The sequence below is a fragment of the Peribacillus sp. NPDC097295 genome (assembly GCF_044761665.1).
GTDB lineage: Bacteria > Bacillota > Bacilli > Bacillales > DSM-1321 > Peribacillus.
On sequence record NZ_JBIWCW010000004.1, the window covers coordinates 1 to 57,296 of the forward strand.

Consider the following 57,296-nt stretch of genomic DNA (forward strand, 5'->3'; position numbering starts at 1 on the left):
AAATAGAATGACTCCCGCACAATACGGGAGCCATCTTTTAGCTGTTTAAACTATAGGTCTTTTTTTAGACTGTCCATTTTATAGGGCACAGTTCACCCTTGCCTCTATCTACAATAAAAAGCCCATGGAGTATGATTGCTAACTCCATGGGCTTTTCGTAAAAGGTTCACCCTATAATAAAATAAACAATAAATAGGATCGCAATTATATACATTGGGCGTGAAACTTCTTTTGCTTTACCCGTTACCAACTTCAAGAACGGATACAAAATGAACCCAAAAGCCATACCATCCGCAATACTGTATGAGAAAGGGATAATGGTAATGATCGAGAGGGCTGGAATACTTTCGGTAAAATCATTAAAATCAAGCTTCTTAATGTTTTCAAGCATCAGCATTCCAATAATCATTAAGATTGGGGCAATCGCACTGTCAGGAATCACTTTGATCACCGGAATAAATAAAAGGGATAAAAGAAATAGTAATCCAGCGACAATGGTTGTGAGACCGGTCCTGCCTCCTGAGGCAACCCCAGCTGCTGTCTCTACCGTGGCAACCGTCGGACTCGAACCAATAGGGCCAGAGAGAAGAACGGATACACTTGTAGCCTGCAGAGACCTTTTATAGGCCTCCGGACGGTTAATGCTATTCACGTGTCCGTGTACAAGTCCGATATTTTCAAAAATAAGGACCATCGTCATCGCGAACACACTTATCCAAAATTCAATTCGATTAGCCTCTATAAATGAAAAAGAAAAAAAGAGTTCACCATATGAGGCCGTATCCAAACCAGTAAAATGAATTTGTGAAATATCAACCGTACCGAAAAAGAAGGCTATACAGCTTCCTAGTATGATCGTAATCATAAAGTTCCCTGGAATGCCCTTAATGAATAAAGCGATAGCCAGTAAAAAGGTCAGTACAGTCGCTAAAACAGCTGGATCGCTTAAATCACCAAGCTTAACGAGAGACGTTGAGCCTCCTGTGATGATTCCACCCTTTTCCAGCCCGATTAAAAGCAAAAATAGACCTAGACCGACAGAAATGGCATCTTTTATGGAGGTTGGAATTGAATCGCTAATCATTTTCGAGAATTTTGTAAAAGCGATAATCACAAAAATAATGCCCGATATAAAAACAGCTCCGAGTGCCGATTGATAGGATAGACCCATCCCTTGAACCATCGTGTACGCAAATAGGGCATTGACACCCATACCGGGAACGACAAGGATTGGTACATTGGCCCAAAGTCCGATCAAGATGCAACTTGCGGCAGAAAGTATAATCGTGGCAATCACGGCACCATTAATCGGTACGCCTGCTTCAGATAAAATCAGGGAATTCACAATGAGTATATAGACAATTGTAAAAAAACCAACAACTCCTGCAAGAACCTCACGTTTTCCATTCGTTTCGTATTGAGAAAAATGAAAAAACGCATCTAAATTTGTTTTTTTCATATGGTATCCTAATTAAGTTATCCCTCGCCCACCCGCTTGTATAAGTGACAAACTGCACTTTGCGATTTTAGCAAAGTTTCCATTAAAAATAAATAGAATGGCCTAAAAATAAAAAAAGCTGATGGTTGAATTCCATCAGCTTTTAAAATATTCATTAATTGTTTACTTTATCATACCCGTTGACGACCAATTCTAATTCACCTTTATCCGGTGAAATGATTAGACCATGAACCGGGATATTCTTTGGAATTAAAGGATGGCCCTTAATGACTTCCACACTATTTTTAACACTTTCATATACGTCATCGAAACCTCGAAGCCAACTCTTTATATCGATACCAGACGCGCCGATTGTATCGATTGTTTCCTTTTGAACACCACGCTTTACCATCTTTTCTACAGTCACATCCGCATCTACCGAAGCCATGCCACAATCATGATGCGGGATGACAAATACTTCATCCGCCTGCAGTTCATATATAGCTATCAAAATGCTACGCATGACGCTACCGAAAGGATGTGAAACGATCGCTCCAGCGGTTTTCAATATTTTCACATCACCATTTTTGACATTCATAGATTTTGGAAGTAGCTCTACAAGCCGAGTGTCCATACAACTGATGATAACCATTTTCTTTTGAGGGAATTTGTCTGTTTTATACTTAACATATTCCTCTTTTTCAACAAACTTTTCATTGTAGTCTAGAATTTCATTAAGTAAACTCATACCATCACCCTTTTTCTATGTATTTCAATATCATTATAACAAATATTAAGACGATTAGCGAAAGCTATGTTTTAGCTAATTAGAACGATGGTGCAAAACCGCTGCGCAGAGTCCTAAAATCGCAACTTTAGCCCCCCCATCAACTCGGGACAGAAAAGTAAGAATAGGTGTGTTAGTCTTAAATCTCTTTCCCCAATCCAAAGGCATCCAACCTTCTTGATACATAGCAACCTTTTCCCCATTACAAGTCTTGATTTCGAAAGAACGTAATCCGGTAGATGTTTCTACATACATCCAATCTGTCTTGTCATTCTTATAAAACATTCCTGCGATTTTAACGAGGGATTTTTTTTCGCTTTCTTGATAATTTCCAATTTGATTCCCTAGATGGTCCATAATAGACACCTTATTGGTTAACCCTCCTCTTACATTGAACATGGCTAGTAAGTGGCCTTCGTGGTTTACTAATTCATACCGTTTGGGTAGCAAAATGGACAAAGTATTCGGGACCATCCACATGAACCACTTCATATTCCGATCGCGAATCTCCCCAAGCATAGAGCCATTGGGTGTAAATAAGAGCAAACGTAAAGTAGGAGCCGGCATGAAAGTAAGCAGGAAATTTTCGCTCTGTAAACATTCTGTTCCTGATTCAACCGATAGGACAGGCAAATCTTTTATTCTATGTTCATATATTCGATGATTGGTAAACTGAAAGAAACTCAGAACGATAAAGGGAGCTGTTATAAGTAGAATATTACCCGAAATTAGAGTGAATGCATGACAAATAAAAAAAGCAATTGCCAAAACAAGAGAAATCCAAGATGCATGAAAATTTGAAACGCTCGTTTTTTGATAGTATTCGCGAATATTCATATTTTGCTCCTTACTCCTTATCAAAAAAGAAGGATGCGCCACTTCTTTCTTATTAAAGTGTACTGAAGGAAATATCCTCTTACTTTATTCGCCTTTATCTAGTGTATTCCCTTTTTTAAAAGTAAAAATTCAATGACACCATTCGCTCATTAAAAAGAGATCCTGTCTAAGCAGAATCTCCTGTATTATTCTATAAAATTCTAAATATAAACGGAATGCGGTAATCAACACCTTCATATGCCCTCACTGCAGCAATGATGGTAAATACAACTAGAGCTATCCCTATGACCGGCAATATAACCGCTCCAATCAGTATGATAACCAGTAGACCTGCGACAATGGAATATACTGTGTAAGATATAAAGAAGTTCAAATATTCCCTTCCATGATAATCTACAAATTGAGACGAATCCTTCTTAATTAGCCATATGACTAGGGGACCGACAAAAGCGGTAAAGAAGCTGATGACATATATTAAAGCAGCAAACACTCTTTCATCTTTAGTAGGCATGCGTTCTGTTCCTCCTCTCTTACTCTTATATGAAATATTACGTATCAAAAAACAATTAGTTTCATTTCTTACAGGATTTTTTAAAAAAACTTAGTCCTTTCTTTTCCCACCATAAACGGTACCGGTCATTATGTTATTAAAAAGCCGAATATGTTTGCCCTTCCCACGCATACAGATTAAATAATGGATTGTCCATGTATGAATGGAGGGAATATATTGTTAAATGAACTTCAGGCCTTCATCCTCGGGATCATTCAGGGGTTAACTGAATTTTTGCCGATTTCAAGTACAGGCCATTTATACCTAGGGAGACACATTTTCCATCTGGATGATGCAGGCATCTTTCTTGATACTATGCTACACATCGGGACGTTGCTTGCACTATTGGTCGTCTATAAAGACGAAATTTTATACTTATTGAAGAACCCGTTTTCAAAATTGACACTGCTTCTTGTAATAGGGACAATTCCAGCTGTTATTGCCGGTCTCCTGCTTAATGATTGGTTTGACGCTCTTTCCAAAACAGGGTCGACTATCGGCTGGGAATTTCTCGTTACCGGATTGATTCTATGGTGGGCCGATGGAGTGGATAAAGGGAGTAAGAAGCTACATGATATTTCCTTAAAAGATTCGTTTATCATAGGAACATTCCAGGCAGCCGCTATCATGCCCGCTCTATCCCGTTCCGGCTTGACCATCGCTGCCGGTCTTTTTTGCAGGCTTGACCGGGCAACCGCTGCCTATTTTTCTTTTTTACTTTCAATCCCCGCAATTTCAGGAGGAATCGTCTTTCAGATGAAACCCATTTTCACCGGTGAGGTGGAAAGGATCCCTTTCATGGCCCTATTAGTTGGAACCCTCTCTGCTGCAATCTTTGGCTATATAGCCGTCGTCTGGATGATTGACTTCTTAAAGAAACGGTCATTGAAAATATTTTCTGTTTATGTCTGGGCACTTGGTGCAATCATTTTATTCATGCAATTCACAGGTAAATTTTAACGAGGGAAAGTCAGCCTTACCTAAATAAAAGTAGGCAAAAAAATCAATTTTTCGAATTGAAAAGGAACCTAATCTTTCCTATTTTCTACCTTCAAAAAAAAGTTGGAATTTGACGAAAAAAAAAGGCAAAAAACCTATTCCCAAACCATTTATTTTTTAGTATTATACCTTCGTAAGGTTCTTTAGATTTAAATACTTTCTGAAAATAAAAATAGGGAAGGCAAATGGTGCGCCACCGGTTTCCGGTTCTAGTGGGTTCGATTCCCACCCCGAAATTTTTTGATGAACGACTTAAAAAATTTCGAGGGTGGGCAGCGGCTACGCATAAGGACTGCCCTCAAACGGAGGGACGGAAATGTTAAAAAAGAGAGATTTTGCAGATTGTTTTTCTCTTTACGAACACATGACTCATCCAGATGTCTTCCCTTTCGTGCGCCATAAAGTAGATTCATATGAAGAATATGTATTCATTACTAAGCAAACGATTGAGGCTGAAGAAAAAGGTGAGCTCATTTCACGAACAATCTTAGATGAATGGGATAATCCCGTCGGTTGTATTTCTTTATACGATATTGAAAACGGAGCTGGTTTCCTTGGTACATGGCTTGGTAAACCTTTTCATGGTAAAGGGTATAATGTCATGGCAAAAGACGCCTTCTTCAAGGAATTATTTTTTGAGCTAGGCATGGATACGGTTTTTATGAGAATACGTAAAGTAAATATCCGATCCATAAAAGCTGCCGAAAAACTTCCCTATGCGGTCAAAGCAAATGAAACGAGAAAAACTCTCTATGATCAAATAAATCAGGAAGAAGAAATTTATGACTTATTTGAAATCCCTAAAGATTTATACAACCTTCACATTCTTAGACAGGATAATGATGAAGAAGAACAACAATTGCTTGAGGCATAAAATAGCTTACAATTTCATATAAAAATGGAGCGTTCCAGCCTTGGGACGCTCTTTTATGTATTCTAATCCATATTTCCTAAAACCGAATTTCGATAGCTCTATTAATTTACTATATATTTTTCTATAATAAATATAATTGACCAATTGCTAAATCTATTCAAATAGTCATGGAAAGGATCTAATTATGAAAAAAACACTTATTTTTATCATGCAACTTTCCCTATTGCTTATCATTTGTGAACTAGGAATTCATTTATCCGATTTCTGTAATCTGCCCATTCCAGGTAGTGTAATTGGCATGCTTATTTTATTCATTTTATTACAAACTAAGATCTTGAAAGTCGAGTGGGTCGATATTACAGCCAGCTTTTTAGTCAAACATCTTGCCTTTTTCTTCATTCCGATTTCTGTAAGCTTAATGACCATGGGCTGGCTATTTCTAAAATACGGACTTCCCTTAGCCCTAACATTGTTAATTAGCTTGATTATCGGGTTCAGCATCTCAGCTTGGGTCGTACAAAAGTTATCCCGAAGAGAAGAGGTTAAACAGCATGACAACGCTCATAACACTCTATAGCATATTGATAACGGTCCTTGCCTATTCTGTCGGTAGGAATATATATCGTAAACATCCTTCACCATTTACGACACCTGTTTTTTTTGGTACAGTTACCATCATTCTTGTGTTACTACTATCCGGATTGGATTTCAAAGACTACACTCCCGGTAAAGACATCATTACTTATTTTCTAGGACCGGCTACAGTTTCTTTGGCCGTCCCACTTTATAAAAATAGATCCATCATCGCTAAATATGCAATACCTGCCATCAGCGGCATGATTTCGGGACTGACCGTTACATTATTTCTTGCCTTGGCCATCGCTAAAGCCCTATCGCTTCCGCTTTATATCCTCCAAGGATTGGCGGTCAAGTCGATTACAGTACCCATTGCAGTAGGGATCACTGAAATTTACGGCGGTAACCCTAATATTTCTGCCGCCTTTGTCATTCTGACCGGTGTTTTAGGAACCATGATCGCACCTAAATTGATGGACAAGCTGAATGTCACGATGCCTTTTGCCCGCGGCATCGCATTTGGCACAATCGCACATGGATTGGGTACTGCTCAAGCGACACAGGAAAGTGAATTTACGGGAGCTGTCGCAGGTGCGGCCATGGCTATCTCTGGAGTACTCATTTCTTGCTTATTTCCCCTAATCAATCACTTTCTGTAACATGGTTTAAGGAGAGATTCCCAAAGAAGATAGTAAAAGGACCGCAACGTACAATGACGTTGCGGTCCTTTTATGTTTTTTCTTTTTTACTGTCCTCATACAAACGTCGTAACTCAAACGTTTTGTATAGCTCCAACTTTCTTCGTTCAATGGGATGATAACGAATTCCAGCGGTTTTTAACTGTTGAACGAACCATCCTTTGGAATATTGGTGAGCCATCTTTTCCCCTCCTCTTTTCGAAAAAAGATATGCTTCAGGAAGGGAAATGATTCTTATTTATTCCTTTTCATTACATTTGTCAATAATCGATACATTTCTGCTGCAGTTTTGAACGGACGCTTCTGACGCATGATCTCTTGGTAATCATCCGAATGGTTAACCAAATCGGCAAGAGCTTGGCTAAATATTTGATTCGATAAATCTTCTTCCTGGATCACTTTACAAAATCCTTGTTTTTCAAAACTTGCGGCATTTAAAATTTGATCGCCCCGGGAGGCAGCAGCACTTAGAGGGATAAGTAGCATTGGCTTTTGCAGACCAAGGAATTCAAAGATTGAATTCGAACCCGCTCTTGAAACAACAACATCAGCCGACGCTAACAAATCGAATAGTTCTTCATGTACATATTCAAATGGAGCATAGCCTCTTTGTTTAAGTTCCGTCTTGACATTGCCTTTACCGCAAATATGAATGATTTGATAATCCTTTAATAATGCATCAAGATTATCCGTTATCAAGTTATTTATTTTAACGGCCCCAAGGCTGCCGCCCATGACGAGTAATACGGGCTTGCTGTTCGTGAAATCACAAAGAGCCTTGCCTTTCGAAGGTTTGCCAGTAAAAATCCCATCCCGTAAGACTGCCCCTAAATACATAGCCTTTTCTTTTGGCAAGTCTTTCTCCGTCTCTTCAAATGTCGTGAAAATTTTAGACGCAAGTGGCATGGCAATTTTATTGGCTAGACCTGGCGTATAATCAGATTCATGAATCGCGATAGGGATTTTCAGCATCTTTGCCGCCAATACAACGGGAACGGACACAAATCCACCTTTGGAAAAAATGAAATCCGGTTTAGTCTTTTTCAATATTTTTCTTGCATCAAAAATCCCTTTTATTACACGGAAAGGATCTTTTGCGTTTTCTACTGATAGATACCTGCGGAATTTCCCAACGGATATCGTTTCATAACGGATTTGAGGAAATTCTTTTTCAATGATATCTTTTTCGATTCCTTTTTTAGACCCAATATAAGTAACATCCCACTCATGTTTTAAAAATTCAGGGATGATTGCTGCATTAACAGACACATGACCGGCTGAACCGCCACCGGTAAACACTATTTTTTTAGTCAAAGTTTCCACCTTCCATACTTAAAAAATCACTTTCCATCCATAGTACCACATTTCGCGAATATATTTACTCCAAAAAGTAAACAATGATAATGAATATGACGTAATAAATGCAGTGAGCGATTATTTTTTCTTTTTTACTCTGAATATATTATAATCTTAATATTCTACAATACTACAGAATACATTGGAGGAACAATAAATTGCAAGAAGTTTCTGAATCTCTTAATCAATTTGAAGGAATGGAAGCATGGACACAACTCGGGATTTCAATAGGTATTTTCCTGATTGTCCTTTTGCTTAGGAAGGCATTCACCACTTATATATTCAAATTCTTCCTGAAGATTGCTAAAAAACGAAAAATCGACTTTGCTGCCAACCTGATGCTGGCAATAGAACAACCAGTAAGGTGGCTTATTGTTTTGCTCGGTATCATTATATCGATGCATTACTTTCCAATCGATGACATACCATCCGATATAATACGATTGAGGATTTACCGTTCGGTCTTTGTTTTCTTATTCTTCTGGACGATATTCAACATCAGTTCGATTTTGACGATCTTATTCCCTAAATTGGTCGGGAAATTCGGTCTGGAAGTCGATCAAATCGTCATACCATTCTTTACAAAAATCATCAAACTGATCATCGTGGCGTTGGGTGCATCGATCATTGCTGAAGAATGGGGATTTAACGTTAATGGATTTGTTGCAGGTCTTGGACTAGGTGGTTTAGCCTTTGCCCTTGCAGCAAAGGATACCGTCAGTAATTTCTTTGGCGGAATCGTTATCGTCACCGAAAAACCCTTCACCATCGGCGACTGGATTAAAACTCCAAGTGTGGAGGGAACGATTGAAGACATTACGTTTCGTAGTACGAAGGTGCGGACGTTTGCTCAGGCACTCGTTACGGTACCGAACGCTACCCTTTCGAATGAACCGATCATCAACTGGTCCAAAATGGGCAAAAGACAAATAGCCTTCCATCTTGGTGTAAATGTCGCGACACCAAAAGATAAGTTGGAAACTGTCATTGAGCGAATTGAAAAAATGCTTATTGATCATCCGGAAGTCCATCCGGAAACCATACTGGTGAAATTTGATGAGTTCAGTCATACCGGATTCAACGTGTATCTATATTTCTTCTCGAACGAGACCAACTTTGGGGATTATTTGGCAATCAAGGAAGATATCAACTTTAAGATTTTGGATATCCTTGAAGAAGAAGACATCCAAATCGCCATTCCTTCTCAAGCATTTATCCTACAAACCGACTCACATACAGCAGACATGAATGATTTTCAATCCATGCATGACTGAAAAGGGAGACTGCCGGAATAATGGCGGTCTTTTTTTAAATTTCACCTTAAGTTAAAACTGAAAAGTTTGCGGATATTTATGATATAATTCTTTCATTGTGAAAAATTTCATACATGAGGTACATCGATGAATCAAACCTTTAAAAAATCAGAGAAGATCCGTTTGTTAGCTTACATTTTGATACCGATCCTCATCACTCAAATCAGCCTGTATGCCATGACTTTTTTTGATGTGATGATGTCGGGGCAATATAGTACAGAAGATGTTGCTGGTGTCTCGATTGGAAGTTCACTTTGGACACCAATTTACACTGGATTGAGTGGGATTTTAATTTCCTTGACTCCGGTCGTCTCCCAGTTAATAGGGTCCAAGCGGCCAAAACTGGTATCCTATTCGGTGATGCAAGCCGTATATTTGGCCATTTCATTAGCTATCATTGTCCTAGTAGCCGGAATATTTGCTCTAAATCCCATCTTACATGCCATGGATTTAGATCCAACTGTCCACCGTGTCGCGCATGATTATTTGGTTGCCCTATCAATCGGGATCATTCCTTTGTTCATTTATAATGCTTTAAGGTCCTTCATAGATGCGCTGGGTCAAACAAGAATTTCGATGATTATTACGCTGATTGCACTCCCCATTAATGTCATGTTCAATTACTTTTTAATTTACGGAAAATTCGGCTTCCCAGAACTTGGGGGGGTAGGTTCTGGTTATGCTACAGCCATAACTTATTGGCTAATAGCTATAATCGCCATTTTAGTCGTGGGTAAAATAAGCCCATTTTCTTCCTATCAAGTTTTTCGTGAATTTTTTCGAGTATCATGGATTGAATGGCGGTCCCTTTTGAAAATAGGTGTACCGATCGGACTGGCAATTTTTTTCGAAACCAGCATTTTCTCAGCTGTCACCCTTTTCATGAGTAAATATGATACCGTGACAATTGCTTCCCATCAGATTGCAATGAATTTTGCATCATTGCTTTACATGATGCCGCTTAGCATATCGATGGCACTGACCATTGTCATTGGCTTTGAAATTGGAGCTAAACGATATAATGATGCCCGTGAATACAGCTGGATAGGAATAGTCATGGCACTGTCGATGGCACTGCTCAGTTCCGCTATCCTCTATCTCTTCCGGGAACCTGTAGCTGCTCTTTACTCCAAAGATCATGCAGTAGTCCTGCTGACATCGCACTTTTTAATCTATGCCATTTTCTTTCAAATATCCGATGCCCTGCAGGCACCAATACAGGGTATATTGCGTGGATATAAAGATGTCAACGTTACTTTCGCTATGTCACTTGTTTCCTATTGGGTACTCGGATTGCCTATAGGCTACTTGTTTGCTAAGTATACCTTCATGGGAGCCTTCGGATATTGGGTCGGCTTAATTTCCGGTTTGGCATTAGGAGCAATAGGTCTCGCTGCACGCTTAAGATTCATTCAGCATATAAAATATAATAAAGCAGCATAAAAAGGTGAAAGGGTATGCCCTTTCACCTTTTTTCCATTCTGAAGATAGAAAGAAATCTACACTTTCTTATTGACTTTCCCCAGGATATCATTCCCACCGGTAACTGGAATGACGCTCCCAGTTATGAAATCGGATTGATCTTCACACAAAAAGGTGATGACCCGGGCAACATCGCCTCCTGTTCCTTGCCTTCCAACAGCAACCGTTTCATCCTTCTCCCCAGTGGCCACGTCAATGTCCGCTTCCTTCCAGACACCCACGATATCACCAGGGCTAACCATATTGACTGTGATACCATTTATTGCTTCTTCCAGTGCCAATGTTTTCGTTAAGGAGGTCAATCCACTTTTTGCCGCGGCAAACGCCGAGCGATAAGACCAACCGGGTGCCGTCTCACATCGGTCAAAACCAAGGGTAATGATTCTTCCCCATCTTCTCTTGCGCATATCAGGGATGATTTCCCTTGTCAAAAAGAAAAAACCATTTAAATTACCGTTCACCATGTAATGCCATTCTTTACTGCTATATTCGGTCATACGTTTCCGTTCATGCAAATATGGTCCTGCATTATGGATGAAGAAGTCGATTCTTCCGAAAGTATCCAAAACCATGGCCACCAATTCCTTGCAATCTTTCTCAATCGATGCATCGCTTTCTATTGCCAATGCCTTGACCGAGTATTTGTCCCGCAATTCTTGTATCAAACTTGTGGCTTCCTGTTTACTTTTCCGAAAAGTAATGACTACAGATACTCCCATACCAGCTAACGAATATGCAACTCTTCTACCAATTCCCCTAGCTCCTCCAGTTATGATCGCCACTTTTTCATCCATGGGCATCCCCTCTTCATAAAATGATTTAATGTATATTTAAATACATACCATATGTAACCCACCTAAATTTTAACATATCCAAAAAGAACCTATAGGCTTCAGCCTGCATAAACTACAATAAATAACCCTGTCACATGATATGCAGGAGAAAGGAATTCAACATGTTTCCTTGGAATTCACTTTTTTCTTTTCAAAAAAACCCAAATCAAAAGGACTTCCTTAAGAATATGCAACAAAGTGATGTACAGTCATTCATTGAAAAAGTATTTACCCAGGTACTTCCGGAAAATATGCAAGGAATGACGAACCAAAAGGATGGTTCCTTCCAAAAAGAAAATAAAAAGTCAGACCATCCCTTACATGCTGAGGTATTCGAAACACACTCATATGTCTTTATAAGAATCCCCGTCAAGGACGAAGCCTGGCTCAAGCAAATGAAACTGTATCACACCTCTAATCAATCAATTGTTGAAGGTATTCCCGAAGCTACTGATCGCCATGTGATTACGCTGCCAGCTCTAGTAAAGAAAAAAGGAGCGGCTGCTCAATATAAAGATGGTACACTGGAAATTCGCCTGCCGAAAAGCTTCAATTCACAGTACTCGGAGATCGATGTATCCGAATTTTAATCCTTCAAACCTTATTTGATAGTGTAATCTCAAATAAAACGGCAAAAAAAAAGAGTGTACCCAAATTTAAAGGGTACACTCTTTTTAAATCTATTAACCTTATTATTTACCGATGAATTGTTGAGTCCAGTAGTTACCAGATTCTACATAGCCAACACCGATATGTGTAAAGCTTGAATTCATGATGTTTTCACGGTGACCTTGGCTGTTCATCCAAGCTTCAACCACTTCTTCAGGTGTTTGTTGACCTTGTGCGATATTTTCTCCAGCTGATGTATAGCTAATTCCGAATTGTTTCATCATATCGAATGGAGAGCCGTATGTTGGGCTATTATGATCAAAGTAATTATTGTCTTTCATATCTTGAGATTTTACACGGGCTACCTTGCTTAATTCCGTATCGATTTCAAGCGCGGATAGACCTTGTTTTGCACGCTCAGCGTTCGTTAACGTCACCACTTCTTTTTCAAAAGCGCTTAATTCTGAGCTTGTCTCTTTTTGAGCGTCATTTGTTTTATCTGTTGCTACTTCTTCTGTTGCCTCAGGTTGTGCTTCTGGTGTTGCCACTTCTTCTGTTGCTTCAGGTTGTGCTTCTGGTGTTGCCACTTCTTCTGTTGCTTCAGGTTGTACCTCTGGTGTTGCTTCAGGTTGTACCTCTGGTGTTGCTACTTCTTCCGTTGCTTCAGGTTGTACTTCTGGAGTTGCCACTTCTTCTGTTGCTTCAGGTTGTGCTTCTGGTGTTGCTTGCACTTGCTGTTTAAGAGTATTGAATGTTAATTGTGATGCAGGAAGTACAATATTATACTTAGCTAAATATTGTTCAAGTACCTTTTGCACTTCTTCTTGGTTGATAGATTTATATGTGACTTGTTTCACAGTTTCGCAGTTTGCCGCATCTGCTTGACTAGCACCCGCTCCTGTAAAAATAATAGCTGCGGCTGCGGCTGCTGAGATAAACATTTTCTTTTTCATTTGTAATTCCTCCCGTTAGTACGTTGATGTGTCTTGCTTCTGAAAATATCATATCATGCGTTTTTTGTAATAAACGATCCATCAATTTCCAGATAAATGATTAACAACAAACGTTTGGAAGGAATATATCCCTAGTTTCAAAGTCATAGAGAAAAACCTTTATCTATCAATGTTTTGCTTTTTTTTACATCTAGATAAATTTCCCATGATTTTTTTGTCAATGGTAGATACATATTACTATTACCATGGAATACTAATAACTTTTAGTTGACAACTTGTATAAACCTATTTTGATATGACTTTTTTTACTTTTATGTTACAAATGTTTCGTAATAATCTTCTATATTAGCTAGTACTTTTCCTTTTCCCCATAATAAAGAAGAATAGTATGCAGGAAATAAAAAAGTTCGAGTTTTCACCCGAACAGATTCACACCAAAAATTAACTAAGCCTTGTATTCACTGGTCACTCTTTTCATGATTCATTTCATCCATACTTTTAGAACCGCCATTTTCCTCAGGGGAACTAGGCTTTCCAATGACGAATTCCTTCTTAGGCATATTGTGCATATCCCTGGCTGTTACATGAGCGTATACATAATAGGTCCCTTCTTCATCAAAGGATTTCTCCATTTCATAGATACCATTCTCTTTATGAATGGCAGCTACCTTCTCATGGTCTTCACTATTTGCAAGCCAAATTTCAAAACTCACATCATCCGCATCCTTCACTGCCTCATCACCATAGGTCACCTTTGCCTGGAAAGTCACGGGCTCATTCCTTTCTCCATTAGTAGGTTCGACTGTTAAATTGACATTCAGCAGCTTTGGAACCTCTTCATCTTTACCGCAACCAGCCAATAAGACTAAAGCTGTACATATTACAACCATCATTTTTCTCATTGCTTATTTCCCCTTTGTTATAATTTCCAATCATCATTTATTGTTGGAAGTATAATGCGGACTTTTGTACCCTTCTGCTCCACACTTTCTATATGAATCTTTCCTTTTTGTTGATCCACCAGTTTTTTGACGATGGAAAGCCCAAGCCCCGAACCCCCATCAAATCGACTTCGAGCTTTGTTCACTCGGTAAAAGCGTTCCATCACATGGGGAAGATCGACTGCCGGTATACCTCTTCCCGTATCGTTGATGACAAGCTCACACTCTTCTTTTCGTTGGTGTAATGAAAGGGATATGGTACCTACCCTATCCGTATATTTAATAGAATTATCCAAGATGTTATGAAGGATTTGTTCCACCCTTCCTTCAACTCCCAAAATAATAGGGTCGGGATCCAGTTCAATCTGTAAACGAATTTGCTTCTCTTTTAATATAGGTTGATATTTAGCAATCACATCTTCAATGAATTGGGCAAAGGCAATCGGCGTGCTATCAGAAACGATTTGCTCACTGTCCAACTTGGCTAATTCCATCAAATCCCTTAAGAGTTTCTGTAACCTGTGCGTTTCCCTTGAAATGAGTTGAAGGTATTTTTGTTTTTCTTCCTCACCCTTCACAATACCGTCCTTTAGGGCCTGTGTATATCCCATCACATAGCTCAGTGGTGTTCTTAACTCATGTGCTACATTTTCAAGGAATTCTTTTTTTCTTTCTTCTTCTAAAAAAACGGACTGAGCCATCTCATTAAAAGCTTGTGCCAATCTTCCTATTTCATCTTGGCTTTCAACTTGAAGTTTTATGTTATAATCACCTTCGGAAACGCGATGGACTGCCCTTTCGATTTCATTGATTGGGCTGATCAGCTTTTTCAACCATTTTGTCATAAGGAAAATCGCTACGATTAAAAATAAGAAAACGGCAGCTAACCATTTTTCAGCTAGTTCTCTAAGTAACTCTGTAATGGAATCGACGGGAATGTATGTATAGATGATTCCTTCAAGTCGGTCCTCATCAATTAGAGGAATAACTGCGGCAACAATATTCTTTTCGAATCTTCTCTCGTATCCCTCTTTTTCAATGGCATGTCCCTCTAAAAGCAATTGTCTTTCTTCTTCGGAGATGAGGGTGTCATAATCAATCTCAAATGGCAGGCAGGCACTCAATTCCCTTGGATTGTTGACAACAAAGACTTCACTGTCATTTTTACTATTGAACCATTCCACCCTTTGCACAAAATCTTCAGTGATTTTCCCTCCCGGATAGTCCTCCCCAAGCAAGGTAGCTTCATTGACTAAATCTGTTTTTATTTTCTTAACATATAAATTTTTATAATAATATTGAGATAGCGAGTATGCGAATAGGAATGAGAGAATAATTGCTGCAATAACTGTAAACCACAGTTTAATAGAAAGGGACTGTCGCTTATTCCACATGTTTTTCCTCTATTTTATAGCCAATCCCCCAAACCGTATGAATATAATCAGCTATTCTCATTTTCATTCTTAGCGTTTTGATATGCGTATCTACCGTCCGTAAAGAGCCTCCATACTCTGTGCCCCAAATGTTCTCAAGGAGTTGTTCGCGGCTTAGCACTTGATTTTGGTGACGCATGAGGAATACAAGCAATTCAAATTCCTTCAATGTCAAAATGACTTGCTCTTTCTCAATGAATACATTTCTAGCATCAAGATTCACGCAAATTTCACCCAACTGTAACATATTTACGTTTTCTCGGTTCAATGGCATTTTCCTTTTTCCTGTCCTACGTAATACAGCTTCGACCCTTGCCACCAGTTCACCTGGATTAAAGGGCTTTACCATATAATCATCGGCTCCCATCCGTAATCCTTTGACCTTATCCCATTCTTCACCTTTAGCACTGACAAAAATAATAGGGACTTCAGATTGAGAACGGATTTTTTCACATATGGAGAAACCGTCCATTTCAGGCATCATGATATCCATTAGGATTAGATCGACTTCACGTAATTCAATCAGGTTTATAGCTTGTATCCCATTTTCAGCTTGAAGACATGTATACCCTGAGTTAAGCAAATACATTTCCACTAAATTACGCATATCTTCTTCATCATCAACGATTAAAATGGTGTAATGATGCATATTATCTACTCCCTAATCATCATTTGAAATGGACCTTCTCCGACTTCGACAGTTTGCTTGACATCCATGGTATCAGTATTCACTATATACACTTTGTCACTATCATACCCTGCCACTATCAAATCTCCTTTGAAGTTTCCCATTTCAAAAGGGTTAACACCCACAACGAGGCTCTTGATCTCTTCATACTTGTCATTCATCTTATATAAAGAACTTGTACCGTGACTCAGGATAAAGATCCCGTCTTCATTTTCAATGAATTTTATTGGCATAGTTGGAACCTTAAGCTTTCCTTTCATTTTTCCCGTTTCAGTCGAATACATATAGAGATTTTCTTCAACCTGATTTCCTTCCCCATGGCCACCGATCCAAATCTCCCGTTGTTCTTCCCTTAAAAGCGCTCCAGTGGAAGAACCCTGTATCGTAAACTCCCTATCAACCTGTTTCGTTTCAAGGTCAATGACCGAACAAAGGGTATCACCAAAGTTAATTACATATAAGTTACTACCTAGCTTTCCTTGAAGAACGGTCAAGGGACTCTCGCCAACCTTGACTCTCTCTTGATGCTTGCCTTCTTCATCGAAAAAGTAAATGGAGTGATTCAGTTGGTTGACAGCAACAATGCCCTCCCCATTGTGAAGCAAAAGCATGTTGACGATTCCCTTCCCTGCTTTCCAGCTGTCAATGTGTTTACCAGCGGATAACGAGTACACCTCAATTGTCGCCATCTCCTTTCCATACAGAAGCACCGTATCTTTGTCCGCTAAGAGTAAAGCACCGGTAAATGGTTCGGAAATATCCCACCTGGCAAAACGCTGATAGTTTTCATCCAGGAATGTCAAGCTCGTATCTTTGATGTTGACTGTAGCCAAAAAAGATTTATCCAGGTTCACTTTCGTATATGTATCACTGCTGTTGCACCCACCAAGTAGGATCACCGCAAATAAAAGGACAATAACCTGCCTCATGATTTTGGCTCCTCATTCATTTAAAAGGTATTTTTAGTAAATTTTATCACCAACGTGTGAAAAAAGTGTGAAGCTGAAACGAAAAATGACCGACATGACTCACTTTTTTACTTTGAAGCCAATATTCTTTCATGGACCGTTCGGTAAATTGAGACGATTTCCCTCTTTTCTTCATCGGTTAATGGAGATTCCATCACCCGATTTACACTCAATCGGAATTTTTCATGGATGGGCTTCCTGGCTCGTGGATGGGCATTTTCATCCAAGAGTTCACGGCGGATAAGTTCTGATAGAACATGTAGCGGTTCTTCCTTCTCCTTCATCAACTTCCTGTTATTCCATATCCTTGTATAAGCTTCCAACAAAGTTCGTTCATTCACTTTATCTTTCATCCCTTTCCCTTCCATCGATTACTTTTTTATACATATTAGCATTCACTTTCGTAAAGACTATCCGTAAATACGTATTATCTATTAAAGGAGTGAGTGCATTGTCTCAAGTATATCGCTGTCCGAATTGCCGGACAAATAAATCTCGCTTCAATCTCATTGAACAAGTACCGACCCCTGTTAAGAAAGATCCACAATCAGGTGAGATTGTTGAACAGTATTCAAATGATTCCCTTCAGCCCTTTCACTTAGCATATAACGGGCCTGATGTTCGAGTACAGTGCGCAGCCTGTGGCTTAATTGAGGATGAAAAAACATTTGCCGCTTTTGGTCTCCAGTCATAAAAAAATCAGGCCCTTTTAATGGGGCCTGATTTTTTTCACTCATTTCCGACTGCCATTTTTGCTCGATCAATGGCTATTGGAATCGCTTTTCCTTCATCATAACCTTCATCAAGTAATGCATTCGCAATCTCGATTGCTTTTTCACGGACATCTTCATCCAGGTTTTTCATTGAATTAGGATAATCACTTTTATTCCACGGCATCTATATTGCCTCCTTGAAGACTTGTTTACCCTTCATTTCCCGGTTTTGATGGGAGGTAAACACCTACATAGCTGCCTTTGCTTCCAAAGATTTCAACTCACTGATTATAGTGTCTTTATTCAGTTTTTCTCCAATAATCACGATATTCAAAGGCATTTTAATCATTTCATTCATATACAATGGCATGCCGTATGAATACTGAAATAAAGTAGGGTATTGCGAATGGGTGAAGGAAAGATAACCCTTCATTCGATACACCGTTTCAGGTAAGGCCCTGAGCCAATCTTCAAAATCGGTTTGATTAATGGCCCCTTCAAAAGTGTGCACGATTGCACTTAAATGGAGATGGCTATGTACATCTAGCTTTTGATGGTTTGTATGTTGCTTCCTATGCATTTGCTGCAGGGAACTAAGGGCAACGGCAGCATATTCCGTCAATAAGCATACAGCTTCGGGATTCAATCCTTGAATCGAATAAATAAGTTGAGCGGCTTCCATTTCACTTACCAAATCAGCTTTATTTAATAGTATGAAATCTGCATGGTGGATCTGTTCGGATAGTAACTGACGAAGTTGCGGCGAAAGCTGTTCACGATCACGCCACCTCAATAAATCGACAACTGTGATAATCCCTTTATACTCCAGATTATTAGCAAAAAGTGGTGACATAATTCCATCAAGTACTTCAACCGGATGGGCAGCCCCTGTCGTTTCAATATACACGGCATCTAAATCATTTTCGATCAGTAATTCTTGCAGCTGAATTTCAAGTTTGTCCTGAATGGTACAACATATGCATCCATCGAACAATTCCTTCAACGGTACATCATCACCAATAAGGCCGCTGTCTACCGACACACTGCCAAGTTCATTTAAAAGCACAGCCACTTTTCTGCGCGCTTCACTTTCCTGCTTTAATATATTTCGAAGAAGCGTCGTTTTCCCACTGCCGAGAAAACCGCCTAATATGTATATTTCGGTCGTTTTCATTAATATCTGCTCCTATGATCCATGCTATTTTTATCCCCGTTAAATTTTATCATACTTCTCCTGCTAAAGCACACTGGGAAACCACACAAAAAAGCCAGCCCGAAAGCTGGTTTTTAAATCGTTTATCATGCCTGAACTTCATCTTTTTCATAAATGGGCACCCAGCCGGCTGGTGTAACGAAAATGCGGACGGCCACTGTTTTTCTATCTTCTGCTAGTGTAAAATAATGGCGAGTCGATTCAGGTACGCTAATTAAATCTCCAGGGTTGAGGCGTACATCAAACCATTTCCCCTCACTGCCTTCAATGGCAAAGATACTAGTTCCCCCAGCGATGAACCGTACCTCATCATCTTCATGATGGTGTTCTTGCTTGAAGTTTTGTAAGAGTTGATCTAGATTTGGATTGGCATCTGATAATGAGATAATATCATGCGCTTTATATCCTCTTCTTTCTGATATTTCACTAATCTCAGACTGGAAGGCTTCAAGAATTTCATTTTTATCGGCATCCGTTAGGTCATATTTTTCTACCAAATGAGCTGGCAATTTTGAAATGTCCCATTGTTCGTAAATGACGCCTTGTGTCTCTAAAAAGCTATGAACCTCTTCATTTATTTCTATTACCTCATTTGTTTCATGAAATCTAATTGTAGCCATTAATTTTCCTCCTTTAAGGTTTTATATGATGGTTCCTGCCACTACCTTTTGCTGATTAAGCAGCAGCTGGTATTGGAACAGAAATTCACATGCTTCTAGTATTTTCTTTGCTTCCAGTCCACTTTTTCCCCAAACGGTGATGCCATGATTTCTGATAAGCACGACACCCGTGTCTGCAACGACATGAGGACTGAATGTTTCGGCCAACAGAGGAATATGTGCATGATTATGGATGATGGGTATCTTCAACTCTGAATCTTCCAGCCATCGGCCAGTCGCTTTGATGATTTCATGATTTCGGAACGTCACTTCCCCCACTTCACCATACAACTCAGACATCACGTTATTTTCAACGGTATGCACATGGAGGATGCAATTCGCTTCGGTCTTCCGATAAATCTCTGTATGAAGGAGTGTCTCGGCAGAAGGTCTGAGTTCGGTCATTCCGACTGGTGCTCCAGACAAATCCACCAATATAAAATCTGAGTCTGTCTGCTTACGCTTATCTTTGCCACTAGCCGTTATATAAAAATTCGAGCTTTTAGCCACACGGATCGATAAATTCCCACTCGTTCCCATGAACCAATCCCGCTCCGCCAGTTCAGCCTTTATTTCCGCTAATTCCTGCCACTCTTTTGAAAGCATCACTCTTACACCTCCTGTAGCTTTTTTAGAATATTGATTACATCATGGAAAGTTTCAAATTCATGATGAGGAATAGCTTCTTTTCGACACTTTTCAAGCAGCCGGTCACGTGCAATTACAAAATCAGCTTGTTTAGCGGCTTCAAAATCCGTAACCGAATCTCCGATAACCAGCCTGTAGTCATTTCTCGTTGAAAGTTTCCTCATAATTGATGGTTTACAACAGCCACATTCATAATCACAATGCTCATCACATGTATGCGGCCACTCAATCAAAATTTTTTCTTGATCAAAATTGGCATGATTACAATAGACGCGGTCTGTAGACAATAAATCATTCAAAAGTGGTTCAACGAAGAAATCCATTCCACCACTTACAATATAGAAAGGAATATCTTCTTTTCTTGAAAAATCAACAAAGTCACTGAATCCCGGACGAATGCCCGCTGTATCCTTCACATAATGGATGATGTCATCCTTTAAATCGCTGTCCAGCAGGGAAAACATCTCGCCCACACCTGTAGAAATACTGATTTTTTGCTGAAGGACGCCATCTTTTAATGCCTCCCAACCTGGCGGGGCGAACTTCTTCATGATTGAGATGATATTATCCGAGTTGGTAACCGTTCCATCAAAATCACAAAAAATAATCGGTTTGATCATGCTTATAATCCTCCCCATAGGGCCAGCGCTTTTTGAAGGGCATGATCTTCCCTAGCTGCTAGAGACAATGATTTCCCAGCAAGGACAGCTTCTACTGCTGAACGGAATGCCTGTGCTCCGCCCTTTGCTCCTTCAGGGTGACCATGGACTCCACCACCCGCATTTATCACGCTTTCCACTCCAAAGTCCTTGATGAGATCAGGTACCATACCTGGATGTATGCCCGCAGAAGGGACCGGGAACGCCTTTTTCCATGATGGCTCATTTTTCGTCAACGCTTCAGCAATCGCCAATGTCTCTGCTTTATCGAGTGCCACATTTCCATATGGAGAAGGGAATAGGGATAAATCAGCACCTGAGAGCCTTACCAACTTTCCAAGGAGAAGCGAAAAGCTGACTCCATAAAATGAAGATGAAGCTAATGCCCCGCTATATGCCGGATGAGCCATGATCGGCAGGTTAATCCGATTATTTTCACGTAAAGCCTGCAGTACATCTAACCCATATGTATGAACGTTGAATAATAAGGCATCGGCCCCTGCTTCAGCTGCACGCTCTGCTTTATCCATTAATTCGAATGTTTTCCCTGATAGATTCACAGCATATAAAGTCCGATGCCCCGTTGTTTCATAGACATCTTCCAAAATGGTCTTCCCAGTTCTGACTCTATCGAAAAATGGCGTCTGATCTTGATCAAAGAGGATTTCATCATCCTTTACAAGGTCGACTCCACCCAATGCCTGCTGCAACAATTGTTCATTGTGATAAGCAAGATCCCGACCTAATACCCCTTTAAAAATACTCATCACGAGGGGACGGTCAAATACATTAATTTTTTCCCTGATTCCAGTAATGCCAAATCGAGGACCTGGGAATGCCTTTTGAATATCACCGACAAAATCCAAATCTATCAATTTGATTTCCCCATCCAATGATAGTTTACCGAATACCGTCGTCAGGATGGCCGGTAGATCATTAGAAAAATTACCTGCCGGGTAGGCAATCCGGATAATCGAACGGTATACTTTTTGACCGAAATAGAGATTAGCCCTATTTTCTTCAGGAAGGGGTGTTACGGAAATCACCCTCCCTTTATGTTTTTCCAATTGCTTCTGCACCAGTTGAGGCAGTTCGGTCCAAGTGCCTACCGTCAATCCTAATGCAATGCCTTCTGCTTTTTTCTCATGCTCTCCTTTGAAATCATGAAGTAAATACGTAGCGATTATTTCGCTCATCTGATCACCCCTAATACGTTAAAAGTCAATGTTGAAGTATTCTTCATTTACCCAGCTCTGCCCATTTGAAAAAGAGTGATATTTACCCATCCATTTTTGAGCAAAAAACAAAAGCCCCTTCCTAAAGAAGAGGCTTTAAAAAGCCATCTTCTTATCTCCCAGCCGGATAGCTGCAAGAATTAGCACCGTGCCTTATGGATCCAACATGGATCCGGCGAAATTTCCGCCCCATTTCACAATGGAATTACAGTCGGTTGCTGGGTTTCATCGGGCTAGTCCCTCCACCTGCTCATAATAAGAAAATGCTATTATATTTTTGTTCAGTTTCTATTTTAAAAATTTAGAATTATTTATATATTCTTTCACGCAATTCATACTTTGTCAATAGGTTTTAGTGTTTTAAATCATTCAAACCTTAAACTGACTATTTTTCTCAAATAAGTTCAATGCACCAATTCTGTCAACCGCTTCTTGAAGTCTCTCTTCTGAAGTAAGAAGTCCTACCCTGACATAACCTTCACCAAACTCACCAAAACCATTTCCTGGTGCAACAGCGACATGAGCGTGAGTTAATAAGTGATCCGCAAAGCTCTCAGATGTAAATCCTTTTGGAACCTTAAGCCATGCAAAAAAGGAAGCATCGGGAGAGTTAACTTCCCAGCCAATTGACCGTAATCCTTCAATCAATACATTTCTTCGACTTTCGTACAAGTTCACCAGTTCATTCACACAGTTTTGGGAATTCAATAAGGCACATTCCGCCGCTTCTTGTATGGCGGGAAAAAGGCTGACATAAAGATGATCCTGAAATAATTCAATCGCTTCAATGATACTTTCATTGCCAACAGCAAAGCCGACTCTCCACCCCGCCATATTATAGGTTTTAGATAGAGTATAGATTTCTACTCCGACTTCTTTCGCTCCTTCTACCTGGAGGAAACTTACCGGTTTTTTTCCATCAAACCCAATTGCACCGTATGCAAAATCATGAACCACACAGATCGAGTGTTCTTTGGCCCTTCTCACGGTTTCTTCAAAAAACTCTTCTGTTGCCGAAGCACCAGTAGGATTATTCGGATAATTCAAAAACATCATTTTGGCTTTTTCAAAGATTTCATTATCTATTTCCCTGTAATTGGGGAGAAAATCATTTTCTTGCGTCAAAGGCATAATTTCCGTTTTAGCCTGTGCTAAGGTCACTCCTGATAAATAATCGGGATAGCCAGGATCAGGCACTAAAATTGTATCGCCTGGATTCAGCAAGCACTGCGGTAATTCCACCAGGCCAGCCTTTCCACCAAATAGAATCGCCACTTCCGCTTTAGCGTCTAGCTTGACGCCATATTCACGTTCGTAAAAGAGAGCCGCAGCTTCTTTTAAATATTGATGGCCGCGGAAAGGAGAATATTTGTGATTCATGCTATTTTCTGCCGCTGTCTGCAGTTTTTGCACAATATGACCAGGAGTCGGTTGATCTGGATTTCCCTGACCAAGGTTAATGACATCATGTCCTTGCGCCGTTATTTTATTTACTTTCTCAACTAAAGAAGCAAAAAATTGCTTGGGAAGCTCCTGAAGCAGTCTGGATTTTTCGAATTGTACCATTTTTACACCTTCTCTGAAATTTCTTGAAATTATAGTCACAAATGATATATGGTTATCATAATCTTGTAAAGTTCTTTTTTACATATGGGGGAATAAAATGATGAAATGGAAAATTTCCTGTCTACAAATGGATATTGCCTATGGTCAGCCAGATATTAATTATCAGGTGGCAGAACAATGGATTGAAAAAGCCTCACAATCTAAGCCCGATATCGTCATGTTGCCGGAGCTATGGACAACTGGCTATGACTTAACTAGATTAGAAGAAATCGCAGACGAAGAAGCGGAACGAACCATTACCTTCCTAAAAAACCTTGCAAAAAAACACCGCATTCACCTTGTTGGTGGTTCGATTGCCAAAAAAACCACGGAAGGTATCTATAACACCATGCTAATCATCGATAAGGACGGGAATCTCCTAAAAGACTACGATAAGCTCCACCTGTTTCAATTGATGGATGAACACCATTACTTACAACCTGGTGAAAGAGATGGCTTATTTACCCTTGATGAAAAAGTTTGTGCAGGATTCATTTGTTATGATATCCGTTTCCCGGAATGGCAGCGGGCCCATACGGTACGCGGTGCGGAGATTTTATTCATATCAGCTGAGTGGCCAAAAACGAGACTCAGTCATTGGAGGTCACTGTTAATCAGTAGGGCAATCGAAAATCAAGCCTTCGTTGTCGCTGTGAATCGATCTGGATCCGATCCCAATAATGTATTTGCCGGACATTCCATGATCATTGATCCATGGGGAGATATCATTTGCGAAGCAGGAGAAGAAAAGGAAATACTACTGGGCACCCTTGATTTGGTCAAAGTGACAGAGGCAAGGAGTAAAATCCCCGTATTTGAAGACCGTCGTCCTGAATATTATTAATTTTACGTTGACAAACTATTTAAAATATTGATATCATTCTATCGAAGATTAATATTTCTGAAAATAAAAACAATACTCTTATCAAGAGCAGGCTGAGGGATAAAGGCCCTATGAAGCCCAGCAACCGACTGTAATTCCATTGTGAAATGGGGCGGAAATTCCGCCGGATTCAAATCCACAGGGCACGGTGCTAATTCCACCAGAAAAGATTACTTTCTGGGAGATGAGAGGTCCGAAGATAAAACTTCTGCCTCTTTCTATATGAAAGAGGCTTTTTACATTATATTCAAAGAACTGGAGGGAACGAAATGACTCAACCATCGAATTTCAAACTTTTGACCAACGAAACGGCAATCGCCCTGACAAAAAAACTTGGCCTAATCCATACAAATGACTCACTCCAATGTAATGAAATCGGTGATGGAAATTTGAATTATGTTTTTCACGTTACCAATCCCGACACCAATAAAGGAGTCATCATCAAACAAGCAGTTCCTTATGCAAAGGTCCTTGGCGAAAGCTGGCCATTGACTTTAAAAAGAGCCGCAATCGAAGCTAATGCACTCATCCAATTTGGAAGCTATTGTCCTGAATTTGTCCCAAAGGTCTATTATTCTGATGAACAGCTTGCCATCACCATCATGGAAGATCTATCACATTTGAAAATTGCCCGGACTGGATTAATCGATGGCAATCATTTCCCATTATTATCTAAACATATCGGTGAATTTGTCGCTAAGACCGCCTTTTATACGTCAGATTTTCATCTGGAACCGTCAGCGAAAAAAGAGGTTGCGCGAAACTTCACGAATCCTGAACTCTGTAAAATTACTGAGGTCTTCATTTTTACCGATCCTTTTTTTGAGGAGCATCCAGGTGAGTTCGAGCTTGAGTTAAAGGTGGCTGCCCAGACCATCTGGAATGATGCTGAACTGATACTTGAAGTAGCTAAGTTAAAACAGTGTTTTGAATCCGAACAGGAAGCCCTCCTTCATGGCGACTTACATACAGGAAGTATTTTTGCAAGCGATATAGAAACAAAGGTGATTGACCCTGAATTCGCTTTTTATGGTCCTGTTGGATTTGACCTTGGCCAATACATTGCGAATCTTCTCTTCCAAGCCATTACACGCCCCGCTGCTGAAAAGGAAGAAATCTTTACATATCTTCAGGAATTTTTGGATACGTTTGAAGAAACATATACGGCTCTTTGGAATTCGGATAACAAAAGCCCGTACAGTAAGGTTGATGGTTATCTTTCTTATGTACTTACCAAATTCAAAAGTGATGCATATGGCTTTGCTGGCTGTGAACTGATCCGGAGAACCATCGGTTTATCTCATGTTGCTGATTTAAATGGCATCGAGAATAAAGAAACTAGAATTGCAGCTAAAACGGCCACCTTGAAAGTCGGTGCCTATTTAATCAAGAATCGAAAAGAACTGAATATTCCAACAGTAAATGAAATCGTAAAGCAGTATACACTAGCTTCATATTCAACATTATAAGGAGAAATACATATGACAACTACAATACCATTACCCCTTTCCGTCCAATGGAAAGATACCCATATTACCTTGTTGAATCAACAGGCCTTACCTTCAAAAACAGAATTCATTGAACTTTATACGGTTAAAGATGTTTATGACAGCATCTTAACCTTGAAAGTCCGCGGTGCCCCGGCCATCGGTATCACTGCAGCATATGGCGTAGCTCTTGGTGCGACCCAAGAAAATACTACGGAATTATGGCAATTCAAACAAAATGTCATGAAGCATATTACGAAACTTGCTTCTTCAAGACCTACAGCGGTCAACCTTTTTTGGGCACTAAAAAGAATGGAGAAAACTCTACAAGCAGCCAAAAGCATACCGGCAGCCAAAAGTGCCCTTGTTTCAGAGGCAAAAACGATCTTTACAGAGGATGAAGAGATGTGCCGAAAAATAGGTGAATACGGGCTATCCTTATTCAACGAAGGTGACTCTATCTTAACCCATTGTAATGCCGGGGGCATTGCCACGGCACGGTACGGAACAGCGCTTGCACCCTTTCATCTAGCCAGGGAGAGGTCCTTGCCCATAAAGGTTTATGCCTGTGAAACCAGGCCTGTCCTGCAAGGGGCGCGGCTTACCGCATGGGAACTCATGCAGGCAGGTGTCGATGTTACTTTAATCTCAGATAATATGGCTGCTCATACCATTTTGCAGAAAAAAATTGGAGCCATCATCGTCGGCGCTGACCGTATAGCGGCAAACGGTGATACTGCCAATAAGATTGGAACATTAGGTTTAGCAATTTTAGCTAAACATTATGATATCCCCTTCTATGTAGCCGCACCATCGAGCACGTTCGATTCATCTCTTGAATCGGGAAACTCCATCCCTATCGAAGAACGAAATGGGGATGAAATCACTTCCATACAAGGAGTCAGGATTGCTCCTGAAAATGTAAAGACATTCAATCCTGCCTTTGATGTCACACCGAATTCACTTATAACAAGCATCATTACCGAAAACGGAATCATAACACCCGATTACAGGAACAATATCCCTCTATTTGTTAAGTGAATCTATTTATAAACTGATATATCAAAACAGACTTATTAACGAAGTCTGTTTTATTTTTTTATATTTATTCTGCCGAGGTTCTTTTTGGTAGATATTAATACGGTTCGTTCCCATAACGAAAAAATGGCCTATCAGCGAAAACTGCTGACAGGCCATTGTAAAACAGATTATTTAATTTCCTTTTTTAAAACTTCCACCGCTTTTTTCACTTGAGTATCATTTTCAAGGATTTTATCCCTGATAACTTCCATCAATTTAACGGTTGTGTCGTCTTTAATGACACCTGTCTCTTTGATTTTATGATCGCTTTGGAATTCTTTGACCGCTAATTTTGTATCTTCATCAAAGTAATTATCCACTTTTCCTGGTTTATAACCCGCTTCTTTCAACATTTTTTCAGCAGCTTCCACTTCACTCGATGAATCAGACACTTTCAACGCTTTATCCGGCGAGATATATGGAAGAGTAGCATATTCAGGAAGTTTCACTTTGATATCTGGCTGTATTCCTTTTTTATGAATCCAATTACCTTCTGGAGTCAACCATTTTTGTGCAGTATATTTAAAATTGGAACCATCCTCAAAGTCTTCGGCTTTTTGTACAGTACCTTTCCCAAATGACTTTGTTCCTATTAACTGAATATCCGCCGATTCACTTACAGCAGCAGCAACGATTTCAGATGCACTGGCACTGCCATCATCGATCAACACGACCACAGGTAATTTCATTTCTCCATTATTTTGCGATTTATAAACTTCTTTTTTTCCATTTCGATTCTCGACCTGAAGAATTACTTCTCCATTCGGGATAAATAAGTTTGCCATTGCTATGGCTTGGTCAAGCAATCCACCCGGGTTGCCACGCAAGTCCAATATAAGGCCTTTCATTTCTTTTTTATTCATATCTTCCAGAGCTTTATTTAACTCTTCAACCGTATGCTCAGAAAAACTTGTAACCTGGACTTTGGCGATTCCACTCTCAAGCATTTCCGAATAAACCGTTTCAATCGGAATTGTATCACGCTTAATGGATAAGGAAATCGGTCCCTTTTCACCGACTCTTGAGATAGAAAGCTCTACCTTCGTTCCCTTTTTACCTCTAATTTTCAAAACAGCTTCCGATGAGCTTAAACCCTCAAGGTTTTTGCCATTGACACTAAGTATGATGTCATTAGGCCTGACCCCTGCTTCTTCTGCCGGTGATCCTTTAATTGGGGAGACCACCATGATTTGTCCATCTTTTTCTTGAATCTCGGCACCGATCCCTTCAAAGGAAGATGAGATACTCTCATGAAAGCTTGATGCTTCCTTTTCATCCATATAAGAGGAATAAGGATCATCCAACGATTCAATCATCCCATTTATTGCTCCGTCCACCAGTGTGTTCTCATCGATTTCTTGATAGTAGTCATCTTTTATCTTATCGTATGTAGAATACAGCTTTTCAAATTCAGAATGATTATTCGGTGCTAGTGACTCTACTTTTTCATCTCCAAAGGTCAACGCAATAGTTGTAATTCCTGCGGTTAAAAATATGAGTAAGAAAACTCCCATAATAAATGTAAACTTCTTTATTTTCACATATTTCCCTTCATCTTTGGGCTGTTGTCGATTTTCTTCTTCCACTGAAGCTTCACCACTTTCATTCTTCATGACAATATAAATTAATACAACCTATTTTAACAGCTTTCTTGCCATTCGAAAAACTTTAGTTATCAAATTTTATGTAATCGTTCGCTTTATTCCTTTAATTCAATAAAATATCATGATGGACTTTCCACACTTTTATTCTATGTAAGTGCAAAAAATACGGACACCAAGGATTAAGTAAAAAACTAAATAACTATCTTAGTCTCATTTAATCCTGGTCACCCGTAAATAATTAAAGCTTATAATCACTCTTTAATGGCTGCTTCTAATGATACTTCAATCATTTCGTTAAATGTTGTTTGGCGCTCCTCGGAAGTGGTTTCCTCACCTGTTAATAGATGATCGGAAATCGTTAAAACGGATAGGGCTTTACGACCAAACTTAGCAGCGAGTGTATATAATGCAGCCGATTCCATTTCTATAGCTAGGATTTGGTACTTCGCCCATTTTTCCAATTCACTATTATCATTATAAAATTGATCTGCCGTAAACACGTTACCGACCTTTAATTGCAAGCCTTTCATCAGTCCTGCATCATATGCGTTTTTAAGCAAATCAAAATCCGCTGTAGGAGCATAATCAACGCCACCGAATGTCATCCGATTCATTTGTGAATCTGTTGAAGCACTCATTGCCAAGATTACATCTCGGACCTTCACATCTTTTTGAATGGCACCTGCAGTACCGACACGGATAAGTTTTTGCACATTATAGCTACTCATCAGTTCATTAACATAGATCGAAATAGAAGGGACTCCCATTCCTGTACCTTGAACGGAAATACGTTTCCCTTTATATGTACCTGTATAACCAAACATGTTTCTAACTTCATTGTATAATTTAGCATCCTCTAAAAATGTTTCTGCGATATATTTTGCACGTAACGGATCTCCAGGAAGTAAAACCGTTTCTGCTATTTCATTTTCTTTAGCACCAATATGTACGCTCATTATTAAAATTCCCTCCTTGACTAGTGGTTGAAATGACATTCCCAATTACTATAACATACCAACCCCTTGTAAGGAAAACAGAACTTTTTTGTTTAACGATGGAAGAAAGAAAATAGGATATTTCATCTTTCGAAATTATATGTAAGACCGCAACAAAACGGCGGAAATCCGCCGTCTTCTTTGTTGTTTTAAGGAGTAATGGCAAGGAAAACGCCCATTGATGGATGATACATCACTCATCGACTTCTTCATCAATAATACATTTTTCAAGAAGGTATTCGAATGTGATGTCAGCAAGATCTTCTACTTCAGATTCTTTTGGAAGATAGCCCCGCTTCAACAATTCTTGGAAAAAGAATTCGGCTATCTCCTCTGTATCAATAAAAACCTCAATTTCTCGCAAATCATCGCCCCCTTAATTAAAGGTGTATGAATGTATCGTTATAAATATACCAGTAGTCCACATTCTGACCAAAACCTTTTTGACCCTAATTCATAGATTCAAGATTTCATTAGCGTTAACACTCCATTGGCAAGTACTACATGTATAAATTTTCATTGAGAAAGCCTTTTATTTCGTATGTTCTTTTTTATGACCTGGATACATATCTTCAGCCGCTTTCTCAATTTTAGCAAGCGCTATTTTCATGATATGTTGATATTCATCATCGCCAAATTGTTTAAAAAGCTTACAATAATCATTATATAAATCTAACAGTCCATCAATCATTTCCTTTTTTTCGTTTTTTGTCATAGTCATATCTCGCTCACCTTTACCAGGGTTGTTTTTTTTAGCAATGATAGTAAGCTCGTTATTCTTTTTAGGTAATATCAGCCCTAATTTTTGAATGATTGCATCTGCACGTTTGGCGTCGGCTATTAACGTCAATTCTTCTTCATGCGCTTCCAGCCATTCCCCGTCGGAGATACGTGATAATTCATATATCACATCCTCCCAGGCATTCTCTTTATAGCGCCAAATCTCTGTTCGATAGCCTATTATCTTAAAATAATCATACTCGTACCCATCGACCTGGACTAAATCACCGATAATATACTTATATTCGATATCAATTTGTTCCTGTTGATACAGGATTTCTCCTTCGTACTCAGTTATTGACTGCAAGGTTTTTTCAATATATAGGCCTTCACTGTAATTTACTTCATACACATAAGAACCATCGAGATATTTTATATCGGTTATATTCCCGACTGTCCCATACATTATAATTACGACTGTATCGCCTAATTTGAATTTCGGCTGATTTTTCTTGCCCATAAGAGACATCCCCCAATATGGTCCTTATCGTTTGATTAGTAAATTATATGCATGAACAAACAAGGTGGTTAATAGAAAAGAGGGGGCATTTTACTCATTTAGAAGGGTCTGGCCAAAATCTTTCAAGATGAATGTCATTTCTACTAAGTAAGGCAAAACAAACAAACCGTCTTTTTAAATGAGACGGTTTGTTGTTGGAATCGTCAAAATCACTTCCGTACCTTGACCATATATGCTATCAATTTGAAATTTGCCTTTTAGTTCATCCATGATTTGGATACATGTAGCCACTCCCAAACCATTTCCTTTTGCCTTTGTCGTATAAAAGGGCATACCAATATTCTTTAAATCTTCAGGTCTAATTCCTTTTCCATTGTCCCGGATTTTCAACTGAACAAAATGGGGATCGACATCGACTGTTATGTCTATCTTTCCTTTTACCTCGACCGATTCGCAGGAATTATTCAGGACATTAAGGATAACTTGGCGTAACCGGTTTTTATCAGAATATGTATAGACGCGTTCTGTCAATGAATGAACGATTGTTACATCAGGATTTAGATTAGAAGCGGAATAGACGTCCACAAGATCATCAATGAACTCTTTTAAATCCAAATTCTCCAATTCAAGCTGGTGAGGTTTTGCTAAATCAAGCAATTGAGTGACAAATACATTTACCCGATCCACTTCACCAAGCATCACATCACTATACTTCTCGATTAGCTCTTTTTCATAATCCTGATTCTTCAATAGTTGGAGAAATCCCCTGATTGTCGTCAATGGGTTCCTTATTTCATGTGCCACTCCTGCAGCCAATTGTCCGACATACTTTAACTTTTCAGTACGGACAATCTCCCTTTCCCTGTCCCTTATCGTATCCATCATCCTTTGAAAGGCGTGATTCAATTTCTCCATTTCTTCAAAGCTTTTTTTATTTGAAACTACGAACTCTTTTCCCTGAACGAAATCTTCAGTGGCTTCCACAAGATCATGTACAGGTTTCACCAGAGACCTTGTAAGTATATAAACTCCTAGAATGATTAATACAAGTACAAAAGTATATATGGATAGATAGCGAGATAAGAGATCATTTAACGGCTGATATACTTGTTTTTTATCAGCACCGACCACCACAAACCATTTATTTTCCGTTTGGGCAATCGTATGGACATACTGTATGGAGTATATTTTCTCCCCATTCTCTGCACTAAATAAGTCTTCTGATTTAGCCGATTCCAGTAACTGTTCTTTTGTAAGACCCATATCCTCTAAGGTAGAGCTCTCTTGTACACCATGTGGATCATTTTTGGAAATCATGATTCCATCCTGATTAATCATATAGAAATTTACAGGGTACTTTTCACTAATATCATTGGCCTTTTTCTCCATCATTTCCCAAAGTCCTGATAACCGGAAGGCTGGAGAAACAATACCGATCATTTCACCTTTGCGATCATTCACCGGTGCACTTAAGGCTATAATCGGTTCAGAAAATGCTTTCGTATTATAAACATCCGAAAGGAATCCTTGACCCTTTAAGCTTTCTTTAAACCATGTTCTATCCGCTAAATTAGCTCCAATCATCTTATTGGAAGTATCAGCCACGACCTTACCTTCCAAATCCACATACACGGCACCATAATATTGTCCTTTCGCATCTGTGAACCTTTTCAATTCTTCAGTCTTCTCTTCTGTAGAAGAGTCAGGATTGATCAATACCGAATTTGAACTCAATAAATTAACATCACTAATCCGTTCATTCAAATAATTATACATTTCATTTACGATATTAAGAGAACCTGTAGTCAGTACATTCTTTGCTTCTTTAGCAAGCAAGGTACGTTGTGATTCATAAGAAATCACTCCCAATATCAAAACAGGTAAGCTGGATATAATTAAAGAATAAAACAAAATTCGGGCCTGAAGGCTTTTAAACATCCTTCCGCTCCCCCTATTCCTGAATCTCTAATGCATTCCTTCTTCTATTTGGACATATTGATCCCATAATTGATCAAATATAGTCATACTATCTAAATAATCACCATTCAACTCTAAATAACTGCTCACTTCATGATAGTCATCCGATTGCTTAGGAAAACTGTGATCCTCATAGGCATGATTGGCGAATTTTGTAATCTCATCAACTTCCTTGGGCTGCCGATATTTCATTAAAAATAAATAAAATGGTCTCATGTTGAGCCCCCTTATCAAAATACTATGATTTAAATCCTAATATATCGGAAACTAACGCTTTCGTCTACAACTATAGAATTCTTCGTTGTTATTTCCCTTTTGATTAAAGATTCCACCTCGATACTTTACCATGAATTTTGTTTATATAGTTTAAATTTTACGGTGAAAATAATGTTTTTCTCGTAATTTTTACAAATTATCCCTTTTTGTGATTCATTATCAAAATCTCATTGGTTCTTCAAGCTAAGCGTATTGCTTTCAAAGAAAATTAAATATGAGTGCATTACAGAATTCCCTTTTACATTCATTTCCTTTTTAATTCTCTTTATGCCTGATTGGTGTACAATTTCTTCACATATGTATCGATTCTAGACAACCAATCATGCATTGAGGAGCTATTTCTTTTGAAAACTAAAAAAACATCCATCCAATCCTTGGGATCAGATGAATGTTTTATCAAGAATCATCGTTTTAATTATTTATAGAGTTTGCTCCTCCTATGAAAAATCAAAGTAATTCCGTTTCAGCATTCGCTTCATATTTATTAATTCTTCATACGTAGTCTGCTTTTCTAGCTGTTTCGTATCGATTAAAAACAACTGGTCTTCAATTTCCTTCACAATCTGGTCATCTTGAAAAAGAGCATGACAATTTTCACAATAGGATGATGGTGTCTCTGTAATCTCAACTGCTCTCGTACCATCTGGCAATTCCCAATAAACCGTACCCATTACCGAAGATAGTTTTCCTGTTTCACACCATGGACAATGTTCCACTTACTCACCCTCTTCCTTTTGGCGTTGGGGCGCAGGATTCTTTATTTGCTGTGCCTGGAATTTCTTTTCTTTTAGCTGATCACGTTTTTCGCGTTGGTTTTTTAGGGAGGCATGCTCTGGGTTGGTAACGTATTTTTCACGGCGGTTCATCCGCTTCAGGCCTTCTGGTACTAAATTGAATTGTTTGTCATTCATCAGACCGGATATCCCCGCATCCGATTGTTTCGTTTCAACATTCGGATAAACCTCTTTGAAGTAATCGTCTGCAAGTCCTGGTGTATAGTTCTCCGGTTCTGGATAGGTTGTGATTACACCTTCAAAATTCCTTAGCACCGTCTTCGTCGGGGATTGGGACAGGATATAATTAGGCTGCAAAGTGATCTTCCCCCCTCCCCCTGGTGCATCAACAACGAATGTAGGTACCGCATACCCCGAAGTGTGTCCGCGTAAGCCTTCGATAATCTCGATTCCTTTTGATATCGGGGCCCGGAAATGACCGATACCTTCCGACAAATCACATTGATAAATGTAGTAAGGCCGAACACGAATCTTGACAAGATCATGCATTAGCTTCTTCATGATCGGCACACTATCGTTAATGCCAGCTAGTATCACTGCCTGATTGCCAACTGGCACACCGGCATCGACCAACATCTCACACGCTTTCTTCGATTCTTCCGTTATCTCTATCGACGTATTGAAGTGCGTATTTAACCAAACCGGGTGATATTTCTTTAAGATTGCACACAGGTTTTCAGTGATACGCTGGGGAAAAACCACAGGAGCACGCGTTCCAATCCTAATTATTTCCACATGGGGGATTTCCCGTAGGTTCTTCAAGATATATTCGAGGATGGTATCATTGATCAGTAAACCATCACCACCAGAAATAAGTACATCCCTGACCACTGGGGTATCTCTTATATAATTGATTGCTGCATCTAATTGTTTTTTGGGAACCCCCATACCGATTTGGCCTGAAAAACGTCTTCTCGTACAATACCGGCAATACATGGAGCACTGGTTCGTCACCAAGAATAGGACACGGTCTGGGTAGCGGTGAGTTAATCCAGGGACTGGCGAATCTTCATCTTCATGAAGCGGGTCTTCCATGTCATATTTGGTTTTATGCATTTCTTCCGAGATTGGGACAGACTGCATCCTTATCGGACACCTGGGGTCTTCTTTATTCATGAGTGAAGCATAATAAGGGGTGATATTTAATGGGATCGTTTTTGTGGAGATCCTTACCCCTTCCTCTTCATCAGGGGTAAGATCGATTACTTTCTTCAAATCATCCACATTTCGAATGGTATTCGTCAACTGCCACAACCAGTTGTTCCATTGTTCATCTGTAACATCTTTCCATAGCTCTATATCTTTCCAGTTACGGTCAGGTTTGTATAAGTCAAATAACATAATGATACCTCCTAAGTCTTGATAGTAGTATTTAATGCAAGAAGGGTGCCAAAATTGCCCACAAACTAAAATATGAACGGTAAAAAACCCGGTTTTCCGGATTTTTTACCGTTCATATATGTTTCTTGATTTTATATTGGAGAGTCTGCCTTGGGATGTTTAAAAGCTTTGAAGCTTGAAAGACATTGCCATCGGTTTGCAAAAGCGCCTCAGATATCAATTTTGTTTCCATCTTCTTCATGGCCTCGCGTAAAGGTAAGATTGTCCTTTCAGGACCTTTGCCTTGTTTTAGAAACGGAGGTAAATCGTCTTTTGTCAAAACTTCCTTTTCGGTATGAATCATCATGAACTCAACGGTATGCTTGAGCTCCCTTACGTTACCTGGCCATTGATAGGTATGTAAGATTGCTTTCGTCTCTTCATCTATACCACTAATCGAGCGATTTAACTTCTGGTTAAAGTGTAAAACAAAATGATTGATCAGCAATAAAATATCATCTGGACGACTTCTTAATGGGGGGAGCTCATAACTTAAAACATGTAAGCGATAAAATAGATCGTCACGAAGCTTCTTTTCTGCGACAGCCGTCTTCGGGTTTATGTTCATCGCGGTCATGATTCTTACATCCACCTGTATGCTCTTGGCTCCCCCTATCCTCCTGACGAAACCATCCTCAAGCACCCGAAGCAGCTTAGCCTGTAAATCGATTGGCATCGATTGCAACTCATCTAGAAACAGTGTGCCTCCATTCGCCAGTTCAAATAATCCTTGACGCTCGACCGCTCCGGTATAACTACCTTTCGAGGTACCGAATAATAGTGAGTCCAATAAATTTTCAGGAAGTGCCGCACAATTTTGAGCAATGAATGGCTCATCTCGCCTATTGGAGTTTTGGTGGATACTTTGGATGAAAAGTTCTTTTCCTACTCCACTTTCACCATGTACTAAAACCGAAGATGATGACCGAGCGGCCTTTTTCCCTTGTGCAATCAGCCCCTTAAATGAGGCGTCTTCGGTTAAAATATCAGCGAAGGTATATAAGGTTCCATTTGTCGCTACTTTTTTATCTTTGCCAGTCGTCGGTTTAAGCGAGCTTTCCAGATCTGCTAATCGTTCAGATAGTTGTTTCAAGCTCGAATAATCTTTCGCAATCTCTATAGCGCCCATTATTGAGCCATCTACATAAATAGGCAGGGTTGTATTGAATGTCTCTATGATTCTGCCATGTGCATTCACATACGACTGCTTGTGGTGGTAGATGGGCTTTTCTGAATGGATTACACGCAGTAAGGTCGAGGATTTATGGGTTAAGGACGGAAATGCTTCAAGCAATGGTTTTCCGAGCACTTCCACTACCTTCATTCCATCATGGTTAGCTGCCACTTCATTATAAAAGATAGTTTGTCCTTTCATATCGATGACATGAATTCCTTCATCAATGCTTGCTAGAATTGCTTCTAAGACCTCATTTGTGTTGAAACATTCACTGATCAATGTCTTCCCCCTCTCTAATTCCTTACTTCATCTATATGAAACAGTGACGAAAACTTGTCAAAATTGTGCCTAAAAATGGGCGGTCATGTATGATTCTTCACCCATAAGTTCATATCCTCCATTTTATCGAAAATGAAACAGTTATTGGCCAACCGTCCTCGATAACGATAACCATGCTGATGCAGTACTGCATTCATTCCAAAGGAGAGGGAGCGTGCGATTGAGTAGATACAATAAATCCCATGCGAGACAAGGTGCCTTTCAAGCTTTTCAATCAAGTGCTTCATCAAACCATACTGTCGATATTCGGGCAATGTCGCACAATCCGTAATCTCCGCATTATGGTAGAAATCATTTATTTCAGCGGATGCCGCACTGACGATTACTCCTTCATGTTCGAAGATATAAAAGACCGTTCCGTTTTCCATACACTTCTTAACATATAAAGGATCATTCATGGGTGTTGGGTAAACTTCGAACACTGTGCGGTACAATCCTGCAAGCTTAACTGCATCCGTTTCATCTGCCATCCTTCCATGATAGGAGGATGGGGGAGTATCTACCCCTACTTTTAATGGAAGTCTCTGCACACTAGCGAGAATTTGGTCCTCTTTTACCCAGTAGGAACTGTTTCTCCGCTCAACGTTGGTGTATTTAACGAGGAAATAACAGTCACTTCCTAAGAAGAACTTATCGATGCTTCCCTCATATAAAAAACCTCGTCCCAGCAACTCAGGTACATTTTCCTTTCGTGCCTTGAAGATGATTTTCTCCGCCGATATTTTTTCTGCCACTTTTAGGGACTCATCTATGCACTCTTGTAAGTTGCCTAGATAATCTTCAACCCGTACCCTCTTGTTAAAACGATCCAAGGTAATATGTAATGTAGAACGTGATAATTGAATTCTTTCTTCAACAATGTCCATTCGACTCGCTCCTTTCGTCGTTTGCAAACGATTGTAACAAGGGCCTAACCCTATCTACGAATCAGACCCGGGAACCTTTTACCTTTGTCCCTCTACTCCACACCACTCCAATATAGTTAGAGCTATGATCTCGGCTGCTTCAATCATTTTATCCACTTCGATATATTCATTGGCGTCATGTGCCAATTTCGTTTCTCCAGGCCCGAAGACCACTACGGGAATCAACCCGACCGTGGATAAATACCCTCCATCCGTTCCCCATGGGGAGGCTTCAACATCCGGCTGTTCACCCACTACTTTTTCATAGTGCGTTGAAAGGGTCTCCATTAATGGATGATTTATCTCAAGGCTTCCCGGCAACCACCTAGCCCCGAACCATTCCAGTTCAATCGGCTTTTCCTTGAACCATTTGTCTGTACGGTTCAAAGCGTCAATCCGTTTTTTCAAAGAGAGCTGTGCCGCTTCCATCGTTTCCATTGGGGCAATGCCAAATCTACCTTCTAGAATGGCTGTATCTGGCACAGAAGAAGGCCAATTCCCACTTTGGATGCTTCCGACATTAATGGGGATGGGGATCGGAATGTTACGATAAAGGGGATGATCCATCGTTTCGTTACGCTCCTGTTCAAGTTTCTTGATTTCATCCAACACACCATAAGCTTTATCTATCGCGCTTATTCCCTCATAGCGGGTTCCTCCATGTGCTGATTTCCCTTTGATTTTCAATCGAAACCACATCGACCCTTGTTGAAGGGGAAATAATTTCATATTCGTCGGTTCTGGAATAATCGCACCATCCGCTTGATATCCCCTCAATACTGTCGCGAGCGAACCAGCACCCCCACTTTCCTCTTCAATTACACTTTGGAATATCACATCGCCCTTTAATCGTATGCCCGTTTCAACGATAGATTCAAGCGCCAACAACAAAGAAACATTCCCGCCTTTCATATCCGTCGTTCCCCGTCCATACACTTTTCCGTTCTCTACCTTCCCGCTAAATGGATCATCGTGCCACGCAGACATATCACCTTCAGGAACCACATCAATGTGTCCATTCAAAATAAGCGATTTACCGCCACCACTTCCCTTCCTAACCGCGACAAGGTTTGGATTCCCTTTAAAGTCTTTACGGTCACAATAAAAATGAGGATGATTACGTAATTCACCATCCCCAATCTCCCATAGATCGATGTCAAGACCAATCTGGCGGCACTTTTCGACTACAATGGCTTGTGCCCTCCCTTCCTGGCCTCGTTTGCTTGGTTCCTGCACTAATTTTTGTAGTAATTTTATTCCATCATTCCGATGTTCCTTCAACCACATACTGATTTTCTCTTCATACATACCACATCCTCCTCTCTCATTCTTTTACTATACAAAGCTTGCTGGACACATGAACATAAGCTTCTGTTCTATTTTTGACTTCTCCTATGGTCGTTGGAGTGAATAAATCAGTTAAGAGGAGACCTTCTGGAGTCACAGAAAACACGCCAAGCTCCGTGATGACCATATTTACACATCGTTTGGCCGTTAATGGCAATGTACAGTTCTTCACTAATTTAGATATGCCATTTCTATCACTATGCTCCATTAAGACAATGACCTTTTTTGCCTTAGCAGCAAGTTCCATTGCCCCACCCATTCCGGGTACCCTCTTTCCAGGCACAATCCAATTAGCCAAATCACCAAATTCACTCACTTCCAGAGCACCCAAAATCGTAATATCCACCCGGCCACGCCGAATCATGCCGAAGGAAATCGTACTATCACAAAATGATGCCCCTTCTCTGATGGTTATCGGAAAGCCACCTGCGTTACAAAGATGTTCATCTTCGAGGCCCATTGCAGGCGAACTGCCCATTCCAACAATTCCATTTTCAGCATGAAACATTACTTGGTGATCAGCTCTTAGATGATTCGGCACTAATGATGGTATGCCAATCCCTAAATTGACCAGCATTCCATCACAGATTTCAGCGGCTGCTCTTTTGGCTAACCGATTTCTGGCTTCGGCTCCCAAACCCATTTCCAATCGACTCCTTTTGATGGAATGATATAATCTACAAAAGCACCAGGTACAATGATTTTCTCTGGATCCAGGGAACCTAGCGGAACGATTTCTACAACTTCGACAATCGTGATTTGTCCTGCAGTCGCTACGAGTGGATTCGTATTTCTAGCACTTTTGTCAAATACCAAGTTGCCATAAGGATCTGCCGACTCTGCATAAACAATGGCGATATCGGCAGTTAATGCAGGTTCGACCAGGTAATTATTCTCCGCAATCTTTACAGTTTGTTTATCTTTAGAGACGGTACCATTATCCAGACCGATATCGGTTAAAATTCCGCCAAGGCCCATTCCCCCGGCACGGATGCGTTCTACGAGCGTCCCTTGCGGGGAAAATTCCACTTCCAGCTCCCCATTATTCATGAAAAGACCAGCATTGGGATTGGAACCAATATGTGAAGCAATGATTTTCTTTGCACGTTTATTCGTCACAAGCTTCCCGATTCCGATATCGGGAAACCCCGTATCATTCCCGATTAAAGTTAAGTTTTGTACACCCGTCTCCAAAATTAGGTTGATGAGTCCCGGGGGAGTCCCTATTCCCCCGAACCCGCCAAAAAGAATCGATTGCCCATCTTCAAAGAGATGGGCAACATCTTCAAAATGACAAATTTTATTAAATGAATTTTCATACATACCAGCTCACATCCTAATTAAGACGACATAGATCCTGGCAGGATCTGTTCTTTGAATTGAAGGAGCGTAGAGTCCATTCTTCTTAGCAGTTCCGTGCATTCATCCTTCGTGATGGTTAACGGCGGAGATATGATGATGGCTGCCCCATCTATGCCATCAAGTCCCGCTGCCGCAGGGTATAATATAATTCCATTTTCCATACCTGCCTTTATGATTTCATTTGTCACATCCATCGTTTTTGGAAAGGGGGTCTTCGTTTTTTTATCCTGGACAAATTCCATCCCAATCAATAGACCCTTACCGCGCAAATCCCCAATAAAAGAGTACTTATTAGCCAGCTCTTTCAATCCGATGATTAGGTCCTCCCCTCTCTTTGCAGAGTGTTCGACAAGATTGTTTTCCTCTATATATTTCAAAACGGCAAGCGCTATGGCACTTGATAACGGATTGGCACTAAGCGTATGTCCTCCCATGATTGAACGGGATCCATTCAGAATGGGTTCCAATACTTTTTTTGTCACAACAGTGGCTGCGATAGGTGTATACCCCCCGCTTATTCCTTTTCCAAAAGTAACGATATCAGGCTCTACCCCCCAATGTTCCGAGGCCAGCATCTTTCCCGTCCGGCCGAAGCCAGTCATGACCTCATCGGCAATGAATAGGATGTCATACTCTTCACAAATTGACTTGATTTTTTGATAATAACCATCAGGCGGGACGATGGCCGCACCTGCAGCACCGATAACTGGCTCTGCAATAAAGGCTGCGATATTATCAGCTCCTATGCGCCGGATTGATGCTTCCAACTCCAAAGCACAGGCCATACCACATGTGCGGTGATCTAAATTATACGGACAGCGGTAACAATAGGGAGGAGCAACAGAGGGGTATGATTCAAGTAAGGCGGTAAATCGCTCTCTTCTTAACGGATGACCAGACATTGAAAGAGCGCCAATCGTGATGCCATGATAGCTCATCCATCTGGAAATGATTTTTTGTTTTTTGGGTTTCCCTTTTTCCTGCCAATGCTGGATGGCAATCTTCAGTGCAGTTTCAGTCGCTTCTGAACCACTATTTACAAAAAAGCTATAAATGAGATCCCCTCTTGTAAAATCGGCTATTTTTTGGGCAAGTTCCTCTGCGGCTTCACTCGTAAACTGAGATCTATACACAAAGGATACTTGATTTGCTTGTTGGACCATGGCGTCTGCAACTTCCTGTACCCCATGGCCAATATTGGAAGTTACAGCACCAGAAGATGCATCGAGATAGTCCTTCCCTTCTTTGTCGTACAAAAAGACGCCCTTCCCATGACTAATAGTCGGATAGGCACCGCCGAGGAACGGCTTGATCAATGAAGACTGCTCCATACCCTCCCACTCTCCTTCTTGAGAAACCAACTATGTTCTATAGTAAAGTCTATGTCCCCAGTGAAGAAATCTTGCTAAGGAATTAATGCTCCCATTTTAAACTATGTTTATATGGAAATGAAAAGTCTATTCCGTTAGGATTTTCAATAAAAAGGGCAAAAAAAAGTGTATCCACTAGAGATACACTTTTTTCTTATAAAGAGCTATTTAGCTTTTCTTGACGAATCGATTCCAGAAAGCTTTCATCCTTTAAAACGGCCAACACATTCTTATAAAAAGCCGTTTTATCAATAACTGAGGTATGTACGTACTCATACTCTTTTAAAGATGGATGACGTAACACATCTTTCATGCAAGAAAGACAAACTTTTTTAGTGCCTAACTTATAGTAATTCAAGTTGCTTGCATCCCCATTAGAAGTATCTTCATTACACACGAAACAAGTGTGGCTTACCCGACCTTTTTTATTATATTCGGATAAAGCTCCTTCTAAACGAATGGATGCGGGAATTGTTAATAACACATAATCACCTTTTCTATTTTAAATCTCTTAGTATTATATCAGAAAAATAAAGAATTTGAACTATTAGCCTCATATTCCCTAATAATGCTTGTAAAATAGGAAAATATGCAGGGATTGATCAGACGATATCTGATGGTCAGACCTTCATCCCTTTAAGCCATCATACTAGTTAACTTCCATCTTTCTAACCACTTTTCATGAGAGGATGGTTACACTTGCTTTTCCGTTCCTCACGGTCATCTTTACATTTTCGCCTATAGGGAGAGTAACAAAGGGATGGACATGTCCAAAATTCGCATTCGCTATGACAGGGATGCCATTCAGTTCCTTTTTGGAGGCAATGATCTGCTGAAGTGCGTAAGGTGTCATCCCGGAATTATTTTGAAACCTTCCTATGACAACTCCCTTGATTCCAATTGCATCAGGCAACTGTAACAAAGACTGTAAATCTCGGTCAAAACTAAAAGGATGGCTTTCTTCATCATCTTCAATAAAGAGAATGCGATCCCGTAACGAAGGCATGTACTCTGTTCCCTGTAGAAGATTAATCGTACAAAGATTGCCTCCTAGGATTGTACCATCCGCTTCGCCCTCCTGTATGACCATGTATCCCGAATTTGGATGGAAGGTACGGTCATCCTGCTCCAGGTGCCATGAATCATCACTCCATGTTTCACTTTGTTCCAAGTCAAAGGCCTCATCCTGAAGGACAGCTTTTTTAAAGTACTCCATTGTATAATCCAGACCAGCCTTCATCCCGAAAGTAGAGAAATGAGGACCAGAGTATGTAATCAAACCAGTTTTTTGATAAATGGCCAAACTGATGGCCGTTATATCACTATATCCCATCAACACTTTAGGATTTCCCTTAATTAAATCGTAGTTGATATAATGAAGCAATTGGTTGGCATTGTATCCCCCAATGCTTGTAAAGATTCCTTTAACAGACGGATCTCTAAACGCATCATGTAAATCCTCGATCCGGTCTTCGATTGAATTCGAGAAGAAGTCGTCATGTACCAAAGTAGTTTTACCATATGTCACTCTAAAGCCAAGCTCAACTAACCTTTCCTCTGCCAGTCTACGTTGTTCACCTTTTACAATCGCCAGGCTTCTCGATGGTGCAATAACCCGGATTTCATCCCCCGCTTTTAAACGAGCTGGTTTCATATCTCTTTCCCCCTATATATATCACATCATAATTATTTTAGCAGATATGTAGAGCAAAGGAAATCGTGACCCACTAATGATTATACCACAAAAGAAACGTACGTTCTCACTTAAAACATCTTATTGATATATACAGCTAGAATATCAGTTATTAAAAATTCCTAGGTCCATGCCATCTGTAAACACTTCCTATCAAGGTTGCCTAAGCTCACCTGTCATGTAGACGATTTACCACATTAAGAAAAGACCAGCTTTACCAACTGGTCTTTTAGTGTTTTATTTAGCAGCAGAATGATGCGCCGATGATAACCAACAGAATGAATAAGACAACGATCAATGCGAAGCCTGAACCAAAACCGCCACCGCAGCCGCCACCATATCCTCCGCCATAACCATAACCGCCGCCGCAGCCGCCACCATATCCTCCACCATATCCGTACATAAAGTTTCACTCCTTCTTGATTTCTGTTTTCTCTTTACATCCTTACCATATGTCGATACGCCCGCCTTGGTCTGTGTATTTGCCCATTTTTTTTTATTTAAGCAAAAACTCCTTAGTTTCTTCTATATACAATCATTTTCAAATTTCATTTCCCCTAAAGAAAATCGGAATCAATCCTTATTGTGTTACGCTAAATTTGCGATATAATAAAAGAAAATATGCTAAATAGCCTAAGGGTAGTAGTTACTCCTACTCACCTATAAACAAAAATGTTAATCGGAGGAAACGAATTGAAAAAAGTTTCAAGATCCCTCATCCCATTCACTGCCGTATTCTTCATCCTTCTTCTCATGTACATCCCTCAAAAAGTTCCTAAAACATACGGGTCCGATGAAACTCTTAATGTTTATCAAAAATTCCAAGACGGTCAGCCGATTGACTATCTGGTTATTGGGGATAGTATCGGCAGGGGATCCGGCGCTGAGAATCCCAACATGACTTGGTTCAGACAATTAGAAAACAAGATGAATAAATACAATTCAGTCCCTTTTAAAGGAGACTACGTTGTTCAAAGCGGGTCCACTGCTTTTGAAGGACTTTATAAATTCTCTCAAAAAAAAGATAGTGGCCATAAGGATTTGATTTTCATTGTTTTCGGTGAAAATGATCGTAAATATATGAATGTGAACGATTTTAAAATGACATACGAAGCTCTAATCAGGAAGGCCAAACACCTATACCCACATGCTGAATTGTTCACCATTACGGAAAGTTGTTTAGAATATGAGGAATTTGCAAATGCGATCGGTCTTTTGACTGACTATTATGGCGCTACCAATATCGACATGCGCCCAATCTTCAAAAATTCGGGATTTACTGAAAAACAATTGACCAAAGACTTGATTCATCCGAACGGCCTTGGCTATCAATTCTACGCAAATGCAATTTACGAACAGTTCCTTGAAAATGCCAAACAGGAAAAGCCTGTCGCAAGCCTTCCTCCTAAAATTCATGAAGGCTCCGAATTGGAATTATTAGAGCATGACAACTATGACACAATGGTCGGCTTTAGACCAAGAGCTGGCTATTACACAAGTTCTGAAAAAGGTAGCTACATCGAATATCGATTCGAAGGCAATATACTTGGCGTTAAATTACTTAGAAGTCCAGATGGCGGGAAAGTCGATATATTCATTGATGGCAAATTGAATACTTCAATCCATACGTGGTGGCCCTTTGCACGTGAAAGGTATTTATTCGTCACAAATGGCCTTTCTCCTGGACCACACACCGTACGATTTGAAGTCTCAGGAAGGGAAACCGCAAATGACATTCCCAACACTTATGTCAGGCTCTCTTCGATCATCACCAATAATATGCATCCCTAAACAAAACAGCCCCTATCCATGATAGGGGCTGTTTTGTTAAATAAATAGCTTCTTATATTCCCCGTATCCTTCTTTTTCAAGATCTTGGAGTGGGATAAATCTAAGAGAAGCAGAATTAATGCAGTACCGTAACCTGGTTGGCCCTGGACCATCATCAAATACATGACCAAGATGGGAATCGGCTGTTTTCGAACGAACTTCGATTCTTCTCATTCCATAGCTCGTATCCAAATTTTCAACTACTTCACCATCGTCCAAAGGCTTGGTAAAACTCGGCCAGCCACAAGCGGAATCAAATTTATCTTTGGAAGTGAAGAGCGGGGTACCCGAAACGATGTCCACATATAGGCCCTCTTCCTTCAAATTCCAGTATTCATTATGAAACGCAGGCTCCGTCCCGCTATTCTGTGTGACTTCATATTGTATCGGTGTTAATTTTTTCTTTAACTCGTCTTTATTACTCATTTCTTTCCCCCCAATGATGTTCTTGAAATGCTTTGCGACCCGAACCAACTGAATACCTCTCGTAATGCTCTGGTTGCTTTTTATAATAATGCTGATGATATGTCTCGGCTGGATAAAAGGTCTTAGCTGGTAGGATTGGGGTGGCAATCGGTTTAGAAAAAATGCCACTCTCCTGTAGCTTCGCCTTGGAAGCTTCCGCAATTTCACGTTGTTTTTCATCATGATAGAAAATGGCCGTTTGATAGGAACTGCCACGGTCAAAAAACTGTCCCCCAGCGTCCGTAGGGTCGATTTGTTGCCAAAATAAATCGACCAAATCCTTATAAGGATAAACCGTAGGATCAAAAGTAATCTGAACAGCCTCATAATGGCCCGTCGTCTCTGAACAAACCTCTTTATACGTAGGGTTCTCCGTCTTTCCCCCTGTGTAACCGGAAATAACGGATTCGATACCCGGCTGTTCATCGAAGGGTTTCACCATACACCAGAAACATCCTCCGGCAAACGTTGCTTTCTCTAATTGATTAGTCAACTGTAATATCCTCCTTTTTGGGAAAGGCTCTGTTTAATGCATTTTAACCCTTTTATATGGCCATGTAAAATCATCTGCTGTTCAAACTACATTTCCTTAACACCATACTTTTCTTTTTTTTAGATATTAAATTGGTAGAAATGAAGGCACATGCCCAAGCATGCTCCCATATGATGTTTTCATAATGATTCAAAATGAAAGGTGATTGACATGAAAAATAAACATACACATTTACAAAAAGCCATGAATTACGATGCTTTATCTTGCTACTATAAATATAGTAACCCTCATTTACATGATTATTATTATCACAAACACTTGAAGAGTATGGAAAAAGCAATTCAACCAATGCGAAATGGTCAAATGATTTCTCTCAAACCAGCAAAGGTCCGTGTATTTCACGCGGCTCCTAAAGCTCCTGCGGTCGATGTATATGTTAATGAAATGCGCATCCTTCAGAATTTCGCCTATAAAAACAAAAGTGACTATTTATCATTGCCTCCTGGTAAGTACCAAGTTGATATATACCCTACCGGCCAAACCACTTCCACCTTGCTTAGCCGTAAGCTCGATGTGGAAAGCGAAAAAATGTACACAGTCGTTGCTGCAGGATCAAATGAAATGCTGAAACTACTTACATTTGAAGACAATCCTTATGTTCCACAAGGTGAATCCAAGATCCGTTTTGTCCACTTATCGTTTGATACACCACCAGTCGATATTGCTGTAAAAGACGGCGATGTCGTATTCTCGAACCTCTCTTACCGTAAAGCGAGCGAATATCTGAACCTTTACCCCATGCACGTTGATTTTGAAGTCAGATTAGCCGGTTCTAAAGAAGCAGCACTTTCCTTGCCCACTGATATTCAGGCAGATACCCCATTATCGATTTATATAGTGGGCTCCAGTCAAGGTGAACCTGGTTTAGAAGTTATCACCCTTTCCCCTTGAACCACACACGATAAAAAGCCAGGATTGCTAGACCCTGGCTTTTTATCGTATGTTTTCAATTACTGCAATGAAGAGGGTACGGTCAATAAGAAAGAAATATCATCATTCTTCAAATCAAATTCATTGGCTTTTACCCTGACGTCACTTTTCAATTCCATGTCTTGCAAGGAAACATAAATATTTTCCTCATTAGGATTGATAGTGACCCACTCAGGCATCTTATACCGCTCATTAATTAAATTCATCACGTAGGAAACAGGTAGGTTCATTTGCCCAATGGAAATGGATTTTTGTTTTAGAACCAAGTCTCCATTCTTCTGCGCAATTGGTTCGAATGTTAATTTCATTTCCACTTCACGATTGAAAAATGGCATTTTCCCGTATAACTCCACTTCATCCTTTAAGTACACTTCATAATGCATTAATCCAGTCAAGCCTTCTTTATCAAGGTACTGGTTGATTAGTCTGGTCAAATCTTCCCGATTCGTATGAATCTGAAACTGGATATCTTCTTCCTGACTTACAGCTGGTTTCATCTCTTTATCTTTTGCCGGTAAATTAATTAGGATTAGAATAGTAAAGATGACCAGGATGTTAAGGGCTAATAAAGTAATAAACAAAGTCTTCCATTTGACATTTGTCATTCTTGGTCATCATCTCCTTTGGCACTGGCTTCCATTGCATCCTTTCCGATAGTCAATACTTCCATGTTATTGTAGATTCTTTCGGCGATCAGTTCATATCCTCGATCATTGGGATGGAAGTAATCCTCAGTATATAACAAGTCTTCTTTGGAATTTTGAAAAATATCATCTATTTCGATAAAATATGCAGAGTCATATTCGGTGATGATCTTTTTCCCACTATCATTCCAATCATTCATAATTTCATCGAGTTCATAAAAGTCGGCAAACCATTTTGAAAATGGGTTATATACGCCAACTAAATAAATCTGAGCCTGTTCATTTTCAGAACGGACCTTATCCAATATCTGTCTTAATCTTTTTTCATATCCTATTTTTGCAGAATCGAATTGGTTCAGTTCCAAGTTGGAGAAGTTCTGTTTAAATACCCTCATGATATCGTTACCACCAATTGTGACTACGATGGAATCGGCTTGTTCAATATCTTTCTGAACGCCGGCCTTTTCCAATCTTTTTAATAATTGGTCGGTCCGATTTCCACGAACTCCATGATTGATCATCTCAACTGAAGTGATCGTCGGTTCTCTTTCAAGGCTTTTCTGCAGATAAGGGAGGTATCCTCCCTTATCTTTACTGTCGCCAACACCTTGCGTAAGGGAATCACCTATTGAAACAATTTGAACAGGATCCGGAAAAAAGCTGGCTGGAATGGTTTCTTTTTTACTCAATTCAACAACGTGATGCTGTTGAACGGTTGGTTGTTCTGAAGCAGTGCTCTGAGAGCAACCTGAAATCCATACTAGGCATATAAAAAGACAGGTGATTTTATATCTCATACTCTCACCTTCCCTACCTAAATATTATATCATGGAGAAAAAAGATAATTGCAATCATTTTATCCCTTTACATGACTGTTTTAAATAATCTTGACCATTGTATAGTATGAAAAAAAGCAGGAAATTAAAGCTTGTCCTTTAAATTTTAGCATGTACTTAGTATGTAAATTCATTCTTCGCATCCACTCATTATTACCTTACAACCAAGTCTAAATAAAAAAGGATGATTAAAGACTTTTTCCCTCCATTTTTAATTTGTAAACTAAAAAACTATTGAACAGGCCATTTACCTGTTCAATAGTTCTGTAAAATTTTTATATGCTTAATCATTTCATCAAATGGAATACCTTGAAGTCCTGTATAATCACGAATGATTTTTCCATCTTGGTCCATTAAGTAAAAGCTGGTCTGATGGATCACCTGATCTTCATTGTCCGGTTTCTGTACTATCGTCTTGAAGTTGTCCATTGCAAAGGCCTCGATGTCATCTTGGCTATATCCCGTTAAAAAATTCCAATTTGTGTAATCCACATTAAATTGGTCTCCAAACTCTTTCAAGACTTCAGGCTTGTCAACTTCAGGATCAACAGAAAATGACACGAACTCAACATCCGATATCCCCTCATCCTTCAGCATTTGTTGCAATTTCACCATATTTGCCGTCATGGGAAGACATACATCCTCGCAATTTGTAAAGATGAAGTCAGCAACCCAGACCTTCCCTTTTAGATTTTCTTTTGAAAAGGGTTTTCCATCTTGGTTAACATTACTAAAGTCTTCCATGTCCCAATTTTTCGCATCAGGTACTCCATTTGAACCACATGCCGTAAGCATTAATATTACCGCCATGCCTATAGCTGCCTTGAATCTATGCAGCTTCCTCATTCTTACCCCGCCCTTTATGTATAAAATATTCTGTCACTTCTTTCATTTTACCAGACCCTGGGCAGGAAAACAGCCTCTCTTTTTACATAAAACGGCGTTTCAGGAATTCATAACACGACTGTTCACTCTTAATGGCTCTAAAAAGGGATATGATCAATCCCAATAATACATAATTGCCATGGCACCTTCACCGGTATGCGTGCTGACGACAGCGGTTGTTGCCTCCAATTTAATATCTTGAACTCCGGATATTTCGGTAATCGCCTGTCGGCTCTTATCTGCCATTTCAAATCCATTGGCATGCACATAACCAACACCTTTAATTTCTTTTCCCTGCGTATCTTCTAAGAATTTCTTTGTTATGAATTTTACAACTTGGGATTGGCTCCTAGCCTTGGAAATAGGGTTCAATACGCCTTGTTCAACCCTTGCGATTGGTTTAATATGTAAGAGGGAACCGATGAAAGCTGACACCTTGCCAATCCTCCCACCTTTTACGAGGTTGTCCAAGGTGCCTATGACAATGATTAGACTTGTCTGACTTCTTATGGTCTCTAACCGTTTCATTATCTCTTCGACGGATTTGCCTTCATTCGCCATTTTGGCAGCCTCAATCACTTGGAATGACATGGCTTTAGAAATAAATTGCGAATCAAAAACGGTAACTTTCGCGTCAGCCATACCAGCCGCAGTCTCTGCGGAACGCACTGTACCACTCATTCCACCAGTCATGTGGATCGAGATGATCTCACTGCCATCCTTTCCAAGTTCATTGTACACCTCTAAAAAGGTACCTACTGCTGGTTGAGAGCTTTTCGGAAGTTCCTTTGATCGATTCATTCTTCTTAAGAATTCTTCCTGCTCTATTTCCACTTTATCCAAAAAGGTCTCACCATCGATATAAATCGATAACGGAACCATCGTAATGCCATAATGTTCAAACTCTTCAGGTGTCATATCCACTGTTGAATCGGTAACGATTTTCACTTTATTCATCTATACACATCCCTAAATTAACGTATCTATTGTATTATACCTATTCGAAGTATGCTTTCAAACTAAAGCTTATAATTTTTTCAGAGTATTGATTTTCAATGTTATATATATGTCGGATTCCAGTTAATCCTTTACCTACTCAAAGTTAAAGCTCAATACCATTTTCCATTACGACGAGGAAACTTTTTTCACCTGCAAAAAAAGACCCAAAAGGCTGAAACCTTTGGGTCATTTTTTATAAACCTTCTTCATTCCGAAATGAGTCTTCCCGCATGCTTTCTCGTTTCACCCTACGTTTATAGACAATTTTCGAAAGCGATATACTAACTTCGTATAATAACAATAAGGGAACCGTGACCAGGAAATCCGACATGAAATCAGGAGGTGTTATGGAAATGGCTATTACCACCAATACGAAGTAAGCATATTTTCTTAATTTTTGAAGCACATAGGGGTTGATGAGTCCGATTGAGGTCAAGAACATGGTGACGACAGGGAGCTCGAATAAAAAAGCAAAAGGAATGGTCATATTAAAGACAAATGAAAAATACTTATCCGCTGTAAAATTGGTTATGAACATACCTTCACCCAGCTCAATTAGAAACTGAAGGATCGTCGGAAAAATGACATAGTAACCAAAAGCCAGACCGCCAATAAAAAGGATGAAGAGAGCTGGTATATAGGAAAGAGTCGCTCTCACTTCATTCGGCATCAAAGCTGGTTTAACGAATAACCAAATTTGAAGAGCAATGATTGGAATGGTTATGGCAATGGCAACAACACCGGAAAGCATAAAATAAATCCAGATAATATCGCTCGGGCCCAAGACCATCAATTCAAAATCAAGATCTTTCACAAACCAATAATAGATTTTTTCCACATAGATAAAACTAACGATAAAAAAGATGAAAAAAGCAACAGCCGTAATGATCAGCCGTTTTCTCAATTCCTCGAGATGATCGATGATATTCAATTCTTTATCTTCCAAAATAAATCACGCCTTCATCTGAAAATCCATTTCTTTGCTACAGAATAAAAGACGTAAGAAGGTTCTATCTTACGCCCTGCATTCAATCATTCATGATTTTTTTGTGGTATTTTCTTATCATCTTCATAGTCACCTTTTGTCAGTTCATTCGTGGACTTCTTAAATTCTCTAAGCGTTTGTCCAAAAGCACGCCCGATTTCTGGAAGTTTCTTTGGGCCAAAAATGATTAATGCCAATACCAAGATGATGATTAAACCAGGTATTCCAATGTTCGACATGGATACATCCCCTTTGATGTTGTATTTCAACCTATTCTAATTATAATACCATTTTCAGCCAGATGAAAGAAACTTGGCATTTCGTCATACAACGGTAACAATTATCGACAGAATGCGCAACTCACGGCAAGTTAGAATAATATGTAAAAATATATACATTATTCTAACCTAATTTTCAATTTTGTCTAGTTTAAATTAATAAGTGAAATAAATTACTGTCCTTATTAACTTCCACACTTGAAAAACCCTTTTTATTCATTCTCTCCATAAGCCCTTGATAATCGGATTTATTTTTCAATTCGATTCCAACCAGTGCCGGTCCGCTCTCTTTATTATTCTTCTTCGTATATTCAAAACGGCTAATATCGTCATTGGGTCCCAATACTTCATCAAGGAATTCTCTTAATGCACCTGCACGTTGTGGGAAATTCACGATAAAGTAGTACAGGAGGCCTTCGTATAATAAAGACTTTTCCTTGATTTCCTGCATACGGCCAATGTCATTATTTCCCCCACTGACAAGACACACTACCGTTTTGCCTTTAATTTGATCTTTGTAAAAATCAAGTGCCGAAACTGAAATCGCACCCGCTGGTTCAGCAATGATGGCATGTTGATTATATAGATCAAGAATCGTTGTACAAATATGCCCTTCAGGAACAAGAACGATATCTTCAAGATTTTCTTTACATATTTGATATGTCTTTTTCCCTACACACTTAACGGCAGCACCATCCACAAAGGTATCAATGCTCTCTAGCTCAAACACTTTTCCTTCATTGAAAGAAGACTTCATCGAAGGCGCACCAAGTGGCTCGACCCCTATACACTTCGTTTCCGGGGATACCGATTTGAAATAACCGGATACACCAGCCATTAATCCTCCACCACCAATGGCAGCAAATACATAGTCAATTTCATCTTCACAATCATTCATGATCTCTACAGCAGTCGTGCCTTGCCCGGCAATTACCTTTTCATCATCGAAAGGGTGAATGAAAGAACGACCTTCTTTTTCACAACACTCCATTGCACTAGCAAATGCATCATCGAATGTATCTCCAATTAAGATAATTTCAATATTATCCCTTCCGAACAATTGGACTTGATCGATTTTTTGCCTTGGTGTCGTAGCAGGCATGTATATTTTTCCATTAATGTCTAACTCACTGCAGGAAAAGGCCACTCCCTGTGCATGATTCCCGGCACTCGCACAAACGACTCCGTTCTTTGTTTCTTCCTGAGTCAAACTTTTCATTTTATAATAAGCTCCCCTCAATTTGAAGGAACGCACATGTTGAAGGTCCTCACGCTTTAAATAAACATTGCATTCGTACTTATTGGATAAGCGCTGATTTTTTTGTAAAGGAGTATGTAAGACAATTTCTTTCAATTCTCTATAGGCAATTAGAATTTCCTCCAATTGGATCCCCCTATTCATGGATGCAGTCTGGTTCATAACAATCCCTCATTTCCTTCCTAATCAATTCAATAATTATAGCACTTTATCACAAGAATGTAATTGATTTTTCTAAAAATTCCATCTTTTTAGAATGCAAAAAACCGATTATGGCTTATACTCCACAATCGGTCATTCATTTCATTTTTTTCGTAAGACAATGAAATCATGTGCATAAATATTTTTGTCATCAATTACGCCTGGAATAGTTACTACGCTTTCCCATTCCGTTTCATTAATCACAGGAAAATACGTGTCCCCTTCAAACTCTTCATGAATTTGAGTGATATATAAGCGATCCGTTACAGGGAGAATCGCTTGAAAGATCTCTGCCCCCCCAATAACAAAAACCTCTTGTTCGCTATTGTCCGCAAACGTCTTTATTTCGGAAACATCATGCAAAATGGTGCAACCCTCTACTTGAAAGTCATGATTTCTGGTGACGATGACATTTTCCCTTCCAGGCAATATCCGCCCAATTGATTCAAATGTTTTACGCCCCATTACAATTGGATGACCCATCGTTACCCGTTTAAAATACTGCAAGTCCGCTGGCAAATACCAAGGCAGCGCATTATTTTTGCCAATTAACCGATTTTCATCCATGGCTACCATTAGGGAAATCATATACTCACCTTCCCTTTAATGTGAGGATGTGCTTCGTAATTTTCAAGTTCAAAATCTTCGAAACGGAAATCGAAGATGTTTTTCACCTCAGGATTGATTTTCATCATGGGCAACGGTTTAGGGTCACGTGTCAGCTGAAGCTTCACTTGTTCCAGATGGTTTGAATAGATATGGACATCACCAAAAGAATGTACAAACTCACCAGGCTCCAAATCACATACTTGAGCGATCATCATCGTCAATAGAGCATAAGAAGCGATATTGAAAGGCACACCTAAAAATACGTCCGCAGAACGCTGATACAGTTGGCATGAAAGCTTGCCATCCGCTACATAAAATTGAAAGAAAGCATGGCAGGGCGGTAAGGCCATATCTTCCAGCTCTCCTACATTCCAAGCACTTACGATCAATCTTCTCGAATTTGGGTTTGTTTTGATTTGCTCAATCACTTCACTGATTTGATCGACTTGCCTTCCATCCGCCGCGCCCCAAGAACGCCATTGGTGACCATATACAGGACCTAGGTTTCCAGCTTCATCAGCCCACTCATTCCATATTCGCACATTATTTTCTTGTAGGTACTGTACGTTTGTATCACCTTTTAAAAACCATAGAAGTTCATGGATGATTGCTTTTAAACTAACTTTTTTCGTAGTTAGAACAGGGAAACCCTCACGAAGGTTGAACCTCATTTGATATCCGAAAGTACTGATCGTTCCTGTCCCCGTACGATCGCCTTTTTGAGTTCCATTTTCAAGTACATGCTTACATAAATCCAAATACTGCTTCATGGTAAACCACCTTTTCTACATTCATTCTTCTCATTTTAACTTTTAACGGTAGCCAGTTCAATCTAGTTGTTTAATAAACTGATAGGTCTCCGGTGCTTTCCTTCTTAGCAAATGATTTTGTTCCGTATTTACATAAAACATCGCAAATGCTTCCGCAAAGTATTCTTCTGGATAGGTGGAAAAATATGATTGACCAGGAAAGAGAGTATCCACCTCTTTTCCCCATATCCTTAAATAATCAATGTCCTCACGGATGCCATCAAAGACAATCTTATCGATGGAATGGGCAATTTCATGCAATTCCAGATTGATGGAACTATGCCCCTTCCCTTTATCGCTTGCACCGATTTTAACCAAGACTCTATGAGCTCCTCCCATACCAGGGACGTCATCCCAGGTAGTGTTGGGGTTTACATATCCCCTTGGTGTTTGACCCTTTAAATGGGCTGCAGATTGATTGTCTGTCAGGCTCCCGCTGAACAACTTTACTTTTACGCCCCGATCGACAATTTTCCCTTGAAGGGAATAAGGAAGTTTATTAATCCTTTGGACAATCTTTAGTGCTTCCTCTTCGTCGAATTCTTCTTCAGGGTATATAAACATGCTTTGCAACGTCTCTTGTTCCTGTAAAATCCCGGCCTGCCTTAAAAGGTTATCTTTTTTTAATTCCCGCCACTTTAAACCGTCTTCCCTAGCTAAAGAAAAGGAAATCATGGAAAGTAAACATCCTGTCAGAATAATAAAACCAACCCACTTTTTACTTGTCACCTTCCCCATTCCTTCCCTAAGTTTTAATTGGGTTAATTAAAAATATATGTTTATTAAAATCTTAATTTATTATTTCAGTATACCATGACACCTTTCTATACCGGTTCGGATTATTTTTGGTAAATAAAAAAACACTCTCTGAGCGGAAGCACGCTTCACCCAGTATGTTCATATATAATACTATAATCAAAAAAGGTTCAAGGTGATTACATGAAAACTCTGCCCGAACCACATGAAATTGCTGAAGAAGTGCTTGAAATTTACAGTTTAAAAGTGTTCATCATCCTGGACCTTTTGCTGTTTTCAATCTTCTTAGGCATATTGCTGCATCCGTTCCTTGCTTCACTATGGCTTAACTTGATATTCCCTTTGCTTTTTTTTACAACATTCGTTCTCCTATTTCATTTATTCGAGCTTTCTTTCCAAAGAAAGAGCTGACATCAAAAATGATGTCAGCTCTTTTAATTGAAGGTAGGAATTCATCTATTGCTTTTAAGCTTTTTTTCTTTTTGGAAATGAATCAAGATTGTTGTACCAAAAATAATGAGAATAAATATAAAGAAAATAGCATGTGGAATATCTATTTTTGCCACTGAGAGAAGCATTTTAAGTGATATGAACCCTATTAAAACATAGGCGGCCGTTTCCAGTTCAGGGATCTTATCAATCAATTTAAGGAATACTCCGGCAACCCCACGCATCATCAGGACACCGATCATTCCCCCAATCAAGAGGACCCATATTTGTTCACTTACCCCAAAGGCAGCTAACACACTATCCACGGAAAAAGCGATATCCATCATTTCGACAGCGACAACCGTTCCCCATAAGTTTCCGAACATACGGATTAACAAGCTGTTTTTACTCATGCCTTGTACATCTTCATCCTCGTTAGCCTGTTTCTTCCTCTTATCTCTGAAGTATTTGAACGAAAGCCAGGCAAGATAGAGAGCCCCAATAATCTTTACCCATGAAATCTTGATGAGGTAAACCCCTATTCCGATGGCTAGGAACCGGAACGCATACGCACCCAGTAAACCATAAAAAAGGGCCTTTTTCCTTTGGTTCTCCGGAAGATGGCGAACCATTACAGCCAACACTAAAGCGTTATCAGCTGAAAGAAGCCCCTCCATTAAGATAAGCGTTCCTATTAACCCCCAGCTGACCGGGTCTGTTAGTACTTCTCCCCACATACTCCAATCAAAAAATTGAGAATAGGTATGGATGATGTTGTTTAGCAATTCTGACATAACAAAAGCACCTCTACAAAACTATAAAATTTACTGCCTTGTCCACTAATAAAACCGTG

Annotated in this window: 63 protein-coding genes and 2 riboswitches; of the genes, 13 read left to right on the forward strand and 50 right to left on the reverse strand. The window is 39.7% G+C overall.

Translation table 11 applies throughout. The features are described from left to right. Window positions 1-166 precede the first annotated feature (166 nt). The 4 genes from ACIQXN_RS08540 to ACIQXN_RS08555 all read right to left on the reverse strand — a co-directional run bounded on the left by ACIQXN_RS08540 (window position 167) and on the right by ACIQXN_RS08555 (window position 3,573). Window positions 167-1,459: an NCS2 family permease gene (locus tag ACIQXN_RS08540; protein ID WP_402964705.1), complete on the reverse strand. Its 1,293-nt coding sequence runs from the start codon at window positions 1,457-1,459 to the stop codon at window positions 167-169. A gap of 154 nt (window positions 1,460-1,613) precedes the next feature. After that, complete coding sequence (locus ACIQXN_RS08545; protein WP_402964708.1) at window positions 1,614-2,186, reverse strand: beta-class carbonic anhydrase; 573 nt, start codon at window positions 2,184-2,186, stop codon at window positions 1,614-1,616. Window positions 2,187-2,261: 75 nt separating this feature from the next. Continuing rightward, entirely contained in the window at window positions 2,262-3,062 is an 801-nt protein-coding gene (locus ACIQXN_RS08550; protein WP_402964712.1) for a hypothetical protein, read from the reverse strand. A 190-nt stretch (window positions 3,063-3,252) separates the two neighbouring features. Next, window positions 3,253-3,573, reverse strand: coding sequence for a DUF4870 domain-containing protein (locus ACIQXN_RS08555; protein WP_402964716.1), 321 nt, complete (start codon window positions 3,571-3,573; stop codon window positions 3,253-3,255). Window positions 3,574-3,771: 198 nt separating this feature from the next. Here ACIQXN_RS08555 and ACIQXN_RS08560 point away from each other — a divergent pair, with 198 nt between their 5' ends. From ACIQXN_RS08560 to ACIQXN_RS08575, 4 genes are all read left to right on the forward strand, one after another. Further along, window positions 3,772-4,572 carry an undecaprenyl-diphosphate phosphatase gene (locus ACIQXN_RS08560; RefSeq protein WP_402964719.1) on the forward strand — a complete coding sequence of 267 codons (801 nt, stop codon included), beginning with the start codon at window positions 3,772-3,774 and terminating at the stop codon, window positions 4,570-4,572. Between the two features lie 355 nt (window positions 4,573-4,927). Then, window positions 4,928-5,485: a GNAT family N-acetyltransferase gene (locus ACIQXN_RS08565; protein ID WP_402964722.1), complete on the forward strand. Its 558-nt coding sequence runs from the start codon at window positions 4,928-4,930 to the stop codon at window positions 5,483-5,485. Window positions 5,486-5,669: 184 nt separating this feature from the next. Continuing rightward, window positions 5,670-6,062 carry a CidA/LrgA family protein gene (locus tag ACIQXN_RS08570; protein WP_402964726.1) on the forward strand — a complete coding sequence of 131 codons (393 nt, stop codon included), beginning with the start codon at window positions 5,670-5,672 and terminating at the stop codon, window positions 6,060-6,062. Further along, window positions 6,037-6,720: an LrgB family protein gene (locus ACIQXN_RS08575; RefSeq protein WP_402964730.1), complete on the forward strand. Its 684-nt coding sequence runs from the start codon at window positions 6,037-6,039 to the stop codon at window positions 6,718-6,720. Before ACIQXN_RS08570 ends, ACIQXN_RS08575 begins: the two co-directional genes overlap by 26 nt. A gap of 70 nt (window positions 6,721-6,790) precedes the next feature. On the opposite strand, the gene ACIQXN_RS08580 is transcribed toward ACIQXN_RS08575, so the two are convergent. Together ACIQXN_RS08580 and ACIQXN_RS08585 are read right to left on the reverse strand one after the other, a co-directional pair. Further along, on the reverse strand, window positions 6,791-6,940 hold the full coding sequence (locus ACIQXN_RS08580; RefSeq protein ID WP_402964734.1) for a YflJ family protein: 150 nt from the start codon (window positions 6,938-6,940) through the stop codon (window positions 6,791-6,793). Window positions 6,941-6,993: 53 nt separating this feature from the next. Next, entirely contained in the window at window positions 6,994-8,082 is a 1,089-nt protein-coding gene (locus tag ACIQXN_RS08585) for an undecaprenyldiphospho-muramoylpentapeptide beta-N-acetylglucosaminyltransferase (RefSeq protein ID WP_483878339.1), read from the reverse strand. 191 nt (window positions 8,083-8,273) lie between these two features. Between ACIQXN_RS08585 and ACIQXN_RS08590 the strand changes: the two genes are divergently transcribed. Together ACIQXN_RS08590 and ACIQXN_RS08595 are read left to right on the forward strand one after the other, a co-directional pair. Beyond that, window positions 8,274-9,389, forward strand: coding sequence for a mechanosensitive ion channel family protein (locus ACIQXN_RS08590; RefSeq protein ID WP_402964742.1), 1,116 nt, complete (start codon window positions 8,274-8,276; stop codon window positions 9,387-9,389). A 126-nt stretch (window positions 9,390-9,515) separates the two neighbouring features. Next, window positions 9,516-10,871: an MATE family efflux transporter gene (locus tag ACIQXN_RS08595; protein ID WP_402964746.1), complete on the forward strand. Its 1,356-nt coding sequence runs from the start codon at window positions 9,516-9,518 to the stop codon at window positions 10,869-10,871. A 56-nt stretch (window positions 10,872-10,927) separates the two neighbouring features. Here ACIQXN_RS08595 and ACIQXN_RS08600 read toward each other — a convergent pair whose 3' ends face one another. Then, window positions 10,928-11,704, reverse strand: coding sequence for an SDR family oxidoreductase (locus ACIQXN_RS08600; RefSeq protein ID WP_402964750.1), 777 nt, complete (start codon window positions 11,702-11,704; stop codon window positions 10,928-10,930). Between the two features lie 161 nt (window positions 11,705-11,865). Between ACIQXN_RS08600 and ACIQXN_RS08605 the strand changes: the two genes are divergently transcribed. Further along, entirely contained in the window at window positions 11,866-12,333 is a 468-nt protein-coding gene (locus tag ACIQXN_RS08605) for an Hsp20/alpha crystallin family protein (protein WP_402964754.1), read from the forward strand. A 102-nt stretch (window positions 12,334-12,435) separates the two neighbouring features. Here ACIQXN_RS08605 and ACIQXN_RS08610 read toward each other — a convergent pair whose 3' ends face one another. The 6 genes from ACIQXN_RS08610 to ACIQXN_RS08635 form a co-directional block, all read right to left on the reverse strand. Next, the gene (locus tag ACIQXN_RS08610; RefSeq protein ID WP_402964758.1) at window positions 12,436-13,293 is read right to left on the reverse strand and encodes a CAP domain-containing protein; all 858 of its coding nucleotides are present in this window, start codon (window positions 13,291-13,293) and stop codon (window positions 12,436-12,438) included. Window positions 13,294-13,763: 470 nt separating this feature from the next. Then, entirely contained in the window at window positions 13,764-14,207 is a 444-nt protein-coding gene (locus tag ACIQXN_RS08615) for a FixH family protein (RefSeq protein WP_402964763.1), read from the reverse strand. 17 nt (window positions 14,208-14,224) lie between these two features. Next, window positions 14,225-15,640, reverse strand: coding sequence for a sensor histidine kinase (locus tag ACIQXN_RS08620; RefSeq protein ID WP_402964768.1), 1,416 nt, complete (start codon window positions 15,638-15,640; stop codon window positions 14,225-14,227). Then, on the reverse strand, window positions 15,630-16,328 hold the full coding sequence (locus tag ACIQXN_RS08625) for a response regulator transcription factor (protein WP_402964772.1): 699 nt from the start codon (window positions 16,326-16,328) through the stop codon (window positions 15,630-15,632). The genes ACIQXN_RS08620 and ACIQXN_RS08625 overlap by 11 nt, the downstream gene beginning before the upstream one ends. 5 nt (window positions 16,329-16,333) lie before the next feature. Continuing rightward, the gene (locus tag ACIQXN_RS08630) at window positions 16,334-17,296 is read right to left on the reverse strand and encodes a YncE family protein (protein WP_402964776.1); all 963 of its coding nucleotides are present in this window, start codon (window positions 17,294-17,296) and stop codon (window positions 16,334-16,336) included. Between the two features lie 107 nt (window positions 17,297-17,403). Next, entirely contained in the window at window positions 17,404-17,688 is a 285-nt protein-coding gene (locus ACIQXN_RS08635; RefSeq protein WP_402964780.1) for a hypothetical protein, read from the reverse strand. A 98-nt stretch (window positions 17,689-17,786) separates the two neighbouring features. Between ACIQXN_RS08635 and ACIQXN_RS08640 the strand changes: the two genes are divergently transcribed. After that, window positions 17,787-18,029: a DNA alkylation repair protein gene (locus ACIQXN_RS08640; RefSeq protein WP_402964784.1), complete on the forward strand. Its 243-nt coding sequence runs from the start codon at window positions 17,787-17,789 to the stop codon at window positions 18,027-18,029. Between the two features lie 35 nt (window positions 18,030-18,064). Here the strand turns inward: ACIQXN_RS08640 and ACIQXN_RS08645 are convergent, their stop codons facing one another. The 7 genes from ACIQXN_RS08645 to ACIQXN_RS08675 all read right to left on the reverse strand — a co-directional run bounded on the left by ACIQXN_RS08645 (window position 18,065) and on the right by ACIQXN_RS08675 (window position 24,028). Further along, window positions 18,065-18,232, reverse strand: a complete 168-nt coding sequence (locus ACIQXN_RS08645; protein ID WP_402964787.1) for a DUF2188 domain-containing protein — start codon at window positions 18,230-18,232, stop codon at window positions 18,065-18,067. 63 nt (window positions 18,233-18,295) lie between these two features. Beyond that, entirely contained in the window at window positions 18,296-19,222 is a 927-nt protein-coding gene (locus ACIQXN_RS08650) for a CobW family GTP-binding protein (protein ID WP_402964791.1), read from the reverse strand. Between the two features lie 125 nt (window positions 19,223-19,347). Beyond that, window positions 19,348-19,881, reverse strand: a complete 534-nt coding sequence (locus ACIQXN_RS08655) for a cupin domain-containing protein (RefSeq protein ID WP_402964795.1) — start codon at window positions 19,879-19,881, stop codon at window positions 19,348-19,350. Between the two features lie 21 nt (window positions 19,882-19,902). Further along, a complete protein-coding gene (locus ACIQXN_RS08660) occupies window positions 19,903-20,526 on the reverse strand; it encodes a methylthioribulose 1-phosphate dehydratase (protein ID WP_402966062.1) in 624 nt (207 codons plus the stop codon). A gap of 5 nt (window positions 20,527-20,531) precedes the next feature. Further along, on the reverse strand, window positions 20,532-21,188 hold the full coding sequence (locus ACIQXN_RS08665) for a 2-hydroxy-3-keto-5-methylthiopentenyl-1-phosphate phosphatase (RefSeq protein WP_402964799.1): 657 nt from the start codon (window positions 21,186-21,188) through the stop codon (window positions 20,532-20,534). 2 nt (window positions 21,189-21,190) lie between these two features. Further along, complete coding sequence (gene mtnW, locus ACIQXN_RS08670; RefSeq protein WP_402964803.1) at window positions 21,191-22,423, reverse strand: 2,3-diketo-5-methylthiopentyl-1-phosphate enolase; 1,233 nt, start codon at window positions 22,421-22,423, stop codon at window positions 21,191-21,193. A 148-nt stretch (window positions 22,424-22,571) separates the two neighbouring features. Beyond that, window positions 22,572-22,724, reverse strand: a riboswitch (SAM riboswitch). Between the two features lie 107 nt (window positions 22,725-22,831). Continuing rightward, a complete protein-coding gene (locus ACIQXN_RS08675) occupies window positions 22,832-24,028 on the reverse strand; it encodes a pyridoxal phosphate-dependent aminotransferase (RefSeq protein ID WP_402964807.1) in 1,197 nt (398 codons plus the stop codon). A gap of 100 nt (window positions 24,029-24,128) precedes the next feature. Here ACIQXN_RS08675 and ACIQXN_RS08680 point away from each other — a divergent pair, with 100 nt between their 5' ends. The 3 genes from ACIQXN_RS08680 (at window position 24,129) to mtnA (ending at window position 27,478) form a co-directional block, all read left to right on the forward strand. Continuing rightward, window positions 24,129-24,911, forward strand: a complete 783-nt coding sequence (locus tag ACIQXN_RS08680) for a carbon-nitrogen family hydrolase (protein WP_402966064.1) — start codon at window positions 24,129-24,131, stop codon at window positions 24,909-24,911. A gap of 75 nt (window positions 24,912-24,986) precedes the next feature. Next, a riboswitch (SAM riboswitch) is annotated at window positions 24,987-25,141 on the forward strand. Window positions 25,142-25,219: 78 nt separating this feature from the next. Then, complete coding sequence (gene mtnK, locus ACIQXN_RS08685) at window positions 25,220-26,419, forward strand: S-methyl-5-thioribose kinase (protein WP_402964811.1); 1,200 nt, start codon at window positions 25,220-25,222, stop codon at window positions 26,417-26,419. Window positions 26,420-26,431: 12 nt separating this feature from the next. Then, window positions 26,432-27,478 (forward strand): S-methyl-5-thioribose-1-phosphate isomerase, encoded by a 1,047-nt coding sequence (gene mtnA, locus ACIQXN_RS08690; protein ID WP_402964815.1) that lies wholly within the window; start codon window positions 26,432-26,434, stop codon window positions 27,476-27,478. 167 nt (window positions 27,479-27,645) lie between these two features. Here the strand turns inward: mtnA and ACIQXN_RS08695 are convergent, their stop codons facing one another. From ACIQXN_RS08695 to ACIQXN_RS08775, 17 genes are all read right to left on the reverse strand, one after another. Then, the gene (locus ACIQXN_RS08695) at window positions 27,646-29,103 is read right to left on the reverse strand and encodes a lmo1851 family serine protease (protein WP_402964819.1); all 1,458 of its coding nucleotides are present in this window, start codon (window positions 29,101-29,103) and stop codon (window positions 27,646-27,648) included. Between the two features lie 269 nt (window positions 29,104-29,372). Further along, window positions 29,373-30,077 (reverse strand): purine-nucleoside phosphorylase, encoded by a 705-nt coding sequence (deoD, locus tag ACIQXN_RS08700; protein WP_402964823.1) that lies wholly within the window; start codon window positions 30,075-30,077, stop codon window positions 29,373-29,375. Window positions 30,078-30,309: 232 nt separating this feature from the next. Continuing rightward, window positions 30,310-30,480, reverse strand: coding sequence for a YozD family protein (locus ACIQXN_RS08705; RefSeq protein ID WP_402964827.1), 171 nt, complete (start codon window positions 30,478-30,480; stop codon window positions 30,310-30,312). A gap of 168 nt (window positions 30,481-30,648) precedes the next feature. After that, on the reverse strand, window positions 30,649-31,356 hold the full coding sequence (locus ACIQXN_RS08710) for a hypothetical protein (protein WP_402964832.1): 708 nt from the start codon (window positions 31,354-31,356) through the stop codon (window positions 30,649-30,651). Window positions 31,357-31,530: 174 nt separating this feature from the next. Continuing rightward, the gene (locus ACIQXN_RS08715) at window positions 31,531-33,294 is read right to left on the reverse strand and encodes an ATP-binding protein (protein ID WP_402964835.1); all 1,764 of its coding nucleotides are present in this window, start codon (window positions 33,292-33,294) and stop codon (window positions 31,531-31,533) included. A gap of 27 nt (window positions 33,295-33,321) precedes the next feature. Then, on the reverse strand, window positions 33,322-33,549 hold the full coding sequence (locus tag ACIQXN_RS08720) for a YozE family protein (RefSeq protein WP_402964840.1): 228 nt from the start codon (window positions 33,547-33,549) through the stop codon (window positions 33,322-33,324). 497 nt (window positions 33,550-34,046) lie between these two features. Then, complete coding sequence (locus ACIQXN_RS08725) at window positions 34,047-34,325, reverse strand: YokU family protein (RefSeq protein ID WP_402964843.1); 279 nt, start codon at window positions 34,323-34,325, stop codon at window positions 34,047-34,049. After that, a complete protein-coding gene (kamA, locus tag ACIQXN_RS08730; RefSeq protein ID WP_402964847.1) occupies window positions 34,326-35,744 on the reverse strand; it encodes a lysine 2,3-aminomutase in 1,419 nt (472 codons plus the stop codon). Between the two features lie 112 nt (window positions 35,745-35,856). Beyond that, entirely contained in the window at window positions 35,857-37,239 is a 1,383-nt protein-coding gene (locus ACIQXN_RS08735; RefSeq protein ID WP_402964850.1) for a sigma-54 interaction domain-containing protein, read from the reverse strand. 83 nt (window positions 37,240-37,322) lie between these two features. Then, window positions 37,323-38,165 carry a putative beta-lysine N-acetyltransferase gene (gene ablB / locus ACIQXN_RS08740; RefSeq protein ID WP_402964854.1) on the reverse strand — a complete coding sequence of 281 codons (843 nt, stop codon included), beginning with the start codon at window positions 38,163-38,165 and terminating at the stop codon, window positions 37,323-37,325. Between the two features lie 78 nt (window positions 38,166-38,243). After that, complete coding sequence (locus ACIQXN_RS08745) at window positions 38,244-39,512, reverse strand: peptidase (protein ID WP_402964857.1); 1,269 nt, start codon at window positions 39,510-39,512, stop codon at window positions 38,244-38,246. A 16-nt stretch (window positions 39,513-39,528) separates the two neighbouring features. After that, complete coding sequence (locus ACIQXN_RS08750) at window positions 39,529-40,194, reverse strand: 3-oxoacid CoA-transferase subunit B (RefSeq protein WP_402964861.1); 666 nt, start codon at window positions 40,192-40,194, stop codon at window positions 39,529-39,531. Beyond that, window positions 40,161-40,874 (reverse strand): CoA transferase subunit A, encoded by a 714-nt coding sequence (locus ACIQXN_RS08755; RefSeq protein WP_402964864.1) that lies wholly within the window; start codon window positions 40,872-40,874, stop codon window positions 40,161-40,163. Before ACIQXN_RS08755 ends, ACIQXN_RS08750 begins: the two co-directional genes overlap by 34 nt. A 17-nt stretch (window positions 40,875-40,891) precedes the next feature. After that, complete coding sequence (locus ACIQXN_RS08760) at window positions 40,892-42,244, reverse strand: aspartate aminotransferase family protein (RefSeq protein WP_402964868.1); 1,353 nt, start codon at window positions 42,242-42,244, stop codon at window positions 40,892-40,894. A 193-nt stretch (window positions 42,245-42,437) separates the two neighbouring features. Beyond that, window positions 42,438-42,767 (reverse strand): hypothetical protein, encoded by a 330-nt coding sequence (locus ACIQXN_RS08765; RefSeq protein ID WP_402964871.1) that lies wholly within the window; start codon window positions 42,765-42,767, stop codon window positions 42,438-42,440. Between the two features lie 195 nt (window positions 42,768-42,962). Then, the gene (locus ACIQXN_RS08770; protein ID WP_402964874.1) at window positions 42,963-43,937 is read right to left on the reverse strand and encodes a S66 family peptidase; all 975 of its coding nucleotides are present in this window, start codon (window positions 43,935-43,937) and stop codon (window positions 42,963-42,965) included. Between the two features lie 280 nt (window positions 43,938-44,217). Continuing rightward, entirely contained in the window at window positions 44,218-44,379 is a 162-nt protein-coding gene (locus ACIQXN_RS08775; protein WP_402868981.1) for a YjcZ family sporulation protein, read from the reverse strand. A gap of 290 nt (window positions 44,380-44,669) precedes the next feature. Between ACIQXN_RS08775 and ACIQXN_RS08780 the strand changes: the two genes are divergently transcribed. After that, complete coding sequence (locus tag ACIQXN_RS08780) at window positions 44,670-45,767, forward strand: SGNH/GDSL hydrolase family protein (protein WP_402964877.1); 1,098 nt, start codon at window positions 44,670-44,672, stop codon at window positions 45,765-45,767. A gap of 36 nt (window positions 45,768-45,803) precedes the next feature. On the opposite strand, the gene msrB is transcribed toward ACIQXN_RS08780, so the two are convergent. Further along, complete coding sequence (gene msrB / locus ACIQXN_RS08785; protein ID WP_402964882.1) at window positions 45,804-46,232, reverse strand: peptide-methionine (R)-S-oxide reductase MsrB; 429 nt, start codon at window positions 46,230-46,232, stop codon at window positions 45,804-45,806. Continuing rightward, window positions 46,225-46,713 (reverse strand): peptide-methionine (S)-S-oxide reductase MsrA, encoded by a 489-nt coding sequence (msrA, locus tag ACIQXN_RS08790; RefSeq protein ID WP_402966066.1) that lies wholly within the window; start codon window positions 46,711-46,713, stop codon window positions 46,225-46,227. The genes msrB and msrA overlap by 8 nt, the downstream gene beginning before the upstream one ends. 261 nt (window positions 46,714-46,974) lie before the next feature. Here msrA and ACIQXN_RS08795 point away from each other — a divergent pair, with 261 nt between their 5' ends. Then, a complete protein-coding gene (locus ACIQXN_RS08795) occupies window positions 46,975-47,715 on the forward strand; it encodes a DUF4397 domain-containing protein (RefSeq protein ID WP_402964886.1) in 741 nt (246 codons plus the stop codon). 59 nt (window positions 47,716-47,774) lie between these two features. On the opposite strand, the gene ACIQXN_RS08800 is transcribed toward ACIQXN_RS08795, so the two are convergent. The 11 genes from ACIQXN_RS08800 to ACIQXN_RS08850 form a co-directional block, all read right to left on the reverse strand. Beyond that, a complete protein-coding gene (locus ACIQXN_RS08800) occupies window positions 47,775-48,359 on the reverse strand; it encodes a YpmS family protein (RefSeq protein ID WP_402964890.1) in 585 nt (194 codons plus the stop codon). Then, window positions 48,356-49,195 carry an SGNH/GDSL hydrolase family protein gene (locus tag ACIQXN_RS08805; RefSeq protein ID WP_402964894.1) on the reverse strand — a complete coding sequence of 280 codons (840 nt, stop codon included), beginning with the start codon at window positions 49,193-49,195 and terminating at the stop codon, window positions 48,356-48,358. Before ACIQXN_RS08805 ends, ACIQXN_RS08800 begins: the two co-directional genes overlap by 4 nt. Window positions 49,196-49,489: 294 nt before the next feature. Then, complete coding sequence (locus ACIQXN_RS08810; protein WP_402964897.1) at window positions 49,490-50,080, reverse strand: SCO family protein; 591 nt, start codon at window positions 50,078-50,080, stop codon at window positions 49,490-49,492. 153 nt (window positions 50,081-50,233) lie between these two features. Next, window positions 50,234-51,076 (reverse strand): DegV family protein, encoded by an 843-nt coding sequence (locus ACIQXN_RS08815; RefSeq protein ID WP_402964901.1) that lies wholly within the window; start codon window positions 51,074-51,076, stop codon window positions 50,234-50,236. Window positions 51,077-51,311: 235 nt separating this feature from the next. Further along, complete coding sequence (gene tatC, locus ACIQXN_RS08820) at window positions 51,312-52,064, reverse strand: twin-arginine translocase subunit TatC (RefSeq protein WP_402964905.1); 753 nt, start codon at window positions 52,062-52,064, stop codon at window positions 51,312-51,314. Window positions 52,065-52,150: 86 nt separating this feature from the next. Beyond that, window positions 52,151-52,342: a twin-arginine translocase TatA/TatE family subunit gene (gene tatA, locus ACIQXN_RS08825; RefSeq protein WP_402964909.1), complete on the reverse strand. Its 192-nt coding sequence runs from the start codon at window positions 52,340-52,342 to the stop codon at window positions 52,151-52,153. A gap of 190 nt (window positions 52,343-52,532) precedes the next feature. Then, complete coding sequence (ilvA, locus tag ACIQXN_RS08830; RefSeq protein ID WP_402964912.1) at window positions 52,533-53,801, reverse strand: threonine ammonia-lyase IlvA; 1,269 nt, start codon at window positions 53,799-53,801, stop codon at window positions 52,533-52,535. Window positions 53,802-53,942: 141 nt separating this feature from the next. Then, a complete protein-coding gene (locus tag ACIQXN_RS08835) occupies window positions 53,943-54,428 on the reverse strand; it encodes a dihydrofolate reductase (RefSeq protein WP_402964915.1) in 486 nt (161 codons plus the stop codon). Then, complete coding sequence (locus ACIQXN_RS08840; RefSeq protein ID WP_402964920.1) at window positions 54,425-55,219, reverse strand: thymidylate synthase; 795 nt, start codon at window positions 55,217-55,219, stop codon at window positions 54,425-54,427. The genes ACIQXN_RS08835 and ACIQXN_RS08840 overlap by 4 nt, the downstream gene beginning before the upstream one ends. A 57-nt stretch (window positions 55,220-55,276) precedes the next feature. After that, on the reverse strand, window positions 55,277-55,987 hold the full coding sequence (locus ACIQXN_RS08845) for an anthrax toxin lethal factor-related metalloendopeptidase (protein ID WP_402964924.1): 711 nt from the start codon (window positions 55,985-55,987) through the stop codon (window positions 55,277-55,279). A gap of 479 nt (window positions 55,988-56,466) precedes the next feature. Then, the gene (locus ACIQXN_RS08850; RefSeq protein ID WP_402964928.1) at window positions 56,467-57,237 is read right to left on the reverse strand and encodes a TerC family protein; all 771 of its coding nucleotides are present in this window, start codon (window positions 57,235-57,237) and stop codon (window positions 56,467-56,469) included. Window positions 57,238-57,296: the final 59 nt, after the last annotated feature.

Excerpts from the sequence above, each read along its gene's own strand:
- ACIQXN_RS08540 (WP_402964705.1), bottom strand. The coding sequence starts at position 1,459 with ATGAAAAAAACAAATTTAGATGCGTTTTTTCATTTTTCTCAATACGAA.
- ACIQXN_RS08545 (WP_402964708.1), bottom strand. The coding sequence starts at position 2,186 with ATGAGTTTACTTAATGAAATTCTAGACTACAATGAAAAGTTTGTTGAA.
- ACIQXN_RS08550 (WP_402964712.1), bottom strand. The coding sequence starts at position 3,062 with ATGAATATTCGCGAATACTATCAAAAAACGAGCGTTTCAAATTTTCAT.
- ACIQXN_RS08555 (WP_402964716.1), bottom strand. The coding sequence starts at position 3,573 with ATGCCTACTAAAGATGAAAGAGTGTTTGCTGCTTTAATATATGTCATC.
- ACIQXN_RS08560 (WP_402964719.1), top strand. The coding sequence starts at position 3,772 with ATGAATGGAGGGAATATATTGTTAAATGAACTTCAGGCCTTCATCCTC.
- ACIQXN_RS08565 (WP_402964722.1), top strand. The coding sequence starts at position 4,928 with ATGTTAAAAAAGAGAGATTTTGCAGATTGTTTTTCTCTTTACGAACAC.
- ACIQXN_RS08570 (WP_402964726.1), top strand. The coding sequence starts at position 5,670 with ATGAAAAAAACACTTATTTTTATCATGCAACTTTCCCTATTGCTTATC.
- ACIQXN_RS08575 (WP_402964730.1), top strand. The coding sequence starts at position 6,037 with ATGACAACGCTCATAACACTCTATAGCATATTGATAACGGTCCTTGCC.
- ACIQXN_RS08580 (WP_402964734.1), bottom strand. The coding sequence starts at position 6,940 with ATGGCTCACCAATATTCCAAAGGATGGTTCGTTCAACAGTTAAAAACC.
- ACIQXN_RS08595 (WP_402964746.1), top strand. The coding sequence starts at position 9,516 with ATGAATCAAACCTTTAAAAAATCAGAGAAGATCCGTTTGTTAGCTTAC.
- ACIQXN_RS08600 (WP_402964750.1), bottom strand. The coding sequence starts at position 11,704 with ATGGATGAAAAAGTGGCGATCATAACTGGAGGAGCTAGGGGAATTGGT.
- ACIQXN_RS08605 (WP_402964754.1), top strand. The coding sequence starts at position 11,866 with ATGTTTCCTTGGAATTCACTTTTTTCTTTTCAAAAAAACCCAAATCAA.
- ACIQXN_RS08610 (WP_402964758.1), bottom strand. The coding sequence starts at position 13,293 with ATGTTTATCTCAGCAGCCGCAGCCGCAGCTATTATTTTTACAGGAGCG.
- ACIQXN_RS08615 (WP_402964763.1), bottom strand. The coding sequence starts at position 14,207 with ATGAGAAAAATGATGGTTGTAATATGTACAGCTTTAGTCTTATTGGCT.
- ACIQXN_RS08620 (WP_402964768.1), bottom strand. The coding sequence starts at position 15,640 with ATGTGGAATAAGCGACAGTCCCTTTCTATTAAACTGTGGTTTACAGTT.
- ACIQXN_RS08625 (WP_402964772.1), bottom strand. The coding sequence starts at position 16,328 with ATGCATCATTACACCATTTTAATCGTTGATGATGAAGAAGATATGCGT.
- ACIQXN_RS08630 (WP_402964776.1), bottom strand. The coding sequence starts at position 17,296 with ATGAGGCAGGTTATTGTCCTTTTATTTGCGGTGATCCTACTTGGTGGG.
- ACIQXN_RS08635 (WP_402964780.1), bottom strand. The coding sequence starts at position 17,688 with ATGAAAGATAAAGTGAATGAACGAACTTTGTTGGAAGCTTATACAAGG.
- ACIQXN_RS08645 (WP_402964787.1), bottom strand. The coding sequence starts at position 18,232 with ATGCCGTGGAATAAAAGTGATTATCCTAATTCAATGAAAAACCTGGAT.
- ACIQXN_RS08650 (WP_402964791.1), bottom strand. The coding sequence starts at position 19,222 with ATGAAAACGACCGAAATATACATATTAGGCGGTTTTCTCGGCAGTGGG.
- ACIQXN_RS08655 (WP_402964795.1), bottom strand. The coding sequence starts at position 19,881 with ATGGCTACAATTAGATTTCATGAAACAAATGAGGTAATAGAAATAAAT.
- ACIQXN_RS08660 (WP_402966062.1), bottom strand. The coding sequence starts at position 20,526 with ATGCTTTCAAAAGAGTGGCAGGAATTAGCGGAAATAAAGGCTGAACTG.
- ACIQXN_RS08665 (WP_402964799.1), bottom strand. The coding sequence starts at position 21,188 with ATGATCAAACCGATTATTTTTTGTGATTTTGATGGAACGGTTACCAAC.
- mtnW (WP_402964803.1), bottom strand. The coding sequence starts at position 22,423 with ATGAGCGAAATAATCGCTACGTATTTACTTCATGATTTCAAAGGAGAG.
- ACIQXN_RS08675 (WP_402964807.1), bottom strand. The coding sequence starts at position 24,028 with ATGGTACAATTCGAAAAATCCAGACTGCTTCAGGAGCTTCCCAAGCAA.
- ACIQXN_RS08680 (WP_402966064.1), top strand. The coding sequence starts at position 24,129 with ATGAAATGGAAAATTTCCTGTCTACAAATGGATATTGCCTATGGTCAG.
- mtnK (WP_402964811.1), top strand. The coding sequence starts at position 25,220 with ATGACTCAACCATCGAATTTCAAACTTTTGACCAACGAAACGGCAATC.
- mtnA (WP_402964815.1), top strand. The coding sequence starts at position 26,432 with ATGACAACTACAATACCATTACCCCTTTCCGTCCAATGGAAAGATACC.
- deoD (WP_402964823.1), bottom strand. The coding sequence starts at position 30,077 with ATGAGCGTACATATTGGTGCTAAAGAAAATGAAATAGCAGAAACGGTT.
- ACIQXN_RS08710 (WP_402964832.1), bottom strand. The coding sequence starts at position 31,356 with ATGGGCAAGAAAAATCAGCCGAAATTCAAATTAGGCGATACAGTCGTA.
- ACIQXN_RS08715 (WP_402964835.1), bottom strand. The coding sequence starts at position 33,294 with ATGTTTAAAAGCCTTCAGGCCCGAATTTTGTTTTATTCTTTAATTATA.
- ACIQXN_RS08720 (WP_402964840.1), bottom strand. The coding sequence starts at position 33,549 with ATGAGACCATTTTATTTATTTTTAATGAAATATCGGCAGCCCAAGGAA.
- kamA (WP_402964847.1), bottom strand. The coding sequence starts at position 35,744 with ATGTTATTTGACTTATACAAACCTGACCGTAACTGGAAAGATATAGAG.
- ablB (WP_402964854.1), bottom strand. The coding sequence starts at position 38,165 with ATGGACATTGTTGAAGAAAGAATTCAATTATCACGTTCTACATTACAT.
- ACIQXN_RS08745 (WP_402964857.1), bottom strand. The coding sequence starts at position 39,512 with ATGTATGAAGAGAAAATCAGTATGTGGTTGAAGGAACATCGGAATGAT.
- ACIQXN_RS08750 (WP_402964861.1), bottom strand. The coding sequence starts at position 40,194 with ATGGGTTTGGGAGCCGAAGCCAGAAATCGGTTAGCCAAAAGAGCAGCC.
- ACIQXN_RS08755 (WP_402964864.1), bottom strand. The coding sequence starts at position 40,874 with ATGTATGAAAATTCATTTAATAAAATTTGTCATTTTGAAGATGTTGCC.
- ACIQXN_RS08760 (WP_402964868.1), bottom strand. The coding sequence starts at position 42,244 with ATGGAGCAGTCTTCATTGATCAAGCCGTTCCTCGGCGGTGCCTATCCG.
- ACIQXN_RS08770 (WP_402964874.1), bottom strand. The coding sequence starts at position 43,937 with ATGAAACCAGCTCGTTTAAAAGCGGGGGATGAAATCCGGGTTATTGCA.
- ACIQXN_RS08775 (WP_402868981.1), bottom strand. The coding sequence starts at position 44,379 with ATGTACGGATATGGTGGAGGATATGGTGGCGGCTGCGGCGGCGGTTAT.
- msrB (WP_402964882.1), bottom strand. The coding sequence starts at position 46,232 with ATGAGTAATAAAGACGAGTTAAAGAAAAAATTAACACCGATACAATAT.
- msrA (WP_402966066.1), bottom strand. The coding sequence starts at position 46,713 with ATGGTGAAACCCTTCGATGAACAGCCGGGTATCGAATCCGTTATTTCC.
- ACIQXN_RS08795 (WP_402964886.1), top strand. The coding sequence starts at position 46,975 with ATGAAAAATAAACATACACATTTACAAAAAGCCATGAATTACGATGCT.
- ACIQXN_RS08800 (WP_402964890.1), bottom strand. The coding sequence starts at position 48,359 with ATGACAAATGTCAAATGGAAGACTTTGTTTATTACTTTATTAGCCCTT.
- ACIQXN_RS08805 (WP_402964894.1), bottom strand. The coding sequence starts at position 49,195 with ATGAGATATAAAATCACCTGTCTTTTTATATGCCTAGTATGGATTTCA.
- ACIQXN_RS08810 (WP_402964897.1), bottom strand. The coding sequence starts at position 50,080 with ATGAGGAAGCTGCATAGATTCAAGGCAGCTATAGGCATGGCGGTAATA.
- ACIQXN_RS08815 (WP_402964901.1), bottom strand. The coding sequence starts at position 51,076 with ATGAATAAAGTGAAAATCGTTACCGATTCAACAGTGGATATGACACCT.
- tatA (WP_402964909.1), bottom strand. The coding sequence starts at position 52,342 with ATGTCGAACATTGGAATACCTGGTTTAATCATCATCTTGGTATTGGCA.
- ilvA (WP_402964912.1), bottom strand. The coding sequence starts at position 53,801 with ATGAACCAGACTGCATCCATGAATAGGGGGATCCAATTGGAGGAAATT.
- ACIQXN_RS08835 (WP_402964915.1), bottom strand. The coding sequence starts at position 54,428 with ATGATTTCCCTAATGGTAGCCATGGATGAAAATCGGTTAATTGGCAAA.
- ACIQXN_RS08840 (WP_402964920.1), bottom strand. The coding sequence starts at position 55,219 with ATGAAGCAGTATTTGGATTTATGTAAGCATGTACTTGAAAATGGAACT.
- ACIQXN_RS08850 (WP_402964928.1), bottom strand. The coding sequence starts at position 57,237 with ATGTCAGAATTGCTAAACAACATCATCCATACCTATTCTCAATTTTTT.